The sequence below is a fragment of the Nonomuraea basaltis genome (assembly GCF_005893125.1).
Lineage (GTDB): Bacteria > Actinomycetota > Actinomycetes > Streptosporangiales > Streptosporangiaceae > Nonomuraea > Nonomuraea basaltis.
The window spans coordinates 1-57,671 of the sequence record NZ_VCJS01000035.1 but is presented as its reverse complement, the minus strand read 5'-3'; the positions used below and the strand labels follow the sequence as shown (position 1 = coordinate 57,671).

Annotated in this window: 31 protein-coding genes (1 of these 31 running past the window's edge); 11 read left to right on the top strand and 20 right to left on the bottom strand. The window is 67.6% G+C overall.

The window, feature by feature from the left end; genetic code table 11:
- Window positions 1-77, bottom strand: partial view of a hypothetical protein gene (locus tag EJK15_RS18730; RefSeq protein ID WP_138711737.1) — the start only. Its footprint begins 406 nt before the window's first position; only the first 77 of its 483 coding nucleotides appear in the window; the start codon lies at window positions 75-77; the stop codon falls past the left edge of the window.
- Between the two features lie 206 nt (window positions 78-283).
- On the opposite strand from EJK15_RS18730, the gene EJK15_RS18725 reads away from it, so the two are divergent.
- From EJK15_RS18725 to EJK15_RS18705, 5 genes are all read left to right on the top strand, one after another.
- Window positions 284-1,027, top strand: a complete 744-nt coding sequence (locus tag EJK15_RS18725; protein ID WP_138711759.1) for an endonuclease domain-containing protein — start codon at window positions 284-286, stop codon at window positions 1,025-1,027.
- 74 nt (window positions 1,028-1,101) lie between these two features.
- On the top strand, window positions 1,102-3,570 hold the full coding sequence (locus tag EJK15_RS18720; RefSeq protein WP_138711736.1) for an FtsK/SpoIIIE family DNA translocase: 2,469 nt from the start codon (window positions 1,102-1,104) through the stop codon (window positions 3,568-3,570).
- 513 nt (window positions 3,571-4,083) lie between these two features.
- Window positions 4,084-6,948: a helix-turn-helix transcriptional regulator gene (locus EJK15_RS18715; RefSeq protein WP_171074396.1), complete on the top strand. Its 2,865-nt coding sequence runs from the start codon at window positions 4,084-4,086 to the stop codon at window positions 6,946-6,948.
- Window positions 6,949-6,972: 24 nt separating this feature from the next.
- Window positions 6,973-8,709 (top strand): SGNH/GDSL hydrolase family protein, encoded by a 1,737-nt coding sequence (locus tag EJK15_RS18710; RefSeq protein WP_138711734.1) that lies wholly within the window; start codon window positions 6,973-6,975, stop codon window positions 8,707-8,709.
- A gap of 335 nt (window positions 8,710-9,044) precedes the next feature.
- Window positions 9,045-9,821 (top strand): aldo/keto reductase, encoded by a 777-nt coding sequence (locus tag EJK15_RS18705; RefSeq protein WP_206060949.1) that lies wholly within the window; start codon window positions 9,045-9,047, stop codon window positions 9,819-9,821.
- A gap of 372 nt (window positions 9,822-10,193) precedes the next feature.
- On the opposite strand, the gene EJK15_RS18700 is transcribed toward EJK15_RS18705, so the two are convergent.
- Genes EJK15_RS18700 through EJK15_RS18690 form a run of 3 tightly spaced genes read right to left on the bottom strand, consistent with a single transcriptional unit; the run spans window position 10,194 to window position 11,843 of the window.
- The gene (locus EJK15_RS18700; RefSeq protein ID WP_138711733.1) at window positions 10,194-10,715 is read right to left on the bottom strand and encodes a hypothetical protein; all 522 of its coding nucleotides are present in this window, start codon (window positions 10,713-10,715) and stop codon (window positions 10,194-10,196) included.
- Between the two features lie 50 nt (window positions 10,716-10,765).
- Window positions 10,766-11,233 (bottom strand): helix-turn-helix domain-containing protein, encoded by a 468-nt coding sequence (locus EJK15_RS18695; protein WP_138711732.1) that lies wholly within the window; start codon window positions 11,231-11,233, stop codon window positions 10,766-10,768.
- A gap of 10 nt (window positions 11,234-11,243) precedes the next feature.
- Window positions 11,244-11,843, bottom strand: a complete 600-nt coding sequence (locus tag EJK15_RS18690; RefSeq protein WP_138711731.1) for a thermonuclease family protein — start codon at window positions 11,841-11,843, stop codon at window positions 11,244-11,246.
- A gap of 682 nt (window positions 11,844-12,525) precedes the next feature.
- Here EJK15_RS18690 and EJK15_RS18685 point away from each other — a divergent pair.
- From EJK15_RS18685 to EJK15_RS18660, 6 genes are all read left to right on the top strand, one after another.
- Entirely contained in the window at window positions 12,526-13,734 is a 1,209-nt protein-coding gene (locus EJK15_RS18685) for a restriction endonuclease-related protein (RefSeq protein WP_138711730.1), read from the top strand.
- Window positions 13,725-16,931, top strand: coding sequence for an ATP-dependent DNA helicase (locus EJK15_RS18680; RefSeq protein ID WP_138711729.1), 3,207 nt, complete (start codon window positions 13,725-13,727; stop codon window positions 16,929-16,931). The genes EJK15_RS18685 and EJK15_RS18680 overlap by 10 nt, the downstream gene beginning before the upstream one ends.
- A gap of 41 nt (window positions 16,932-16,972) precedes the next feature.
- The gene (locus tag EJK15_RS18675) at window positions 16,973-19,624 is read left to right on the top strand and encodes an RNaseH domain-containing protein (RefSeq protein ID WP_338089875.1); all 2,652 of its coding nucleotides are present in this window, start codon (window positions 16,973-16,975) and stop codon (window positions 19,622-19,624) included.
- 7 nt (window positions 19,625-19,631) lie between these two features.
- The gene (locus tag EJK15_RS18670) at window positions 19,632-25,637 is read left to right on the top strand and encodes a DEAD/DEAH box helicase (RefSeq protein WP_138711727.1); all 6,006 of its coding nucleotides are present in this window, start codon (window positions 19,632-19,634) and stop codon (window positions 25,635-25,637) included.
- Window positions 25,634-27,751 carry a hypothetical protein gene (locus tag EJK15_RS18665; protein WP_138711726.1) on the top strand — a complete coding sequence of 706 codons (2,118 nt, stop codon included), beginning with the start codon at window positions 25,634-25,636 and terminating at the stop codon, window positions 27,749-27,751. The genes EJK15_RS18670 and EJK15_RS18665 overlap by 4 nt, the downstream gene beginning before the upstream one ends.
- A 143-nt stretch (window positions 27,752-27,894) precedes the next feature.
- Window positions 27,895-33,738 (top strand): nSTAND1 domain-containing NTPase, encoded by a 5,844-nt coding sequence (locus tag EJK15_RS18660; protein ID WP_138711725.1) that lies wholly within the window; start codon window positions 27,895-27,897, stop codon window positions 33,736-33,738.
- A gap of 124 nt (window positions 33,739-33,862) precedes the next feature.
- Here EJK15_RS18660 and EJK15_RS18655 read toward each other — a convergent pair whose 3' ends face one another.
- The 16 genes from EJK15_RS18655 to EJK15_RS18580 all read right to left on the bottom strand — a co-directional run bounded on the left by EJK15_RS18655 (window position 33,863) and on the right by EJK15_RS18580 (window position 57,338).
- On the bottom strand, window positions 33,863-34,030 hold the full coding sequence (locus EJK15_RS18655; RefSeq protein ID WP_206060948.1) for a P-loop NTPase family protein: 168 nt from the start codon (window positions 34,028-34,030) through the stop codon (window positions 33,863-33,865).
- Window positions 34,031-34,235: 205 nt separating this feature from the next.
- Complete coding sequence (locus EJK15_RS18650; RefSeq protein WP_138711724.1) at window positions 34,236-34,553, bottom strand: hypothetical protein; 318 nt, start codon at window positions 34,551-34,553, stop codon at window positions 34,236-34,238.
- Window positions 34,554-35,655: 1,102 nt separating this feature from the next.
- Entirely contained in the window at window positions 35,656-36,981 is a 1,326-nt protein-coding gene (locus EJK15_RS18645) for a phage major capsid protein (protein ID WP_138711723.1), read from the bottom strand.
- A 165-nt stretch (window positions 36,982-37,146) separates the two neighbouring features.
- Complete coding sequence (locus tag EJK15_RS18640; RefSeq protein WP_138711722.1) at window positions 37,147-37,503, bottom strand: hypothetical protein; 357 nt, start codon at window positions 37,501-37,503, stop codon at window positions 37,147-37,149.
- Complete coding sequence (locus EJK15_RS18635; RefSeq protein ID WP_138711721.1) at window positions 37,500-39,476, bottom strand: 2'-5' RNA ligase family protein; 1,977 nt, start codon at window positions 39,474-39,476, stop codon at window positions 37,500-37,502. The genes EJK15_RS18640 and EJK15_RS18635 overlap by 4 nt, the downstream gene beginning before the upstream one ends.
- A gap of 67 nt (window positions 39,477-39,543) precedes the next feature.
- On the bottom strand, window positions 39,544-40,815 hold the full coding sequence (locus tag EJK15_RS18630; protein WP_138711720.1) for a hypothetical protein: 1,272 nt from the start codon (window positions 40,813-40,815) through the stop codon (window positions 39,544-39,546).
- Window positions 40,816-40,848: 33 nt separating this feature from the next.
- Entirely contained in the window at window positions 40,849-41,070 is a 222-nt protein-coding gene (locus tag EJK15_RS18625) for a hypothetical protein (protein ID WP_138711719.1), read from the bottom strand.
- A gap of 102 nt (window positions 41,071-41,172) precedes the next feature.
- Entirely contained in the window at window positions 41,173-42,855 is a 1,683-nt protein-coding gene (locus EJK15_RS18620) for a hypothetical protein (RefSeq protein ID WP_138711718.1), read from the bottom strand.
- Between the two features lie 27 nt (window positions 42,856-42,882).
- Complete coding sequence (locus EJK15_RS18615) at window positions 42,883-43,344, bottom strand: IPT/TIG domain-containing protein (protein ID WP_138711757.1); 462 nt, start codon at window positions 43,342-43,344, stop codon at window positions 42,883-42,885.
- A 1,486-nt stretch (window positions 43,345-44,830) separates the two neighbouring features.
- Window positions 44,831-45,094, bottom strand: coding sequence for a hypothetical protein (locus tag EJK15_RS18610; protein ID WP_138711717.1), 264 nt, complete (start codon window positions 45,092-45,094; stop codon window positions 44,831-44,833).
- A gap of 3 nt (window positions 45,095-45,097) precedes the next feature.
- Window positions 45,098-45,313 (bottom strand): hypothetical protein, encoded by a 216-nt coding sequence (locus tag EJK15_RS18605; RefSeq protein WP_138711716.1) that lies wholly within the window; start codon window positions 45,311-45,313, stop codon window positions 45,098-45,100.
- Entirely contained in the window at window positions 45,313-54,306 is an 8,994-nt protein-coding gene (locus EJK15_RS18600; RefSeq protein WP_138711715.1) for a hypothetical protein, read from the bottom strand. Before EJK15_RS18600 ends, EJK15_RS18605 begins: the two co-directional genes overlap by 1 nt.
- A gap of 91 nt (window positions 54,307-54,397) precedes the next feature.
- Entirely contained in the window at window positions 54,398-55,363 is a 966-nt protein-coding gene (locus EJK15_RS18595) for a deazapurine DNA modification protein DpdA family protein (RefSeq protein ID WP_206060946.1), read from the bottom strand.
- 129 nt (window positions 55,364-55,492) lie between these two features.
- Window positions 55,493-55,807 (bottom strand): hypothetical protein, encoded by a 315-nt coding sequence (locus tag EJK15_RS18590; protein WP_138711714.1) that lies wholly within the window; start codon window positions 55,805-55,807, stop codon window positions 55,493-55,495.
- Window positions 55,808-55,866: 59 nt separating this feature from the next.
- Window positions 55,867-57,036: a hypothetical protein gene (locus EJK15_RS18585; RefSeq protein WP_138711713.1), complete on the bottom strand. Its 1,170-nt coding sequence runs from the start codon at window positions 57,034-57,036 to the stop codon at window positions 55,867-55,869.
- Window positions 57,033-57,338 (bottom strand): hypothetical protein, encoded by a 306-nt coding sequence (locus tag EJK15_RS18580; RefSeq protein ID WP_138711712.1) that lies wholly within the window; start codon window positions 57,336-57,338, stop codon window positions 57,033-57,035. The genes EJK15_RS18585 and EJK15_RS18580 overlap by 4 nt, the downstream gene beginning before the upstream one ends.
- Window positions 57,339-57,671 lie beyond the last annotated feature (333 nt).

The window sequence follows — 57,671 nt, the reverse complement described above, 5'->3', positions numbered from 1 at the left end:
CCAGACGCCGGGACAACCTCGGGGGTCTCCTCGGCAGGGGGATCGGCTGCTGCCTGCTTTCGGGTTCGGGGTGGCATGGCGCGCCTCCAGAGTCAACGGATGTCTCTGGACCGGCGGTCCAGATCGGAGACGGACGGTAGGTGGCGGCCCGTCCTACCGTCCGTGCCCGTGCCGCTCGCAACCCGAGAACACAATAGACACCGTTAAAGAATACTGTTAATGTTTGGGTGTAATACAGGGTCGCGAGCGGCGCGAACCGGTATCCCCCACCACCGGAGTCCCCATGATCTACAGAGCGCCGTCCAACCAGGACGAGGGCGACCTGGACACTGGAACGCGCGTCTGCCGCGTATGTGACAGCCGGAAACCGATGGCGGCGTTCTATCGGACGGCAGACCGTAGACATCGCGTCCGCACCTGCTCGACCTGCCTGACGGCGCAGGCCCGAACTCGCCGCGAACAGAACCGCGAGGACGTAGCCAAGCGCTCCTTCGAGACCCACCTGCGGAACACATACGGCATGACGAAAGAGGACTTCGAGTCTCTCTGGGAAGCGCAGGACGGCCGTTGTGCGGTCTGCCACGCGGGCTTCAAGAAACGCCGCCCTCATGTCGATCACAACCACCAGACGGGAGCGGTACGAGGGCTGCTCTGCTTCACATGCAACACGGCTATCGGCAAGATGCGCGACGACCCTGCACTTCTTCGAGCAGCGGCGGCCTACCTGGAATCGCCCCTGCCTCCCATACGTGGTCGCTCCCGCAAACTCACCCTTGACGAACGTCGCGAGATCCGATCCAAGGCGGCCGCAAAGGCTCACAGTAGCCCCAAGGGACAGGTCCATCTCAGGATGCGCCCGAAGGGTGAGCACGCCTTTGGCGCGCGGCTGAATGATCAGCAGGCGCAGGAGATCCGTGCTCGATATGAGGCGGGTGGCATCTCGCAGCGGATGCTGGCGGAGGAGTACGGCTGCTCGCAGAGCCACGTCAGCAAGATCGTCCGAGGTGTGCTGAGAGCTGTCATCTAACCGCACTCCCATCCGCGTCAGGAACCCGGCGCAGGCCCACGTACGCCCGCGCCCAACGCCACACGGAGGACTTCGTGGCCACCAAGAGACCACGCACCCGGGCCACCACCCGCTCCCGGGCTCGCACCACCACCGCCAAGAGCAAGACACGGACCGCGCCGGCACGCCGCCCCTCGGCGTCCAAGGACCCGCTCGGCTGGGCCCTGAACAAGCTGTTCGTCGCCCTGCCCGCCAAGGGCTGGAAGCTCACCGCGAAGGCCCTCGGTGCGGCCGCGCGCGGCGCCCGCAATCTCGGCGGAGCCCAGCAGCGTGACGGGCTCGCCCTGGCCGTCATCGCCGCCGCTATCGTCCTGGGCGCCATCGTCTGGCGGTTCGCGGACGGCCGCATCGCCTCCGCCGTGGACGTGGTCATCCGCGCCCTGATCGGCATCGGCGCCTGGCTGCTGCCGCTCCTCGCCATGGCGGTCGCCTGGCGGCTGCTGCGCTCCAAGACTTCCCCCCGCCGGACGGTCGCCGGGTGGGCGCTGCTCGCGGCCGCGCTGCTCGCCATCGTCCACGTCACCCAGGGCCTGCCCGCCCCGTTCGGCGACGGCGGAAGCTGGGACGCCGTCGCGGCCGCCGGCGGACTGGTCGGCTGGCTGCTGTCCGCGCTGCCCGCGCTCGTGCTGCCCGTGGTCGTGGTCGTTCCCCTCCTGCTGATCCTCGCCGTGTTCGGACTGCTGCTCATCACCGGCATCCCGCTCCACCGCGTCCCCCAGATCGCCAGGGACGCCGGCCGCCGTCAGCTCGAGCGCGCAACCGCGCGCCGCCGCGCCCGCGCAGAGGCGGCCAACGACATCGCCGAGCAGCCCGTGCCCGCGCAGGTGCAGGAGAAGGCACAGCCCGCAGCGATCACCCACGCGCGCTCAACTGCCTCGCCCGCGGCCGCCACACCGCAGCCCGACCCCGCATCGGCCACCGCGGACGCCCCTGCGGCTCCGGCCGCTACGCCCGAGCCGCAGCAGCCCGACGACAGCGCCCCAGAGGAGGACCCCGCCGAGCTGCTACCCGTCGCGGTCCACGACACCGGCCCGTACGTCCTGCCCCGTCTCGACATGCTCCAGGCTGGCCGCCCGCCCAAGCCGCAGACCAAGACCAACACCGTCGTGGTCAACGCGCTGACCGGCGTGCTGGACCAGTTCGGCATCGACGCGCAGGTGATCGGGTTCACCCGCGGGCCGACCGTCACCCGCTACGAGATCGAGCTCGGCCAGGCCGTGAAGGTGGAGAAGGTCACCGCCCTCACGAAGAACTTCGCGTACGCGGTCAAGTCCGCCGACGTGCGGATCCTGTCCCCGATCCCTGGCAAGTCCGCCATCGGCGTGGAGATCCCGAACGCCGACAAGGACCTGGTGGCGCTCGGCGACGTGCTGCGCGCCCAGGTGGCACAGGCCGACCAGCACCCGATGATCGTCGGGCTCGGCAAGGACGTCGAGGGCCGCACCATCGTCGCGAACCTCGCCAAAATGCCCCACCTGCTCATCGCGGGCGCCACCGGCGCCGGCAAGTCCGTGTGCGTTAACGGGCTGATCGCCAGCATCCTCATGCGGGCAACCCCGGACGAGGTGCGCATGGTGCTGGTGGACCCCAAGCGGGTCGAGCTCAGCGTCTACGAGGGCATCCCCCACCTGATCACCCCGATCATCACCAACCCGAGAAAAGCCGCCGAGGCCCTCGAATGGGTCGTCGGGGAAATGGACCGCCGGTACGACACCCTGTCCGCGACCGGCTTCCGGCACGTAGACGACTACAACGCCGCCGTCCGCGCAGGAACCGTCAAGCCCAGCCCGGAGGATGAGCCGTACGCTCCGCTGCCGTACCTGCTCGTCATCGTGGACGAGCTCGCCGACCTCATGATGGTCGCCCCACGTGACGTCGAAGAGTCCATCGTGCGCATCACCCAGCTTGCCCGCGCCGCCGGCATCCACCTCGTCATCGCCACCCAACGGCCAAGCGTGGACGTCGTCACCGGCCTGATCAAGGCAAACGTGCCGTCCCGGCTTGCGTTCGCCGTCTCTTCGCTGACGGACTCGCGCGTCATCCTCGACCAGCCTGGCGCCGACAAGCTGGCCGGGCAGGGTGACGCGCTGTTTCTGCCCATGGGCGCCAGCAAGCCCATCCGCATCCAGAACGCGTACGTGTCGGAGAAGGAGATCGCCGAGATCGTCGCCCACTGCAAGGAGCAGGCCCGCGCCGACTACCGGGAAGACATCGCGGCCGCGCCCACCCGACGAGAGATCGACGACGACATCGGCGACAACCTGGACCTGTTCCTCCAAGCCGCCGAACTCGTCGTCACCACCAACTTCGGATCCACGTCCATGCTCCAGCGCAAGCTCCGCGTCGGCTTCGCCAAGGCTGGGCGACTTATGGACCTGCTCGAATCCCGTGGCGTGGTCGGCCCCAGCGAAGGGTCGAAGGCTCGCGCGGTGCTGGTCACTCCCGAAACCCTGCCCGTGGTCCTGACAGACCTGACCAACGCCACCCCAATGGAGACGCCATGACCGACATCCTCCGCAGCTGCTTGTCGGCACTAGAGTGCCACCATCAGCCCCAGCTCTGGCTGAAGCCCTACGAACATCCTTCCGGTACCTGGACGCAAGACCTGTGAACGTCGACGCCACTCTCCAAGCTGTCTCGTATCTGCAACTCGGAGGGCTGAAGACGGATCGCTTCAACAGCCTCCGGATCCTTGATCACGTACAGGAGGCGTACAGACGCAGGTGGCAGCATGGCGTCTTTCCGGGTCAAAGCCCTGATTGTGGTCGGCCTCGTGCGTAGGTTCGAATCCTCCAGGAGTACACGATCTTGACCGGCGGTTCCGGTCGCTGACCAGGGCAAACATGCTCGCTGGCCATAGGCCGATCGCGGCCTGGCGGCACCGCGAACTCGATGACTCGCCATCGTTCGATTTGTCTGATGTGCCGGAAACGGTGACGTATTCCCAACTGACGATCATCCGACTAGGCTGGGCGTCTCTGCTATCTTCACTCACCGGACTGGATGTTCAGGGCGAGATGGCCAACGGAGCGACATACGGCAGGCCGATCGGTCGCGACGCTGAGCTCAGCCTCCTCGCGAGCGCCGTGTCGGGCGCGGCGGACGGAGCGCTGCGGGCCGTGGCGGTGCGTGGCGATCCGGGGATGGGGAAGACCCGTCTACTCGCCGAACTCGTCGATCTGGCCCGGGCCCGTGGCTTCGCCGTCCATCACGGTCAAGCGACCGAGTTCGAACGTGACGTGCCGTTCGGCGTCTACCTCGCCGCCTTCGAACCCCAGCCGGGTGATCGGAGCCGCGACGCGCAGCGCGCGCTGACCGAGTTGCTGCTGGATGCCACCGGGCCGTCCGAGGCCCGCCGCGCGGGGCTCGACCGCTACCGGCTCTTCCAGCGCGCGCGTCGGCTCATCGAAGACCAGGGGGCCGCCGGCCCGGTCGCCATCGTGCTCGACGACCTGCACTGGGCGGATCAGTCCTCTGTGGAGCTGACCGAGTATCTGCTACGCCGCCCGCCGCGGGCGCCGTTGCTGCTCGCCACCGCATACCGCGCGGCCCAGGTGCCCGCCGGCATCGCCCGGGCCGTCGCCCAGCTCGGCGACGCGACTGTCCACATCAGTCTCGGTCCGCTGGGCGAGAGCGACGTGGCGGCGCTGTTGCCGGAGGCGGACCGTGACCGGCGACGACTGCTGTACCGCACCACCCACGGAAACCCGCTCTACCTTCAGGTGCTCGCCGACGCCAGCGTGGAGACGCTCACCGCCCTCGCGGAGGCCGGGGATGCGGCGACCGGCGCACCCGAGCGGGCACTGCTGGACGTACTCAGCACCGAACTGACCGCCCTGACGCCGGATGTCCGGCAGGTGGCCTGCGCGGCGGCGGTGGCGGGCGAACCGATTTCGCTGGACCTCGTCGCGTCCATCACCGAACTGCCCGAGGCCGCCCTCGATCACGCCATCGACCACCTGGTCGGCGTGGGCCTGGTGGTCGAGGCCGACGCCTCTTTCCGGTTCCGCCACCCCCTGGTTCGGGCCGCGGCGTACTGGATGGCCGGCGCGGCCTGGCGGTTGCGCGCACACCACCGGGCGGCGGAGTATCTGCGCACCAACGGCGGCCCGCTGCAACTGCTGGCCCACCACACCGCACGATCGGCGCAGCACGGCGACCTGCAGGCGGTGCGGACGCTGGAGGCGGCGGCCGCGGCGGCTCTGGACGCCGCTCCGTCCACCGCCGTCCGGCTGTTGCGGACAGCGATCCGGTTGCTACCGGATGAGGCGGACCGGGCCTCGTGGCGGGTCCAACTGCAATGGGCATTGGGCCGCGCGCTGGGGGTGACCGGCGATCTGGCGGCCAGCCGGCAGATCCTGCAGGAGGTGATGCGGGCGCCGGGGCCGCTGCGGATCGCGGCGGTGAGCTTCTCCTCGATGGTCTATCGCCTGCTCGGCGACTTCGACGAGGCGAAAGCACTGGTCACCACCGAGCTGACCCGGCCGTACGCGCGCGACCGGTCGACCAGCCTGGCCCAGCTCGGGCTGGCCGCGGTCGAGTTGATGGGGCGGGAGCCGGGAAGAGCCCGGCTCGCGGCCGCCGTCGCGATCCAGTCCCTGAGGGACACCGACGACAAGGCGCTGGAATCGGCCGCCCGCACCATCCACGCGCTGGCCAGTCTGCGCGACGGCGACGTGGCACAGAGCCGAAGCGAGGCCGACCGGGCGGCGTGGCTGACGGACGCCATGACCGACGATGTGCTCGCGCCGCACATTGAGCTGGTCGCGCCGCTGGCCTGGAACGAGCTCCACCTGCGGCGCTACGACGACGCGTCGCGGCATCTGCGCCGCGCGCTGGACATCGCCTACCGTGCCGGGCGTAGCCACAGCGTGCCGTACCTGCTCATCGTCTTGTCCGCGCTGAACGAGCGGCAGGGCCGGCTGTCCGAGGCGGTGACCGCTGCCGAGGAGGCCCGCGAGGCGTCCCGGCTGATCCACAGCCGGGAGACCCTGGCCATGTCCAGCATCCTGTTGCTGCGTCCGCTGTTGTGGCGGGACGGACCGCGGGCCGCCCTGGACCTGGCCGAACGGATCTCCGGGACCCGGCCCCGGTCGGGCTGGTGGTCCGGGCTGGCGCAGCTCGACCTCGCGCTGGTCTACGCCGAGGCCGGGCGGCCGGACCGCGCTCTCGCGGCGTTGACCGGGGAGGACCCGGCCGACGAATGGACCAGGACGTACTGCCTGGCCCTCCAAGCGATGACCACAGCCACCGCCGGTACCCAGCCCGAGGCCGACTCGCTCGCTGAACGCGCCCTTTCCCGGGCGATGAAGTCGGGTCTGTCCCATCAATTGGGATTTGCGCATCGGGCGCAGGCGAAGGTGCTCATGCATTCCGGGCGATCGAAGGAAGCGGCTGTTCACGCGGCACAAGGCGCCGACCATTTCGCCGCCGCCGGCGCGCCGGTCGAGGAGGGGCTCACGCGGCAACTCGCCGCCGAGCTGTATGCCGCTCTGGGCTCGGTCGTGAAGGTGCGGAACGAGATAGGCCAGGCCAAATCCCTGTACGCCGCCGCCGGTGCGGCCTGGTTGTCCGCCGCGTTGGCGCGCGATGAACGCCGGCTGGCCGCCCGAGTGCCCCGGGGACAGCGGCAATCGGCCGGTCCGCTCTCCGCGCTCACCACCCGGGAACGGCAGATCGCCGACCTCGCGGTGGGCGGATTGACGAATCAACAGATCGCGGAGCGGCTGTACCTGAGCCCCAAGACGGTGGAGGCTCACCTCTCCCGCACCTTCGCGAAGCTCGGCGTCCAGTCGCGCGTCACGCTCACCCAGCACCTGACCGCGGACGCGCAGGCCCAGGGCGACCGAGCAGCCGCCGGCCCGGACGCCGGGTCGATGTAGGGGGTGGGATAGGGGAACCGCCCGATGCTAGCGACGGGCGCCGCGGAGCATGCTGCTGCGGCAAGCCACGCGTCATCAAGGGAGGTTCACATGCCACCTTTCCGTGTCAAAAGACGTGCCCGGGCACGCGTCGTACTGACGGCGCTGTTCGCCGCCCTGGGGCTGCTCCTGCCGGCCGCTATAGCCAGCGCCGATCCGGTACCGTCGCTGCTTCGACCTTCGTTCGCGCGAATGGGGGCGGGCCCGACGCTCCCGCCGCCAACGACCCCACTACCATGCCCACCGACCTGTCCCGGCGGGACGGCACCGGATCCATACGACGCGGTCGTTTACGGCGACAGCTACACCAGCGGTGAGGGCGCCAGCCACAACCACAAGTACCTGACGAAGGCCGATGGTACGGAGGACTTCACCCACAAGTCTGGTCTGGCCCCCTTCTACGTGGCCTGGGCGGCCCTGGAAATGGCCCGCAACCCGTTACGCAGGATGACCCTCACCTCGGACAAGATGGAAACGGTCATCGGACGCGACAGGCTCTTCTTCCATGCTTCGTCCGGCGCGTGGATCAAACACCTCGACGAGGCGCAGATGGAAAGAAAGGGCGGGACGGTCGTCCGCAACCCGCCACAGACCCACGACGTCCCGAGCACGGCCAAGCTCGTCTACTTCGGGCTCGGCGGTAACGACGCCGGTTTCGCCGACATGGTCAGCACCGCGGCCACGGCTTACCTGTGGCCGTCCAACAGCTCCCTCTTAGGATCATTGTTGTGGGACGCGGAACAGGAGCGATCCGTCGCCCTCGAGATTGGCCGGCTGGAGCCGCGAATCGCCGACCTGAAGAACAAAGTCGCCCACGGCCTGTGGAGTGTCCGGGAAACCCACGGGGAGGCGGAAATCGTGGTGGCGCTCTACCCGCTGGGGGTCAAGGCGTCGGGCAACACCGGCATCCGTGAGATCACCGGCCGCACCATGGACATGATGTATCCCTTCGCGGTCAAAGTGAACCAGGCCATCCGGGACGGGGTGGCGCAGTTCCAGGCCAGCTTTCCGCAGACCAAGGTCCACATCTTCGACCCGAACACAGCTGGGCCGAACAGCACCAGCGTGGTCGCGGGACATGAGCTCGGCCAGCCCGACTCGTACTTCCAGGGCCTCGTCTACCGCCCGGATCTGCTTTTGAGCAAGCCGTTCCAGTCGTACCAGGAGAGCTTCCACCCGAACGAGCTCGGTGCGGTGGCCATCGGCAAGGCGCTCGCCACCTTCCTGGCGGAAAAGATGCCGGCACTCTTTCCGAAGGGGCCGAAGTACAGCACCCTGACCATCAATCCGCAGCCGTTGGTCGCGGCGCCAGAGGAGATCCAGGCGGTCAACGAATGGGCGGCCACCAACGGGTCGCAGCTCTGCGAGGACACCGACATCGACAGCGTGTGCCGCTCCATCACCCCGGACGGCATCGTCCTGTCGTGGGACCTCTGGTTCGACCCCAACAAGGTGCGACCGTTCCCCGACCCGCCGACTCCGGGCGGCCCCGACACGGGTTCACCTGGCGGTGGTAGTGGCAGCGGAGAAGGGTCGACCTGGATCCCGGCCCAGTACATTCCCAAGGACCCGTGCGACATCTTCCGGCCGGTCCGCTTTGAGTACTACGCGGGGGTGAAGGTCCAGGGCGGACCGTTGCAGGCTCCGACAACCATAGACGGCCTCGTCATGACTCCTAAGAAGCCCAAGTGCGTCCCAGGCGTGGGACTGATCTACGAGTAACCGCCGCCTTCATCACGGGCATGGGCCGCCGCTCCGACCGATTTCGTCGGGGCGGCGGTCGGCGATGTAGGCGTGAGGTAGGGAACCACCGATGCCAGCGACGGCTGCTGTGGACTACGCGTCGACCAAGCCAAGACATCATCGAGGACAGGCTCTTGGTGGAGACCGCGGCGCGCGAGAGGGCGCGCAGTTCGGCGTTGGGGACGTGCCGTCGTCGCAGTAGCACTGGAGCAGGCGTTGCGCCCGGGACGAAAGTGCGCCCATTCCGGCGACCGAACCCAACCATGATCATCACGGAGCCGAGATGGACAGGGTGTTGCGGCAGAATGCTACGCATGACCAAAACAGTGAACCTACCTGGTGGTACTGCGCTGCCGTTGATCGGTTTTGGGACCTGGCAGCTCCCGCCCAAGACCGCGTACGAGTCGGTGCGTGCGGCGCTTGAGATCGGTTACCGACATGTCGACACCGCGACCTTGTACCAGAACGAGTCAGACGTCGGCAGAGCCGTGAAAGACAGTGGCCTGGACCGGGAGCAGATCTTCGTCACCACCAAACTCCGACCGCAGGACGCGCGGCATGCCCGTCGTACTCTGGAGTCGAGTCTTCGGCTGCTCGACACCGGCTACGTGGATCTCTGGCTGATCCACTGGCCGACGAGCCGGGACGAGCTCGTCCCGACGTGGCAGGAACTGTTGGCCGCCAAGGACGCCGGACTGGTCCGTAACGTCGGGGTCAGCAACTACAGCCCGGCACAGATCGACCTACTGACCAAGGCGACCGGACAGCAGCCGGCGGTCAACCAGATTCCGTGGAGCCCGTCGCAGCACGACCCAGCCCTGCTGGAGGAGCACCGCCACCGAGGGGTGGTCGTCGAGGGCTACAGCGGCCTTAAGAACACCGACCTGCACAACCCAGTCCTCACCGAGATCGCCCAAAGGCACGAAGTCACTCCCGCCCAGGTCGTCCTCCGCTGGCATCTGGAACACGACATCGTGATCCTGCCCAGGTCCTCCCGCCGGGAACGCATCGCCACCAACTTCGACCTGCAAGGCTTCGCCCTCACAACCGAAGACGTCACCGCAATCGACACTCTCACTCAAGCTGGCTGACCGAAGACGGCGGGTGAACCTCACCTCGCATGAACTCGGAGTCCTGACCGAAGCCACGACCGGCATCTCCCCGACGCGGACCTGACGGCCTTGAACGCGACCATGCTCGTCTCCGCCGGACCCTGACCACCAACGACCGCCTGCTTCGCGGAAGAGGCGGGTTAGGGATCAGCGGCTTCCGCTGAGGAGATCCGAGGTGATGCTGAGGTCGTGGAGAGTATCTTTGCCAGGCCCAGCGTCATGCCGCGTGTTCTGCAGACCGCTCCGGTCCTGGAGAGCTGGGATGCGGTGGGCCATCCAAATCAGCGACGGCTAGCCGCCTACCTGGACGAAGTCAATGCAGTCGTGCGTGCATGCGTCTCGCACTCGAGCTCACCGTCGGCCTACCAGAAGAGGCTGCCCTGACCAAGGGCCGGCCGTGACCTCGCTTCGCCCCTGCACGTGCCCGCCACCAGCCGTAAACACGCGCGTCCTTGAGGTAGCGGGATTGAGCTGCCGCCACACGGTCATGGGGGCCACGCCGAGCTCGTCGGCGATCCGCTCGTAGGAGATGTTGTCGGCGCGCATCTGGCGGGCCCGATCGACGTTCCACGACAGCCGCTTCCCCTTGAAGAGTTCAAGCCCCTCCCGCTCGGCCAGCCGCGCCACCGTCGATGGGGTCACCTCCACCAACCGGGCGATCTCCGCCTGGTTCATCTTCTGCTCGATCGCAGCCCGAATCGCCGCCTGCTTATCAGGAGACAGCCGCAGCGCCCGCGGATGGGACGGGGTCCGCATCTTCACGTCTGCACGCTGGCGCAGGAGCGTGGATAGCCGCTGGAACGAACATCGGTGCTCGGCCGCGATCTTCCGAAGCGTCCACCCCTGCCTGTAGAGGGCGGCCGCCTCGTCCACCCTAATGCCGGTACGTGTCGTGCTTGAGGGCGATGCCATGCCGGGCAGTGTCATTCACCTGGTGTGTTAGCGTCTGCCTCCGACATTTCGGCGAAGTCCTCGGCGAGATCGCGCAGGATTGTCCGGACACGGGAAGGGCTCGCGCCCACGAGAACCGCTATCGCGTCGGGCGGCCACTCCTGGCGGCTCAGCTCCGCAATCTGGGCAGGGTCAAGACGCTGCCGCCCGCCGACCGGCCGCCGCGGTATCCCCGCCTCGTCCGCGATACGGCGCACCGTTTCATCGCACACGTCGAACTCGGCCATGATGTCCGCCATCGGCACGTCTCTGGCGTAGGCGTCGGCTACCTTGTCCCGCACCTCCTGGGGGATGAGGTTGCCGCCGGCCCTTCCGCCGATCGGGCGCATGACGACGCGGCCCTTCAGCTTCCGGTGGATAGCGGTGTGGGACACGCCGAGTTGGGCTGCCAGCTTCCGTATCGACGTGCCCGCCTCGTACGCCTTGACGAGCGCGTCCACGCTGGGCTGCTTACGCCCCGGCACGGGCACCCCCGTCGTACGGCTCGGCCAGGCCGTGCTCCAGCAGCAGTTCGTTCAACGACACCCCAGTGAGTGCGCTGCGCAGCGTTGCCAGCATCCGCCCGTACTTCTCGCGATGGTTCTTCTGCGTCTCGACGAGCAGTTCGGCCTGGCCGTCCACCCAGCCACGAACGTGAGCGGCCACACTGGCGCCGCGGCCGGTGTCCTTCTCGGCCACGTTGAGGCCGGCCAGCCGCAGCTTGGCCTTGATGGCGACACCGTCGAGAGGCAGCAGCAGCGCCTCCAACGTGTCGCCGTCGATGACCCGCACGTCGCGCGCCCGATACACGTACGGCGGCGCGGCGCCGTCGATGACCTCGCCCGTCAGCTTGCGCGGGTTGGACACATCCAGCCGCAAGAGACTGATGTTGTCGCGCTCGGCCAGCCACGCCTTGACCGGCCGTACGGTGAGACTGCCAGGCACCCGCAGGGTGACCGGCGCGGTGTACTCGATGCCGAACCCGAGGTCGAGCACGACGTCGGTGCGGCGCCGGCGGATCTCGGCGAAACGGGCCCGGTAGACGTACAGATCACGCGAGGTCGGAGTCATGCGGGGGAGAGTGCCGGGAGAGGACCGCTAGTGTCCTCTCCCGATCACCTCGCCCGGGTCACGGGGTGGCGAAGGTGCCGAGCACCAGCGACTCGGGCCGGTCCACCGCCAGGCCGAGCTTGACCCGGCTCCATCACCGTCAACCCCGACTCCATCACTGTGGGCCTGGTGCCGATCGGTAACGGCGGTACCACGGCGTCAGCCGCCCGCGCCGCGCTCGGCGTCGGCGGCACCTACTCCGTGGCCCTGCCCGCCCTCTCGGCCAGGGCGTGGATTTTGGTCAGTGGTGTCTCCATGGATCACTGGTGCCAATATGTTGCGTCACTCGAGGATTCCCTCCTCGAGGGCTACCCGCGACCACTGTCTCTTGAGCAGTTGCTCAGTAGGCCTAATCGAATGGTGTGTCACTGCAGTTCCAGGAGTATCCCGTGATCATGGGGCACATTAGGGTCGGTAAGTCCAACGGCTTTGAGCAGAGCCCATCAATCTAGCGTTGAAGCTGCCTTTCGAAGATCTTCGTTGAGGTGCCTGCAAGCGTGGTCGATTGTCGCCGCAACAATTGGGGCGCTTTGGGGGTTTCGTTCTGTTCTGATCTCCCTTGCTGAAGAGACCCTCATCTTTTCGTTATCTTGACGCTTCGTGGGGACTCTGTTTTGTCGGAGGTTCTCAGTACGGTTGTGACGTGGCGAACAGGGCGAGTGTGGAGCAATTCCAGATCTCCGACGACCATGTGCGGTACATGGCGCTGTACGCGGCGCTTATTGCGGCCGAGGCGCTGACGGAACCTGCCATGGCGGGGGAGCGCCGGCTGGTCGCGCTGACCCGGGCGCACGGGATCGTGATGGCGCTGCGCGGCCCCGCGCATCCGCTCGGATTCGGCGAGTTCCGAGAGATGGTCTGGGGGCCGGTCGCGGGGTTGCTGCCTCCCGGACACGAAGACGGCGGGCTCGGCTCGGTGTATGCGGTCGATCCGGAGACGGGCGAGCGGAATGTCGATCTTGAAGCGCTCGACGGTGAGTACGGGGCGGTGGCCCGGTTGTCGGGTGAGCTGCCGTACTGGCCGTGGCTTCGTGAGGAGTTGGCTGAGAATAAGGCCTATGCACTCTTCATGAAGGGCGAGAGTCAGCGTGCCTACGTTAGGCGTCGCGAGTTCGTGGTCCGTCACGCGGCGGGACTCCAGAAGTCGCTGCGCTCGATGCCGAAGGAGATCGAGGATCTCTATGTAGGCGTCCCTGGGGAGCGGCGCTACGGCCGCTGGTGTTTCCTCTGCCCGCTTTGCCTGTGGCCGATGCGGGTTCGTCCGGCCGACGGCGTCGTGAAGGTCTTCTGCGACGATCGAGGACATCGGGAACGTGGGGCCGACTACCGCTTTGTCCGTGACGATGACCGTGAAAGCGCCCCCGAACTCGTTCCCATCCATCCGCCCCCAGCGATTCTCGTGCGGAGCCGTCCGCTCGCGCCCATCGCCGGCGACGCGCAAGTACACGAGGCGGGGCGAACCCAAATGGTCGGCCCCGAATGTTGGCACTCGCACGTGGTGCCCGGTCTGCTGGAGCTCGCCCTGTACGACGAGCTGAGCAAAAGGGGCGTAGCCGTGGACCTCTGGCCTCGGCTCGACGCCTACGACCTGCACATCACCGTCGAGCGGGAGGGACGACCGAAACGAGTCTGGAAGGTCGATGTAAAGGACGTCATCTCGGTCAAGGCGCTCATTCGCAGGCTTGAACGCGAGGGTAAGCAGGAGAACGGACTCTACCTCGTCGTGCCCGACCGGTTGGAATCGCAGGTAAAGCTCCTGGAGCGGGCGCTGGCGGCCATGGGATGGAAGGTGCGTGCCGCCTCAAGGCTCGCTCAGGAGGTCTGCCGGGAGCAGGGGGTCTCATGGCCGTGAAGCGCGCAGAGACGGACACCTCACTCAAGGTCGCCGAGTTGGCGCTGGCGCTGGCGGCGCAATACTTCCCTGACGGTGACGATGAGATCGCCCGGTTCACCGACGCCGCGTTCCTGCTGTCGGGCCATCTGCACTGTTGGGATGGCTGGGAAAGCCTCACCTACGAGGAAAAACAGCGATTCGGCCGCCTCCTCGCATTGCGGCCGGAGCGGTTCGCCAATCCCACCGTCTTCAGTCGTACCATGCTGCACGTACTCTCCGCCGAGAGCCCACGGATCGACTCGTTCCGGCTGACGGAGGACCGCAGGGGCGCGCGACCGGTGCTCGGCGGCGACCTCGCCGGATTCGCTACGCGGCTGTTCGCTGAGCTTGAGGCTGGTCCGCCCAAGGGCAGCGCGCTTCAGGTCGCAACTCCCGGCCCGTGGTGGCTACGACGCTCTCGAGACGGACGAGCTGGAGAGAACGTCGAGGTCACTATCCCGCATTTCCCCGGTGCTGTGGCCGTCACCGGGCCGCTGCCCGCCGTCTCCAAGGCGCCGTATCGGGCGAACCTGAAAGTGCGGATCTCCGACCTTCTCTCCCTTGCTGAGCAACTCGACGCCCTTCGGCCCGACCGCACACCCTACCTTCACGCCACGCTGGACAAGCTGTTCGCCAGCCTGCGCACCACGGACGGACCACTCAAAAAGGACCTGGTCCTGGTGAGTGGGCTGCTACGCATTCTCAATGCACCCACCGGCACAGGTAAGAGCGTGCTGATGCGGGTGCTCGCCGTCCACCTGGCGCAACGGGACATCCGCGTGGCGGTCATCGTCCCTACCATCGAATCCAGCCTCGGCACCGCTCGTGAGATCGCCGACGACCTCGACCTGCTCGATGTAAAAGCTGGCTGTACCCCACTTATGTCCCCGAACCGCTTACACGAGCGGGCGATAAAGGTGGCCGAGAACGCTGGAATCGAAGAGGACTGGGACGAAGGAACCCGGTGGCGCCTCGACCAAGTCAGCTATGGGTGCGCCCTGTCGGAACTGATCGATCCCGCGTCCCGTCCCAAGCCTGGTACCGAACCGTGTGAACTTCATCGGCCGGACAGCAAGAGCGGGACCGGTAGGGAGAGCCGCGTCTGCCCATGGAAGCCAACCTGCCCAAAGTTCACGCAGACGAGGGCGGCGGTGACCGCCGGGGTCGTCGTCACCAATCATCATTACTTCCTCAGAGGCAAGCTCCATACGGCCCTAGAGCTCGACGGGCGGCCCAGAGACCGGATGGCGGCCGCAGAGTTTCTGCTGAGTGTCTTCGATGTCGTCATCATCGATGAGATCGACCAGTTCCAGTCCACAGCTGTTGATGTCTGCGCCCGCGAGATGACGCTGTCGTCCCGGGCCCGGTGGGAGGAGATCCCTCTCAAACGGCTCGACGACGACCGAGCTCGCATTCCCATCCGGGACTCCCTGAGGATCACACCTGCCCTGAGCAGGCTCCGGGAGCTGTCCGACCAACTGGTCAACTTCGTCGCGGACGGAGCACTCCGGCTCCCCGGCGTCCTGCAAGGCGTCCACACCACTAAATGGCAGCTGCCAAACGCCTATGACCGCAACCTTATCGACGCGCTGTTCGGAGTTCCTGAGGACACCATCCTGACCGCTGAGACCTACCGGCGACTCGACTCGCTGTTCCCCGACTACGAGCCCGATCGGAATGTGCGGGCCATTGACTCACCCGCCGAACCGCTCGCTCCCGCCAAGGAGATCCTCCAGACGCTGCTCAGCCATCCAAACGAGGAGTCCCTGAATGAAGCGAGGCTTCAGCTGGACGACCTGTTGAGCACCGTCGTATCCGATAAGAAAAAACGTGCCGGGCACGTCACCCAGATGATCCTCAAAGCGTGGTTCGCCGCGCTCCAACACCACGTTCGGGAGCTCCAGGGCGAAGCGTCACGACTCCGCGCGGTCGATCTGCCGTCGGCCCGTGAATTCGTCGACGGCCTGGCCGCTTTCGCACTCAAAGGCCCCTTCCCCTATGGGCCGCTCGGCTACGCGCTGGTGGGGTTCCGATTCGCCGGCCTTACCGACCCGGAGGGCTCCACCGAATTGTCCCTGCAGACGATCACCGGCGACCCCCACGCCTATACCGCCCAGCTCGGTGCGACAGTCGGGCTCACCCTGTGCGGTCATGAACGGATCGTCCTGGGGCTATCGGCAACGGCGTTCTTCCCTGGAGCGGTCCGCGAACATATTCACTCACCGCTGGCCTGGTGGATGACGGACGCTGCCGAGGATGCCATCACCGTCCGCGACGGCCGGGTAATGCGGGGGTCGGACTACATCCAGATCTCTGGCCTGCCCAAACAGGCCAAGCGCGGCGAACTGGTGGAGATGGGGGAGCGGCTTTATGAGACGCACCTCGTCCCCCTCCTGGAAGAGATGCGCTGCGACGATCTCGACCGCGCGAGAGTAGCGCTGGCTGTGAACTCCTACGAGCAGTGCCTGGACCTGGCGCGTGGCATCACACGAGCAGTTGGTTACCGAGATGGCCTGTGCGTCGCGGTCCCGTCGGAGCCGAAGCGACGCGAGGCACTCTTGGGGCAGTTCCAGCTACGCCGCGGTGTGCACACGCTTACGGCGGACGAGTTCGAAGACTTCCCTGCACACGGCAACATCCTGATCGCACCCATGGCCCGTATCACCCGCGGGCTGAACATCGTCATCGGTATTCGCTCCGCCCTGTCCGCGATCTTCCTATGCGTCCGCCCACTCGCGTTGATGTCGGATCCCGCCGAGATGTTCGCCAGCGTCAACGCCGCAGGGCACAAGGGGATCACGCCGTCTGCCTGCCCTGCTGACACGCTGGCAGCGGCCCGGAATCGCTCACGTGAACGGCTCTACCAAGTTCTACGGGCGGCGCCGCATTTCCGCAACCAGGACGACGATTTGCAGCAAGAGGTTGTCGCGGGTGTCATCGTCGACCTCATCCAGCTCGCCGGGCGCGCCCGCCGCGGTGGCACCGACATGCGGCTCTTCCTCGTCGACCACGCCATCCACGACAAGAGCTGGCGAAGCGACATGGCGAGCATCATCCGCCGTATGTATGCCGACTGGCCCGACCAGACTCGCGCCGACATGAGGTCGGTCTACGGATCAGCACTGACCTCCCTGCTCAAGGACGTCGCCGGTATCGACCCTAAGGACGTCCAGTGATTGCCCTTCCCACACGAGCGCTCAAAGAGGAGCGGCAGCCGATGCCCGACAGCATGAGCCGACTGAACGTCCTGGCCTTCCGGTTCACCCCCGACCTGGCCGGAACGGTCCAAATCAGACGGCTGCCTGAGGAGTTCCGGCGGGCGTGGTGGGCCTTTGACAGCGCCTACAAGGCCAGGTGTGGCAGAGACGTCCAGCCCGCACACTCCGCGGTGTCACTGGCAATGCGCGGCCTGCTCGGCGGGCATGTCCACTTCGACCCCAGCAAGGGCGAACTCGTCACCGAGATGGACCTCGACGAACAGGACGTCCTCGACACGTTCACGCTGTTCCGTGCCTTCTCCCTCGGTGAGGAGCCCGACCTTGACCGGCCCTGCGAACTCGCGGAGATCGCCGCCGCCACGCCGGCCGAACACGTCCATCTGGGAACGTATCTCGATGAAAGGTTCACTCAACCGAATCCGCCCGGCTGGGTGTTCGCGACCGGGGTTTGGGCTTTCGCCCGCTCCCTTGCCGAGCACCCCTGGGAGGTGGACGGCCGGTCCGTGCGCCTCCGCGACGACACCAGCGGTGCGCTCAACGCCTGGGATGACCTGTGGCCCGGCACTGTGCTCCGACCAGTTCCGGGCACCAAAGACAAGAGGGCCGAACCCCGATACTCCATGGCGCGCATCACGGCCCGGCTGAAGACCGTCCCGAACATCGCCTACCCAGTGTTGCTGTTGGAAGGCAACGCCACGAGGCTCAGCCCGACGCTGCGCGGCGTGAGCTCGGTACTCGTCGAACAGAAGGCGGTGGGAGCGCCCCTCGTGCGTCTGGCACTTGATGGGAGGATCGCCCGGCACGTTAACCGGCCAGCCGCACAGACCTTGGCCGCCCTCAGCATGGATCGCGCTGTGCTCGACCTCCAAGACTTCGCGATTAACGCAGCAGAGCCCGGGCGGGTTCGTGGAGTGGTGCCGAAGTCCTGGCGGTTCGCCATCGGCCGGGGCGTCGGGATGCACTTCCACCGAGCCCTTCACCGGCACGTCCACGAGGCATTCCCTGAGATCCGGGCGATCGGCACACGCGTCGTCAAAGGACGGTTCCCGGCGCCACGTCAGGGCCGGATCGAAGCGGGGGCCATCGCGGACGCCCTGCGCACCCACGGACACACGTCGCTGACTGTCGTCTGTCTCTGGGCGAAGGACATCAACCGGCGTCGGATGCTAACCGAACTAGGTGCGGCCTTCGGCGTGGACCTGGTGGGCAAGGACCCAGCCGATGGGGCAGCCGTCGCCGTGTCGGACGAGATCAGGGTAGCCGTCATGCACGCGCCGGAGCTTCTCGATCACGGCCTCAAGATCGATCGAGCTTCCCTGGCGGAGCGGATCCCGGTGTTGCATCAGGCGCCGGGCGACCTCACGGTTGTTCTGTGCGAGACGGACTCCGACCACAGCGCGCGCGTCGAACCTGAGGATAGCGAGCCGGAAACCGAGCAGGAAGCACGGGCGGCCTACAAGCGCTTCCTCGAGCGACGGGGACAACTCGAGGCGGAGGACGCCAAACCGCAGGTGCGACGGCTGCTCGCCCGACTGGGTCTCGTGTCCCAATTCCTCGATCAGCCCAAGCCAGTGCGCAAGAGAGCGAAGCCGCCCAAACATGAGGACTACCCTGCCCGAGCCGCAGTGATCGATCTGCTCCGCTCTGCGGGCCTGGCCGACGACCGGTTCACCTATGCCCTCGCCGGAGTACGGATCGGTGAGCATCTCGCGACGAGCCTCGCCCACATCGGGATTCACGTGCGCCAGCAGAACAAGCAGGTACGGGGCGGGAAGACCAAGCTCGTCGTGACGATCACTGCTTTGATCCCTCCGGGCGTGGATGAGACCGCATGGAAGGTGTGGGCCTGGACGCATCGCGATCGATCCCGCTGGGAACCCTATCCACTGGCGTGCGCGCACTTCCACGCCGTCGCGCTGGAGCCAGGTAGCCGTAGCCGCGATGAACTCACCCGGCTCGTTGGCATCGTCGAACATGCCCTCGGCACACTCACCGACACCACGCTCCGCAGCGTGCCCTACGTGATCTACGTTGACGGGTTCGCCAGCCGTGGTGCCTGGCCGGGGCTGTTCAACAACCGGCAGGGGACTACCCCGGGCCTGGACCGTCCCTGGCTCCCCGGCTCGACCCTGCCGGTCGCCCAGCGACCCGTCGCCACGGTCCGAGTCAACGCGGAACCGACCGAGACGCCCCGGCCCGTTAGCGTCACAACAGTGCGGCTCAACGCCGACGGCCGCCAAACCGCCACGGAATCGCGCACCACAACCCGACTGTTCCGAGTCGAGACCGACTTCGGCAACCCAGTGTTCTGGCTGTCCCGGGTACCCGTGCAGTTCGACGGAGCGGGCTCGGGAAGGCTCGGCGAGTTCACGACCCGATGGGGTGCCGAAGAAGGGCCGGCGACCCGCCGTACCTGGTACTCCATGAACACCCTGGAGCTGTATCCGATCGGGGAACTGCCGGAAATCGCAATGGAGGCGCTGGCCATCACCGCCGCCCGCCTGTGCCGGCAGACGAGCGGCTGGGACGGCCAGACCACCTATCCAGAGCCCCTACACCTGGCTCGCCAACTAGACCTCGACCATCCCGAGTACCGCGCCGACGAACTCCCGGACGACCCAGAGTCCCCGATGCTTGCTCACGACGAATGAAGGCGCGATGACCGGCCCCACCCCCCATACCCGCAAGCTTCTCGCGTTGCTCGGCGACAGCGGGCTCACCCGTACGGAGCTCCTCGCCCGAGCACGAGCGAAATTCCCGCGCCAGCCTGACTCCCGGCTGTCCCTGCTCATCGACGAGGCCGTGACGGCCGGGCACATCAACGACGATGACGGAATCCTGCGCCAAGCGGGAAGCACCCTCACACCGGCACCTTCCCAAGCTCCGGAGCCGGAAGGGAAACCTCCCAGAGCACTGCGAGCGGTCGCCATCGATGTGGAGTCGGTCGTTCGTACCACCGACCGCGAGCCCTATACGGAGAAGCGGATCTTTCAAATCGGCGCGGTCCGCTGTGGCGCTGACCCGGCATGGACTTCGGGCAGCAACCGGTTCACGCGCTGGCTGACACTTCCCGCCGACGGCGACTGGACGATCAATTCGGTCCAGATGCGTGAGCGGCACGCCGCCGAAGCGATCTCGCCTGCCGAAGCCCTCACAGATCTCCTTGCCTTCCTGGACGGCGCGGACGCCGTTGTCGCCTACAACGGAACCGACGCCGACTTCCCAATGCTCGCCGACGCGCTGGCTCGCGAGGGATTGCCGGATCTGCCCGGCCATCGGATCGACGGTTACTATCTCGCTCTCGCCCTGTGGCCTATGGCCGGCTCCCACCGGCTCGCCACCCTCGCCGAGGACTTGGGTGTCGAGATCGAGGACCTTTCATGGCACGATGCAACGGACGATGCCGAGTTGCTCGGCCGGCTGCTTGTGTTCGGCGCGCGCACCCTGGCCTCCTGGCCGGAAGAGCTGGCAGACCTGATCGCCTCTGCATGCCCCGACTCGATGGCTTGGCAGCTGTTGCGCGAGCTAGCGGGCGGTGGAAGCGCGCTCGGTAGAGAACTTCCCACCACGCACGCCGAGATCGCCCAGCTCGCCGTCGATCTCCTCGCCGACAGAGCACCGCTGCGCGGGCCAGGCAGCGGCAAGGGCCTTGCAACACTCGCCGTCGCCGACCATCTACGCGGCCCCGATGGCAGAGTGGACCCTGTCGCACTCGCGGCGCTGGTCCACGGCGAACATGTACGGCAGCGGCCGGCCCAAGAACAGATGGCAGCCGCCCTCCATTCCTGGGCCGATGCCGGCGCGTGCGGTGCGATCGAGGCGCCGACCGGCACGGGGAAGAGCTATGCGATCCTTGCGGCCGTCGTTGATTGGCTGGCCGCCCACCCCGCGCACACCGCCATCGTCACGACGTACACCAAACAACTCCAGGCCCAACTCGCTGATGATCTCATCCAGCTCGAGCAGGCGGTTCCCGGTCTTCTCGCCCTCAGCGACGTGGTGAAGGGCAAGGCGAATCGGCTCTCATTGAGAGCGTTGCTGCTCGCCCTGGCGGACGCTACCGTGCTTGGCCTCGGACGGCGCGTCAGGCCCGGCTCAGCAGGGCGCTTCCTCCCGGATCCGCGCTATCGGGAACTACTCATCTATCTGTTCCTGCGGTTGCGTGCCGCAAACGTACCGTCCACCTCTTGGGCGGCACGCTCCGTCGACCCGGTGGATGTGCCGGTGTTCTTCGCCGAGTACGCGGGCCCTGTGTTCTACATCTGGTTGGCGACCCTTTCGCAAGGCGATGCGGATGACTACGCCGAGGATCCGGACAACGCCGTCTCCTTGCACACCGAGACCGTCCGCGAAGCCCTCGCCGCCCGGCGGCTGGTTCTCGCGAATCACGCCCTGCTCCTCGCCCACCTCGACCAGTTGGAAACGCTTGGTGCAGACACCGTGCTGGTCGTGGACGAAGCCCACGAGCTGGAGAACGCCGCCACCGCTACGCTCACCACGGTCCTGGACTATCAAGCACTCGAAGACCTCCGCGCCGAGCTCGAGGCCTGGCTCCACGAGGCAGTGGCGGGTCCGCGCCGCACCGCGGTACATGATGCCGTCGCGAACCTAAACGGCCTTCTCGATCACGAAAGTCTTCCCAAACTGGCCAGCCAGCTCTTCGACGCCCGTTCGCCGGGCACATCAGTCGGTTCACGCAGCGTTACGCTCGTGAGCCCCTTCGGCGGCTCCTCTGGTCGTGGCCGGGTCGGCACCCTCGCAGGCCTGCTGAAGCGGCTCGCTGGCCTGTGCGAGGCTGTCGTTGGAGCTCTCGGCGCCTACCGCTCCATCCAACCTCTCGACTTCTACGCCAAAGAACGGGTCAGTGCGCTGATCAGCCGCACGATGGCCCAGCGTTCCGCTGCCCAGGCACTCGTCGCTGACCTGAAGGCCTTTTTCGACGGCACCGATGAACCGCCGGCTATCGACGAGCTAGCGGAATCGGCGGAACTGAGCGACCCGGACGACACCGACCTGATCGAGGCCGACGACACGTCCGATGCGCCCGACCTCTCGCCCGAAATCGAGCACAGGGAATGCGCACACAATGGCGTGCGGCCCGCCGGCGAGGAGGGCCAGATCGGAAGCTCCGCAGATCGCGGAGCATTGCCGCCGGGCACATCAAACCGCGTCGTCCACGCGAAGGAGCTGGATGTATTGCGGGGGAGTCTACGGAACTATCGATTCCAACTCGCGACCTCTCCAGTCGAACTGCCCGAGGACCTGGAATGGGAGCGCTTCCTGGATATTTTCCGGCGCGTCTACTACGTCTCGGCCACCCTTCGAGTGGAAGGCTCGTGGACCTACCTTCGATCGCGGCTGGGGTTGAAGGAGGGCACCCGAACCCTGCATCTGCCAAGCCCATTCGACTTGGAAGACCAGATGGAGCTTGTCTGCCTGGAAGACTTCCCCTCGTGGGCTGAGCAGACCGAAGGCGCCATCAGGACGGTTGCTCACCAACTGCGGGGATACGCCGCCGCTATGGTTCGCCCGGCCGATGGCGAGCGCGGTGGATACGACAACGGCGCTCTCGTCCTCACCACGGCACGGTCGACCTCCGGCGGAATCGCTGACCGTCTCGTGGGCGAGCTACGGCGCGCCGGGGACCCCGCCCCCGTCCGGTCAGCGCTGGTACGCGGTAACCGGCAGGGGCTCGCCGAGTTCACCGACCCTGAATACGGTGGAGGCTTCCTCATCGGTACCAAGGGCTTGTGGCAGGGCGTCGATATCGCCGATCCACAGCGCCTCAGCTTGGTCTGGATCAACAAGCTGCCATTCGCGCCATTCGGCGACCCGGTGATCGAGGCACGCCGGGCGGCCGAGGCCGTCCGAGCCGAGTCGCTCGGCCTCGAGGATCCCGAGCGGTCCGCCACCGAGCGGTATTACCTGCCGATGGCCGCGCTCCAGCTCCGGCAGGCCGTCGGGCGGCTCATCCGATCCGAGCGCCACAGAGGTGTTGTCGTCATCTCCGACCGTAAGCTCGCGGGAGCCTCAGCACTTCGCCGAACTTATCGGAGAGTCTTCCTCGGCTCGCTTGAACCAGAGATTCTCAAGCCCCATCTCGTTACTTGGGAGCCCGGAGGAGGCAATGTTGTACCGATGACGGACGCCTGGCGCCGGATCTGGCAGTTCTTTGCCCGTCACGGACTGCTCGACCCAGACAGGGCCTCTGAACTGTCGACCGATGAGGTGCTCGACCAGCACACGACCCTGCCACAGACCCGCGCGATCCGGAACCTGGAAATGAGCCGCGAAGAGGTCGAACGGTTGCGTTCCTCCGGCGCTCTGGCCGACGAGGTCGTCCAGAGGGCTGCGGCAGTCGCGGGTCTACTTCGGCTCCAGGATGGCCCGGCGGTGTTGAAGCCCGCCCAAGATCGGGCCATCCGCGCCGTAGCCGACCGACATGACCTGCTTGGGCTTCTACCGACGGGCTTCGGCAAGAGCTACTGCTTCCAGCTGCCCGCGCTGATCCTGCCTGGAGTCACGCTGGTGGTATCGCCGCTAGTCGCCCTCATGCACGACCAGGCACTTGAGCTCAACCGTTCCATCGGCGGCGCAGTGCGAGCGCTCGTCGGGCCGATGCGCGAGTCGAACTCCCGCGCAGGGCGCACCGAGGTCCACGAGCAACTACAGGGCAGGCACGACCACCGCATAAAGATCATTTACGTGTCTCCGGAACGATTGTGCCAGAGCCGCTTTCGAGAGCTGGTCCGCGACGCTGTCCGCGAAGGCATCATCACCCGGATCGCGATCGATGAGGCACACACCTCGATCCAGTGGGGAGATGACTTCCGACCGTCCTTTCGCAGAGTCGAACGCTTTCTCGCTGAACTCCGCGTAGAGCACGACCTGCGCGTGACGGCGTTGACCGCCACGGCCAACGACACTGTCCGCACCGGATTGCGCGAAAGGATCTTCGGGCTTCATGAGGGCGGAGACGACGGCGACCTCGTGACGGTGCAGGAGAGCCCGATCAGGCCGGAGCTGGCCATCCACCGCCGCTCGATCGGATCGGCCGGGCCGGCGAAGGTCGCCGCTCTGCTGGAAGGGGTCGTCCGCGAGATCGACGGGCACGCGATCTTCTACTGTCTGACGGTCAAGGAAGTCGTTGCCGTCCATGCGCATCTCCGCGAGCACGTCGGTGACGGTCACGTGCAGGTCCGACGCTTCCACGGCAGGCTCACCGAGGCGGAGAAAGCAGCCGTCATGACGGAGTTTCGCGAGGCCCCGCGGCAAGGCGAGGAAGGATTTGTTCCACTTCTCGTGGTGGCCACGTCCGCATTCGGCCTCGGTATCGACCGTCCCGACGTACGCACGGTCTTTTGCGTGTCGCCGCCGACCGATCTGGCGGCGCTTTATCAGCAGATCGGCCGCGCCGGTCGAGACGGTGGCGCGCCGGGTACGGTCAACGCCGGCCTCGCCCTCGCCACCAATAGAGGTTTGCGGACCGTCCAGTTCATGACGGACCGGACTCTCTCCGCGTCTCTCGCCCGGCGGATGGCCGTCATGGTGTTCGACCACCACGACGGTGTGCTTGATGTCGTCGCGGCGGCCGACCGGCTCATCGGTGAGGACCTGGAGGCCGGACGAATCGATGCCGCAAAGGCGCGGGAGTCCCGCACACACGATGAATATGTGGAAGGAGTGGCTCGGGTCTTTACAACACTCGCCGACCTCGGAGCTGTTGAAGATCTCGGCGACTTCCCGCCCCGGGTGGCGGTCGCCGCGGGCGAGCTCTCGGATCCGGGAGGCATCTCTGATCCGCTGGAGGAAAAACTGATCGCAACCGTGCTGGGACTTCCGGCACGCGAGGGTGACCTTCGCAGGTCAGCGCTATCCGTTCCAGACCTCGACCGCCACCTGGCAGCCGAGATCGACGGGTATCCCGACGCGATCGAGCATCCGGCAGAGCTGTGGGAGCTGCTGTCCGACCTGCACGACAGAGGGAGACTCGACGTCTCCGCAGCCCCGTCGCGGAGGTTCATCACAGGAGTGAGAACATTGCGTCGCGGGCTTCCCGACGGTTTCCACAAGGCGCTCGGGCGACGTACGGCACGGGCTGCCGCCGAGCTGGACCGGTTGCGGGACTTCTTCGAAGACCGCGGTACCTGCGCTAACCGTAAGTTCGCCGACTACTTCGGGGTCGCCGAGCTGCCCGAGGGCTGCTGTTCGGGCGCAGACAACCGCTGCTCGGCCTGCTGGGACAGGCGGGTCGACCTTCCGAAGGGGGAGACGAAGACCGGCGTCGCCCTGGCCCTCAACACCGCTATCCGAAACCTGACCGCAAGCCGAGGAGCATCCACCTCACAAGACGGCACTCTCGATCGGCAGATCATCGCCCTGCTGTGGCACGTCGCACGTGGTCTCAGCGTTCAGCACCTCCGCCTTGCTCTACGAGGTGAAGACTCATGGTTCCACGCTGGGCGACGACAGAGGGTGCGGCTGCAAAGGACGATCACGACGAGCCGGTATTTCGGGGCGGCGCCCCGGGTGACAGCACGTCGCGTCGAGGACTCACTCGCGCGGTTGGAGGCTGCGGGAACTGTGGTGTTCGTCGAGGGACGCTGGCGGGAAATCGGCAACGTGCGGCGCGAGGCCGCCTGGCGAGCTAAGGAGACACGGTGACGATCTGGACTCCCTACGCGGACGAACCTTTGTTCACAGCCGAACTCGTCATCGGTCTTGAAGCTATGTCCGAACGCCAGCGGGAGCAACTTACCGGCTACCTCGAAGCGCTAGCTTCCCGGCGCTGCGTTCTTCACACCGCGGTTGCGTTCAACGCCGTGTACTTCGGCTACGACCTCGACTACGGCGGCTACACAGGTGGCCCAGTGGACTTCGACCTCCTGCCTGCGGCGCCGCCTGACGCACCCGCCCCGCCGGTCGGGGCGATGATAAGCCTGGCCGCAGGCGGGGAACCGTTGTTCGGCGAAGTCCTGTACGCCGAGGGCGCGCATCCCGCCCTGCACGACGATGGTGAGGTCGAGCCCTGGCTGTCGGGGGCTCCCCGCGACGGGGCAGGCCCTGATGGAGGCCCGGAGCCCCGAGACAGACTGGTCGTAGATTTCGACGCCTTTGGCCAAGGCGTTATCACCACGCGTGAACGCCTCGGACGGCTACGCCGCAAGGGCCGACTGCTCGACGATCTCGGTCATCTACTTCTGCCCGCCCGCACCCGAACGGGATTCGCGGAGTTCCTCCTGGGCCCCGCCCGGGAGTGCCTGATCACCGGGCCGCTGCCCTTACTGCTTGGCGCCGATGCCGACGATACTGATCTCCAGGCGGGTGTGCGTGGGGCGCTCCGCACTCTTGACGCTGTTCTTTCCAATGCCCCGGGCCTGCGGCGCTGGGGGCCGTACGCCTTCCCTCGTGAGAAACTCGCGATGCGATTCGCCGACGGGGATGGTGAACTCGGCGGGGGCGACCTGTCCGCGATCGTCAGCGGAATGACCAGGCCGGCTTCGGAGAATCGACGAAATCGACCCGCCGAGAGTGTGACCTACACGGCCGTTGGTCCCCGCCTGCGCGCTTTCGCCGCCAATCAAGCGGCGCTAGGAGGGATCGCCTACGCTGTCGCCGTCTGCCACACCAACGCCGTGCTGTCCGACGTGGCCAGGCGCGAAGCCGACGAAGGAGGTGCTCTGCCTTCAGGCGGACACCTGCGGCTCGACGATGCCCGGCAGGGCGGCGGCGTCTGGCGTGTCTCCCATCCCGCTGGGCCGCACGCCGGCCTTGACCCACTCTTGCCATTAGGCATCGGCTGGCTGGAGAGCCTACCGCCTGCCGTTTATGACGACCTTCAGGCCGTCGAACCCGCCGCCCTGGAACGACTCACCATCACTGATTCCCAGATCGACTGGACCACCCCGCTGCGGCTTCGGCATCACACGGAGGGAACACTCCCGCTACCCGCGCGCCTCGCGGGCGAGCTGAAAGAGGGGACCGTACGACTGCGGCTCACACATGAGGGATACAACCTCGATCCCGATGAGGCGGATCAGAAGGTCCGCGTTGAGCACCGAGAAGGCGGGCTCAGCCTGACCGGCGTGTGCTGGCCGCTGGAGTACTTTCCTGGCATCCTCCTTGATTTCTGGTGGCCTCGTGGAGCCCCCACCCTCAACGCCGGATCCACTCTTCTCGATATCCCGATCATGCTTAACGGCGAACTCATCGAGCACCGCTACGACCAAGGAATCGTGACCAGAGAAAGAGCTCCGGGTTGCGTGGTCCGAGGGCCCGCCGGGCCTCTCGAGCTCCATGAGCGGATCCTACGTGCGGTCCGTCGAGCGGGCCTGCTCCAGGCAGACGGTGGCGTGGTCTTGCCGGAGCGGATGCTCGCCAGAGCGGTCTTTGGCGATCCCACCGCTCACACGATAGTTCTGTCAGCCCCGCTAGCGGAGCTGCTCACCGACGGGGTTCTCCATCGATCAGTGGCGAGCAGAGGCAAAAACGGTGCACTGAACTTTCCCGCGGCACTCGAGGAATCGGAGATTCCTGTCCTGGTCTGGCAACCCAAGGTTGTTCCGGTCCGGGAAGTTACATCCGGACAGGAGACCCACGAACTGGCGGTGCGCCTCAAAGGGCACGAGGTCCGGTCATTTCTGCGCCGGCTTCGTCCAGGCGAACGGGCGTCTGACATCGCCCGGACGGAGTATCGCCAGGTCGCTGAGCATTTCGGATTCGGTCCGGAACTACCGGTCGGCTACACCATCGTGCGTGCTCATCGCCGGGGCGGCTAACGAACCCTAACGAGCGATTGTTGACGTTTTCCTGCGGTCCCGGGTGATGTGTCGACAGAATGAGAGTTGCGATGGAAGCAAGGCGGGTGAGGATGGCGAGGCGCAAGCACCACGAACGAAATGGCAAGTGCACATGTCATTCCATGCATGAGTATATCCCGGCTAATCCAGAACGGTTCAACACAGCCGCCGAGGTCTTCTCTCGGGAACTGCGTAGGCTGCCCGATCCGTTCGCTGGAGCGATCTCGGCGATTACGGCCGCCGATGTGCGATGGGGAATGAACAGGATTACCCCCGATCGTCGCGGTCTCGTCATGGGAAGCCTGGGGTTCGGCAACATCAAGCCCAGCAAGTGCCCTCTGTCCATGTGCGAAGGCATCTTGGCCCGGCTAAACCGTCCAGAAGGCCGGTTTGCAGCTCAGACCTTTGCCCGTCCAATAGTCGAAGCAATCGGCGGTGGCACCTTTCCCGAGAGCCTTGCCTGCCTGTACCTCTGGTCCTACATCGGAACCGGGCTCACCCCGAGCGCTGTCGCTGCCGACGCTCGGTTCCTAACTAGTTGGGCCGAGCTGTCCTGGTGGCTCCCACCAGGAGTGTCCGCCGAGCAGGGGGAAGCCGTGCTCGAAGCCGCCCGGTTCGTCATCGAAGCTAGCCCGGACTTCCCACCCGGCACTCCCACGGACGGGGATGCTGACCACGCTCAAGAGGAGCCGCACGCAAGGAACGGGCCCCCAATGCTTGAAGAGACTCCCGACCAGACGCCCATCCCGGATCCCGACACTTTCGACGATGCCGCGACACAATTAGTCGCCAATCCGGCACAGCTTGCAGCACATCTGGCTGAGGCATGGACAGAGGCGAAGAATCTTGTCGCAAGACTCGGCGAGGATCTTTCGGCGGGCTTGATCCCCACAGAGGCGTCCTTCGCTTCTCTCGAACTACTCGCCACCCGCACCGCTCAAGCTCGGCGCTACATTGGAGCTGACCGGCCGATACCGGATCTGCTAACGGCCTTGCTCCAGGCCGCGGATCGCGCGGAAAGAGCCGCCGAACTTAGCTCCCTCGGTGAGCTTAATGGGCCAGATGACCGTCTGGACGAGCTAGCGACACTGATCGAAGCTCTCGTGAATGCCCCCTCCTGGAGCGAGGCAGAGCATCGTCAGGCCGACGGTCTCCTCGCGCTCCACCATCTGATCGACCTGGTTGCAAGAGAGAACGGCGTTCCCGCCGACAAGACGGAGTTCAACGCGCTCGCGGAGCGAGCGAACGTCCTTTCTGCCCATCTTTCGTTTCTTGCCGCGACCGGCCAGCTCACCCGCCCGGTTGAGGCGCTCCTCGACCATGCTGAGAATGAGATCTCCACGGTGGCCAGCGAGGCATCAATACCGGAAGTTAGCAAGAAGCAGTCGCTCGTCGAACCTGCCGCTTCGACCATGGAACCGGTCGGATTGCCAGAGAAGTCCGAGATAGGACTTGAGAGTGAAGCCGTAACGATCGATGCCCCGAGTCCGGCACTACGCGCTTCGGAACGCAACGGCAACCGGCACCCTGTGGAATGGCTGGCTGCCCTGGTCGCCGTGCGTCGCTTCGCTGCCGCCCACGCGATGGCGGAAGCCACGGGCCGAGCGGCTCCTGAACGCTGGGCCTACCGGGTCGCCGCACTGGCCGAGGCCGTCCGGTCCGCCAACGGCTCCTGCGCCGCACGGCTCGCCGCTGAAATGCGGGACGTCACGATGATCGAACCTGAACCAGTGGCGCTGCTCGTCGCCGTCCCGGCGTTGATCCGCGCCGGCCTCATCACTGGAGCATCCGACATCGGAGCGCTGCTGATCGAGTCGGTCAACCATCTAGACCCCGAGCTCGGCGCGGTGGCCGAAAAGGTCGGCCGCACCGTCGTGTCCGGGGCGCTGGCCGACGCGCCGCTCATCGGCATGCTCGCGGACGTAACGGAGCTCGAACGTCGCTTGGAGGAAGCCAGGGCTGAGGCGTCGTCACGACTGACTCGCCAGCGCATGATCCGCTTCCCGCGTGCTACCGCAATGGCGAAACGTTGGCTAGACGCCGAAAATGGTCTACTCGGGTCTCTCCTCTCTGCCGCCGCCAAAGACGATCGGACTAAAGTCCAGCACGTCAAAGAGCAGGTCATGCGGCTGAACGCCACGAGCGAGATCAGCCGCGAGATCGACCGACTCGATCACCAGCTTCGACTGAACGGGGCCAAACCGCTGGTCGGTGGTCCCCGCCAGAACCTGCACGCTTTGGCAGCCGGCGCGCTATCGGCTGTCTCGGCGTGGCTGGAGGCCGTCACAGCATTGGAGCTTCAGGCCCGGCAAGATCGAAGTTGGGCAACTCAAGCGATCGGGACCTTGAGATCGGAACTGCTCAGCCGTCGCGGCCCTGTTATGACGGTCCTGGCAGCCCACGCGAGCAGCTCCGAGTTGTTGACAGCCGCAGCTGCTCACGCCGCAGCGGCGGCGATGGAGGACATCTTTGCGCTGCTTGCCGGCGAGTGCTGCCTCACACCGGGTGAGCCCACCGCCGATCTCGTTCTGAGTGTGGAACTTCTCAAGGCGTCAGGCGCTTGGCTCGATTCCGAGTCCGGCGCGGTCGTTCTTGGAGATGCTTTCGGCAGTGAGGCCTCCGTGCTTGCTGAGGCGTTCGCTTTGGCATGGAAAGAGGCCTACACCCGCCATCTCGCCGAGGAGAACTACCCGGCCGCCACCGCGATCATGAGGCTCGCTGCCCAGAAGAAGGCGGCGCTTCCAAGCGGGCCAACGGCAGATGATAGCTTCGCCGAATCCGACCTGCGAGCGGCCATGGAACGCTCCCGCAGTGATCTCCTGGACATGCGCGACACTCTGGCTGTAGAGGTGCGTCGGGCTCGGGGGCAGAACGAGCTTTCCGAGCAGGAGGACACGCAGCTTAGCTCGATTCTGGCGGCCGCTGATCCCATCCGTGGCGGCCGCACCGATCTGCATGAAGTCCGCCACCAACTCGGCAAGATCAAGCAGATGCTTCCCGAACTGCGAGATGCAGCTGCCGAACGACTACGTGATCGACTGAATCGTGTCGTTGCCGAGCGCCAGAAGCCCGTCGATCCCGCCGAGCCCGAGAAGATCTCCGTGTTGATCAGTGCTGGCAAGCTTTCCATCGCTGAAGAGTTGATCTCCTGCCTCGAGAACGATGCTGACCTGCCCGCATGGGAGCCGCGTCAGGATTTGGAATCATTCTTTCCGGCCGTCCCCGACGCCCTTCCACAGGGGATCACAGCGGAGCACATTGAAGCGCTGCGTTCTGGAGGGATGATCGCGGCTCTTCCGGTACTTGACTGCTCAGCTCTGTCGGAAGGCGTCAGGGAGCGGGGAGCGACAGCGCTGCGGGACTGGCGCCTGCTCGCCTCAACTCCGCCAGACGGCCGAGGCCGCGGAGGCCAACTTGAACATTTGATTGGTGTCCTGCGGCTGGCCGGTCTGGAGCCCGGACAGATCAAGAGGACTCCTCATTCCGGAAACAGCACGGAACGTCGATTTGTGGAGGCGTCGGGGATTCGGTTCGTCGGCCGGGCCACCCTGCCAGAATTTGGCACACGGCTCGGCGATGGGCGGCGGGAGGGCGGCGACCTCAAGATTCTGCTGGCCTGGGGGAGGCCCACTGCCGATCTGCTGATGAGCTGGATCGACCATGACCGTTCCGGCGACAGCCTGCTGGTTGCCTACTTCGGCACCATGACGGCGGCAGTGCGTCGAGCCCTGGCCATCCGCGCCGTCTCCTCGCCCGCTCCGGTGATCGTCCTGGACGACGCCGTGCTCGCCTACCTTGCCGTCCACGGCGAAGGTCAATTGCCCACGGCACTCGCGGTGACGCTCCCGTTCTCCGCTATCAACCCATACGTGCGAGACAAGCGGGGTCCGGTGGCTCCCGAGATGTTCTACGGGCGCGACAAGGAACGCAGGGCGATCCTCAATCCCAATGGCACACAGGTGATCTTTGGCGGACGCGGCCTTGGCAAGTCAGCACTGCTTCGTGACAGCAAGACAGAGTGGGAACGAACCGCCGGAAGGCTGGCTGTCTTTCTCGACCTCAGGGACATTGTCGGCAAGGACGGCCTTGGCGCCGGAGCGGTCTGGGACAAGCTTCGCAAACAGCTGATCCAAGATGAGGTACTGGTGCCTCTGCGTGCTAGGGCGGCCCTCGGTAACTCCCACGACGCTGTCAAGGCGGGTCTGCGATCCTGGCTCGACGCCGACTCTCGGAACCGGCTGCTGGTTCTGCTGGACGAGGCCGACGGGTTCTTCGAGTCGGACGCGCCGACCTTCGTGGAAACCCACAGGCTGAAGGCACTCGGTACAGAGTTCGAGGGCAGAGTAAAGGTGGTGTTCGCTGGGCTCCACTCCGTCCAGCGATTTGCCAAGATCGGGCGAAACGGCCCGTTCGCCCACTTGGCCCAGCGCCCCGAGGTCATCGGACCACTCAAGCATCAGCACGCCTTCGACTTGATCGCCACACCACTCAGAGCGCTCGGTATGGTCATCGAGCCCGATCTCGTCCACCGAATCAACGGACACTGCGCCTATCAGCCGTTCCTGCTCCAGATGTTCGGCCACCGGCTGATTGAGCTCATGCATCAGCGTCGGACTGGACAAGACGCTGGACCTCCCTACGTGATCAACGAGTCGGACGTTGAGGCGGTCATCTCCGATCACGGACTCAAGGGGGACATCATCCGGGTCTTCCGGGACACCCTGAACCTTGACTCGCGCTACAACGTCATCGCCAACGTCCTGGCCCACCACGCTTACGAACGAGGCATGGACGCCCGTCTGACGGAGAGCGACCTGCGCGCTGAGTGCGGCTCGTATTGGCCGCAAGGTTTCGCCGGCCTGGACTTCGAGGGATTTCGCGCCTACCTGCAGGAAATGGCCGGGCTTGGCGTGCTCCATCACAACAGCGATGGCCTCGGCTGGCAGCTGAGATCCCTGAACGTCCTACCGATGATCGGCAACCCGGACGATGTGTTGACGGAACTGGTAAACGCATCGACCGAACAGATACCTCATCGCGACCATGTGCTCCAGGCTCGCCGCCAGCTCCGGGATGGCCGTAGCCGGTCTCCGCTCACTGAAGAGCAGATCGACGACCTGCTCGGCGAGCACACAAACCAGACCCGGGTGGTGCTGGGGTCACGCGCAACCGGAATTGGTGACGTGACTCAGACGCTCGACGAGGTCGTCGACGCTCTCGGCCTTCGGTTCCGGTCAAGGAAGCCGACGGGCGTCAACGAATTTAAGGCCGAGTTGGTCGAGGGGGTTCCCGGCGACCGAAGGATCATTCTTTCGGACCTGGCCCAAAAAAAGACCAAGTCGGAGGGCTGCCGCGACAGCTTGCGGTATGCGCTCACCCTTCTTCCCCGGGAGTCGGGCGTCACCCGCTCAGCTGTCCTGATCGCGGATCCGGGCGTGATCGGCTTCTGGGAGGAAGCCCTCGCCACGGATGATCAGCGCATGTCGGTAGTTCTGCTACGCCGACACACACGCTCGACCTTGAAGACCTGGACTCTGGACACTGAGCGGTTCGGCGCGCAGCTCGATGGGCTCTATGCGGCCACTTCCGGCTGGCCGCACCTCGTCGAACGCGCTCTCACTGACTGCTCCCGGCGCGCAGAGGCAGATGTCCTGACGAGGCTGTCGGCCGAACTCGCCAGCCCGCAAGGGCATCGTAGCCTCCTGGAAGCTGTTGGGCTGCTGGCTGATCGCAGGCTGTCTCGCGCTTATAAGGCAGTCGCCGCTTTTTCCGATGGGTCTGGTCTCACCCATGACGACCTGATCGCGGCCGTGGAATGCGATGTCGACGAGCCCAATCCTGAATCGATCGTCCGCTGTCTCCTCGGCTTGGATCTCTTCGATCTCGATGATCGAGGGCATTACCACCCCGAGCCGCTTGTAGCGGCAGCTTGGTCGGCGCGTTTGTCCATTGCGGGAGGGACCTGACGGATTCGCATCAGTTGCGTGGTACTCGCCACTACAGACCGCCTCCAGCATGGTGTGCGCAGCGGAGTCGGAGTCGCACCCATGGGATGGGCTGATCTCGCCGTCGTCATGTGGGAGGCAGGTGTCAAGTCTGAGGATGCCCGGATCGGCGGGCGGCTACCTGCTCCAACCAACGACGCGTCCGGGTACGGCTCGTCAGGAACACCACGTCCTTGCCGGCCGCGAATTCGAGTATTTTCGCCAGGACCATGGGGCGCATCCGCCAGCGGTAGCTGAGTACGTAGGTGATCACGTTCCAGTTGATGCGGTTGTATACGCCTGACGGGTGCTGCCCGGCGCCGTGCCGAGCATGGCGGGAGAAGGCGCCACGTACTGATGCGCCAGCCTGTAGGCGTCTGCGAGCGCATGCGACTGGAACTCGCGTGGAGTGGAGGTCATGGTAGGAAGCGTTTCGGGAGACGTTCGCTAGTGTCCTCTCCCGACACGCTCTCGCCCGGTTACGGGGTGGTCGCGAAGGTGCCGAGCATCAGCGACCCAGGGCGGTCCACCGCCAGTCCGCTCGCTCCGTCATTGCCGCTGTCGGTCAGTACTGCCTTCTGATAGTCCGCGTAGCGTTCACGCTCGTCATCCGTTCCGTATTCGGCCAGCATCTCCCGGCAGTACGTCACGATGTCTTCCACCCGATGTCCGCGCGGGTGCCGCCCCGACCAGAGTTCGAGGTTGCTCAGGTCGTTGTTCGAGCGGCCCGTTTTGCCCCCGGTCTTGTGGTGGACCGTCTCAGTCGGCAGCAGTTCGCGGCCAAGGTGCTGCTCCATGACGTAACGATGCTCGGGCATGTCACGGCCGTCAGGGGCGGTGATCCTCACGTATCCGCTGGGCTCTATGTACCGCTCGCCGGGCTTGCGCCTCTTCGAGGCGTGCGCGCATTCGGATGAGCAGGTTTTCACGCCTTGGCGCCGCTGGTCCGGTTCCAGCCGGAAGACGGTCCCGCAGACCACGCAGGCCTGTTCTGGCCGCTCCACACGGGGACCGCGGAGGGATGCACGGCGGCACTCCATGTCGCAGTACCTCTCCGTCTTGCCCTTCTGGGCGCTCTGGGACCGGTACACCGGCTTGCCGCAGGTAGAACAGGGCGCTGTGGTGCCCTTCCTCAAGTGGGTCTTGTCGAAGACTGCTCCGCCCTTCTCGCGGCAAGCATCACAGAAGCCCCGTATGGGGGAGTCGTCCTTTGCCTTCTTCCGGTCGCGTTCGAGTTGGGAACGGTGGCGCCAGATCGTCACACCGCATCCGAAGCAGGACAACTCGACGCGGCTCGCCAACTTGCGGCAATCGTGGGAATGGTAGTGCGTCTTGCTCTTGGCCGCCTGATGCGCAGGCAGGGTGAATGATTCTCCGCAGCCCCCGCAGGCTACGGTGACGAGTTCGCCCGTCTCTGACAAGTGGAAGCACTTGCGGGAGCAGTAGACGGCCCCGTGTACGTTCCCAGGAGTTCGGTGGACTGTCGTTCCGCACGTCGCACACCTGTACTCCTGCTTGTTGCTGCGGAGTGCGGCGCGGCACATCGTGTTGCACACCGTTACGACGCCGAATTCACAGCGCCTGCGGGTGACCGGCTCCCCGCATGCCTGGCAGGGGCGGGTCTCGCGGGCGGCGGCCGACTGGCACGCTCGCGAGCAATAGATGGTGCGGCCCCGCGCGACCACTTTCTTCTGATGGCTGTTGGGCTTGATCAGCGCCCCGCAATCCGGGTTCCCGCACGGGTGCCGAGTCTCCTCGTCGATCTGAACAGCGCTTCCTTGCCCAGCCACCACGTGCCTCCGAACACGGAACGGTGCTCCCAAGTGGAGTCGGTTCGATTATGTGTTCGGATCATAGCGGGGGACAGAAGGATGTCTCAAACTTCTGCCCCACTATGCATTAGGCAGCAAACGTGCCGAGTACAAGCGATTCGGGTCTATCGACCGCCAAGCCGATCCTTTCGCTGCCCCTCAGGACCACGTACCCGCGTTCGAATGCCTCGCCCGTCTCGGTGCTCGCCTGGACGGACACGGACTCCCTGTCGAACAGCTTCGCGCCGTACCCGAAGGAGCAGGTGAGGAACGTGCCCTGGTTGATGGCAGCGGTGTCCACGACCCGCATCCGCCACACACGCTTCTCGCCGCCGACCGCCACCGACACGGCGATCAGGTATTGGCCGTTCTCGTCGCGCTCGGTTTCGATCTGCTCCCAGTCGAAGGGATGCAAAACGACGCCGTTGGGCTCGAAGAACGCGAGGATGGCCATGGTGGCGGAGCGGCGGAGCTGGAGGCTCTTGTACGCGGCGTCTCCGGCGAGACCCGTGTACTCCTGGGCGCCCGGGATGTTGAAGAGACCGGTGATCTCGTCGCCGTTGCCGGCGCCGTAGAGGATCTCTTCGTCCTCCTTCAGCTTCAGGCCGTCCACGAGGTCGCGGTCAATGATGCCGCGCAGTCGCGACTCGTCGGCCAGCGTGTTTTTGTGGACGTGAACCGTGTGGGCCAACTCGATGATCGGCGCGGTGTACGGCACGAACGACAGCTTTGACTTTGGAGCCTTACCGAACACATCGGTGTCGTTGCCGAGCGCCGGGCCGCCGTTCGGCTGCTCCCGCTCGGGCACCCGCCGGGCGTTGTTGGTGAACCCGAGCTGCCTGATCCCGTACAAAATGTTGGACTGGGTCTGCTCGCTGGGGAACAGGTCGCGGACCCGGCCGGGCCGGCGCTGCCGCTCAGCGAGACCCACGTTCTCCGCGCTACCGAACGCGGGCGTGGTATGCGTGCCGGCCGACAGCGAGAAGATGTCCTTCCTCTCGAAGTCGTACAGGCCCTGCTCGAACTCGGCGACCTGGCCAAGCTGCCGGAACTGGCCAGACTTCATCTCGGCGTACGCGTCGGAGTCGAGGAACGCCTCGGACAGGCTCTTGTGCTGCTTGCCGTGCGCGGCCGCCACGGCGTCGCGGGCGGCGTAGCTGGGCTCGTTCGGCTCGTCGAGGAACCGCTCGATATCCAGGTGCTCCTTCTGCTCCTGGATCAGAGACTTGATCTCGCGCGCCTCGCCCAGGGTCTTCTGGTAGTCGGCGTGCGCCTCGGTCGAGATGACCATGTGGCCCTTGCCGGTCTCATCGGTGACCGTGTTCGAGATGGCGTTGAGCCGCTGGGACTTCTGCTCCAGCGCGGTGGTCAGTTCCTTGATGCGCGCGTTGATGTCGCTCTTAGCCGTGGTCACGGCTCCCCCTTGATGCTGACACGGATTGACTTCGCGGTCGCGCCCCCGGTCAGCACCGGGACGTCAGACGATCAAGGGGGAGGAAAGCGGGCCGGCAGGGTTTGCGTCAGCGTCCGATTCCGCGACGCTGCACGGTCTTCCTCGGCCAGGAGGAGGTCAGGAGGATCAGAGGGTGACGGCGCCCCGCTCGGCGGCCTCCAGGCGCCCCTCCAGGCGGGCGATCGTCTCCCTCGCCCGCGCGAGCTCCGACCGGTCGCCCAGCGCCAGCCGGGCCCGGAGGGTGGCGTTGTCCAGCAGCAGATCGTCACGCTCGCCGCGGAGCCGGTCGGCGTCGATCGCGGCCAGCCGGCGAGTGAGCCGGTCCACGTGCTCCCATGCTCGGCCCTTCTCCACACGCGCCTGCTGCTCGGCCTGCTCCGCGTCGGCCTGGGCCTGTCTCGCGTCGGCCAGCGCTCGCTCCAACTGCGCGGCGGAGACGCAGCGAGCGCAGCCGGAACTGCTGCCGCGCCGCCACAGCTTCACTGCTCCACCGACCACAGCAGCGCCGCCGCGGTGATCTCGGCGGCTTCGGCCAGCATCTCGGGGGAGAGGGCCTTCATCTCGGTCGGCAGCGCGGACGGGGCGGTCGAGTCCGGCCGGACGGTCGGCTCGTCCGGCAGCACCTCCTCCTCGTCGATATGCCGCTCGTCCGGCTCGGTCGGGTCGGAGATGTCGATCCCCGCCCGGCGGAACACTGCCAGCAGCGACGCGACAGCCTGGCGGAGGTCCTTGGCGGTGGCTGAGGACAGCACCCGGCCTGCCTTCGTCTCCAGGCCCGCCCCGATGTGCTTGACGGCGGCCGCCGTCTCCTCGAGCACCGCCACGAGCGCGCCCGCATCCGGCGTGCCGGACATGCTCACCTCAGCGGGCAGCGGCTCGCCGATCGTCACCTGGCCGGCGGACGTGACCTCGTACGGCACCTGGAGTGTGTGCTCGGTGTCGGTGTCGTCGTGGACGGCCACGAACGCGACATCGGCGAACGTGGCCGCCACGGTCACCCAGCCGGTGAACCCGGCGCCGCGCGCCCACTGGGCGACGGCCTGGCGGAGCTTCTCGCGGACCTCCTCCAGGCTTACGGGCACGGGGAAGCCCATCGCGCGGGCAGCGTCGAGGTGAGCGTCCTTCGTCTCCCCGCCCTCGTCGGGGGCGCTGATGTCGAGCAGGTCGTCCCAGCCGTCCCCGCTGCCGCCATCGTCCGGCTCCTCGCCGGCGACCTCTGGGCTGCCGAGCGGGAACGGCGTCATCTCGCTACCGCGCACAAGCGACACCTCTCCGAACGCCACGTCGTGGGCGGGCACCGGCTCAGGCAACGCCATCGTCTCGCCGTCCGGCAGGTAGGTGAGGGTGACGTGCGGCGTGTAGCCGTGATCCGACGCCGGCGCGATCCCGGCCTCGGCCAGCCGGTCCACGAGCCGCTGCCGCAGCACCTCCAGGCCGGGCACATCCACCGGAATGTAGACGGGCACGCCGTCCTCGCCCGCAGGGAACGCGCCGATCCCGCCCACCACGCCGGACAGCGGCCCCGACTCGGCCGCAACCGCGGCGACCACGTCGGCCACCGTGGCGAGCGCCTCCTCGTCGAGCTCCTTGCCGAGATAGGCGAGCGTGACGTGCAATTCGCTGGCGGGCACACCGTCCGGCACGGCAAGCTGCTCGGCAACCTCGCCGGGCAGCATGACCGCCACCATCACGCCCGTCCCGGCGTCGGCGCGGTCCGCCTTCACCTCCCGGCCGGCGGCGGCCGCCAGGTCCTCCAGGGCGGCCGCGGCGTCCATGCCGTCCCGCCACCCCATCGGCACCATGTCGAGCTGCCCGCGCTCGCGCGCCTGCCGGATCAGGTCGCGCTTGACCTCCAGCGGCGCGCCCTCGCGCAGGCAGTCAGCGATCCGGCCGGGCAGGTCGTCGTCGGACAGCGCCGACTTGACGCTCAACGTGAACGTTTGGCTGTTGGCGCCGAACGGGACCGGGCTGTACTCGAACAGGTCGAGCCGCTTGATCCGCCTGATGCCCTTGGCGTCGCGGGTCGCGCCGCCCTTCGGCACCCGGTAGCCGATGGACCATTCCTGCTCACGGTCGTAGAAGCGGACGTTGGAGAAGGCTTCGCGGCCGTCCTTGGTCTCCAGGTTGAACCGCATTTTGACGTAGAGGGCGCCCGCGTCGCGCGGCCACGCGATCTTCGCCTCTGCGGCCATGGCGAGCAGCCGCGGATCGCCCGGCAGCAGCTCCTCGACTTTCTCGGTGCGGGCCACCCACACCTTGTCGTCGTGGTTGAAGAAGCCCTTCGGAATGCGTGTGGCGAGTGTCTCGGCGTACGCCCCGGGCAGGATCAGGTCGCCGACGTTGTCCACAACGCCCGTGACCGACACGACCGCTTCGACGACGCCCTCGTCCTGGGCGTTGATGACGCCGGCGGCAAGACCTCCGGCTGCCTTGCGTTCGAGCTCCAGCGTTGGCACCGCAGCCACCCTCCTGATCGACTGCCGTGCAGGGTGGCCGCGCAGGGCCCTTAGCGTCCGGCCACGATCAGGTCAGCCACTTCACGCCCCGCCAGTTGCTGCCTGCCATGACGCGGTGGCCGAGCCACGGGTCGTTCTTACGGTCGCGGCCGGGCTTCCACCCGATCAGGGCGATCTCACGCGGCGTCGGGTATGCCGGGTCGTGGAAGGGGAGGCGGAGCCGCTCCAGGATGGCGCGGGCGGCGTCGAGCTCGGCCTGCTCCTGTTCCATCTCTTCATCGGTCAGCCCGTAGCCTGCGGGCGCGGAGCCGTCCCGGTTGGCCGCCAGCAGCTTCTCCACGTAATCGATCTCGCCCATGAGCCGCGGGATGGGCTTCTTGCGGTGCTCGCTGCCCTCGACTGGCAGCATGAAGGGGCCCGCCTCGTAGCCGTCGAACCACACGTAGCCGTTCATGGCCCACACGTAGCCGCCGGCGGTCAGTCCGGGCTGGATCTCGATCCGCTCCAGCCCAGATTCGCGGTACCACCCTTCGAGGTGGCCGTTCCAGGCGCTGGCGAATCCCTGCCCCTGGTACTCGTCTTCCATCTTGAGGTAGTCGTGCGACACCCACAGGCTGCCGTCCGGGTCGCGGTGGAAGATACGGGTGGCCTGCCCGGCTTTCCGGCCGTTCTTGACGACCTTGGCGTCCAGGGTGACGGTGCCGCCGAACTGTTCGGAGTAGTACGGCTCGGCCATGTCGATGACGACGCCGAAGCCGGTGTAGTCACGGTGCTGAAGTTCCCGCCGGAAGCCCTCCGTGATCTCTTGTGCCCGATCGTGAACGTCGTCTCTGGACGCGGGGATCAGGTCGGCGAGGGACGGCCTGGCCGGGGCCGTCGTGCCGGGCGGAGGAGCCTCGCGTAACCCCATCGCGTCCACGTCCCGCCGCCATGCAGGATCGTTGAACACCTCCCGGTAGTGCACCGTGGTGGACGGGTCGTCGCGGTTGTAGCGGATCCAGCCGTCGAGGTCGCCAGTCTCGTCGTAACGGACCCACGCGTCCCCAGGATCCCCGGGGCGGGAGAAGTAGGCGGCAGCCCCATCGGGGGTGGCGGCCGGGTCCCCCTCGGGGACGTGCCGCGGCGGCGTGTACGGGGTGGGCTCGACCACCTTTAGGCGGTGGGGTGCGACGGTCGTGGTACCGCCGTCGTCCCATTCCACGGCGACGCCGCGGCGCCGACTGGCGCCCCGCACGGTCCCTGTCCGGCCGAAGCCGACCAACTGCACTCGATCGCCGATTTCGATCCATCGCCCGTGCCATCCTCGCGGCTGCCAGTCGCCGCCCGGTTCCCGACCCACGCGCGGGATGATCTTCGGCGGGTGGGGTTAGCGTCAGGCTTCGTCGAGTCCGTAGTTGGGGTCGCGGCCGTCGATCACGTTCATCGCGCGGACGAAGTCGGGGTCGTTGAGCATCGCGTCGTCGTCGGCGCCCGGATGGGCCGCCATCCACTCGTCGCGGAGTCGGCTGTACGCCTGCTCTCGGGCGAGGACGTCGGGGTGCGGCCGCTGCGGGCGGGTCCTGTCTTCCACGACGGTCATGGTAGGCGCGAGCACGGCTATGGTCTCCTTCCCTGGGACAGACGACGGTCACGGGCGCCGCCGAACAGACACGAGAACACCAAAGAATAACGAACATTCTTTAGCGGTGTCTATGCGTCAGGGTTGGGCGTCCGCGTCCACCACTCGCCGGCACTCATCCAGCAGCGCGGCCGGCACGTTCACCTCGTGCTGCCGGGCCAGGAGATCGCGGGCCGTCTCCACACGGGTCATGCCGGACGCGCGGACGCAGGTGTCCAGGTCAGTGGCGAGCCGACCGCCGTCCCATACGTCCCACGCGCGTTTGCGCGGCGACTGCGCCCCCATCGGTGTCCCTCCGATCGGAAGGGCCTTGTGCCCAGTGGTCCAGGAATCGGGGATGAGATCCATCATGCCCATGCTACGGGCGAACTCGATGGCGACGATCTGCTCGTAGCGGCTGTTCGCCGTGGCGATCAGGTGCTGAAGGTAGAAGCGGTACTTACCTACGCGAGCGGTGACGCGCCACCGGTCGGTGCCGCCCAGCAGCACCGCCTCCCACTCGTCCAGACAGCCGATCCCCGTGCGCGGCAGCGCGAACACGCGCTCGGCCGGGACGGTGCCGTCGATGACGACGCCATGCTCGTAATTCCAGTCGTCAAGATCGCCTTCTTGCCCGACGAATTCCTGAGCGGTGAACGGCGACAAAGTGAACGACGACAGCGGCCGCAGGGGCACGTCTTCCTCGTACGCGTCGGGGCCGCGCTCCCGGCTGGCCCACCCGGGCGGGCCCTCCTCGACATCCAGGACGTTCCACTTCATGCCGCGTAGAACGTGCAGGTGTGTGACACCGGCGTCGCGAAGCCACTGCTGGGTGGCGTCGTACTGGCCGCGCACGAAAGCCTCCACGAACGGGCGCTGTCGCTCCAGGATCTCCTCGGCCATCTCCAGCCGGTGAGGCTCCACACCATCCAACGTGGTGCGTTCGAGACCGAACATGTCCCGGGCCACGATCTGAATCGCCAACGATCTGGGCGATGCGGAGTTGAACGCCCACGCGTTGACCATGCTGGCCACCGCCTGCTCCCGGTGGAAGTCGCGGTACCGGTCGGCGTCGATGACCTCGAAACCGCTCATGTCCATCGACCGCTTGGCGGCCTCGAACTCCTCGGGAAGCACCTCCTCGTAATTCCAGTCGGCCAACTCGTTCGGCAGCTCGGGCGAGTTCGGCTGCGCATGCAGCGCCACGTACGGGGTGGGAGTCCGCACCATGATGCTCTCGCCCGACCGGAGCCGGTCGAGAGTGAACCTGACAGGCTCCTCGAGCGCGTACAAGTCGTCCACGTGAGCGATGCGGCGGGTGAGGTCCTCGGCGATCTGCCTCTTGGCTATCGCCCGGTTCCGCATGAACAGGTCATGATCTCGGGCCTCCAGCTCGGTGACCCTGCGCCGCCCGGACGGGTCGAGGTCCCCCCACAGCCGCTCATCCAGGACGCTCAGGTCCGCCGCGTTCGCCGTCCGGCCTGGCTGCACCTTCTCAGGCGGCTTGCGCACCTCGCCGCGAGACGGGGCCGGCGAACTCACCACCGCGGCGATCTGCCGACTGTGGACGCTCGTCACATGCCCGCTGGTGTGGCGGACCCGGTACCAGTCGCTGCTGCTGCCGACGACGGTAGCTCTGCCTCCGCCGTGCAGCCGGACGATGCTGCCGACCTTGATCCACCGCCCGTGCCAGCCGCGCGGCTGGTCGGGGTCGAACGCCTTCACGTCCAGGACAGCGGCCTTGTACTGCACGCCGAACCGGCTCCATTGCCACACGGCCACGGGCGCGGCTCCTGTCTTGTCGCCTGGTCAGGCGTAGGTGAAGCCGCCGGTCGCGGTCGCGGCTGCCGAGTCGTTCGTCACCACGAAGTCGGACGCGCCGGCCGACTTGGCGGGCGTCCGACACGTGATCGTGGCCTCGTCGATCACCGTGATGCTGGTCGCAGCGGTGCCGCCGAACGTGACCGTCGTGCCCGGAGTGGCGTTCGTGCACTTGATGGTGACGAGCGTGTTGCCCGCAGCCGGGCCCGTAACCGGGCTGATCGACTTGATCGTCGGCGCGGGGAAACAGTCGTTCAGCTCCGACTGGCGGATGACCTGCCCCGTTGCGAACTTGAGTCGGCGGCGGATGTTCGGGTACTTCGAGCCCTCCGCCCGGACACCTTCGTAGATGCGCTCGCTGACCTTCACGAGAGGGTCGGTCACGGGTACGGCGGTTACCAGCGTCGCCGCTGTCGTCTTGTTGATCTGCGTGCCATTGGCGCGGTACATCGTCACGGCGTCCCCCTGATGCTTGCGATCTGAAGCGGCGGGCCGTCGTCGAAGTAGATGTCCGCGGGTGGCGGCTCAGGCGCGCAGACCCGCAGCAGGACCGACCCCACAATCAGCCCTATCGTGATCCCTATGGCGAGCCTGAACCGCCACCCCAACCCCCGCACGTCCGGCACAATGCCGGGCTCGCAGGGTTAGTGTCAGCGTCCGATCTTCTGGACGCCGCCCTCATCCAGCGGTCACCACAATGTCCGGTGAATGTCCGGTGAATGTCCGGACGATGTCCTGGCTGGGTCGATTCTGACGATCGATAATGAAGCACGTGGGATCCCTGAGCTGTTGCAGCCGCTGGTCGAAAGCCCACTGAAGGCAGGCTGTCATCGGCCGGAACGATCAACGCTGTGCGCATCCGGCGCCACCAAGGCCGCGGAGCAGCCCCAGCTTGCATCAGTGCATGTACCAGAGAGCTTCGCTCGTAATCGATGGGAGACAACGAGACAATGATCCGGAAGACGTTCGCCGCAACGTTTCTGATGACGTCGCTGGCCCTCTTCACAAGCACGCCCGCCGCCGATGCCAAGGCAGCCAACGACTCAGCCTCCGCTAGCTCGCTTCCGGCGACGGTAAGCACATCACAGAACGCACTGGTCGAACAGTGCTACTCGGGTACCCCACCGTGGTGGTACAACTTCACCACGGCGTTTACCAGCACTGCCCCATGCGCGAGGTGCATCGAGATGGGCAACTATTGGGAAGCTACTCAAGGTTGGGAGGCGTACTGCTGGCGGGTCTCGAACGTCCGGGTCGAACTCTGGCTTAACAATTAGCTGACCCGGGCGGCCTCCGCCAGCTCCTGAAGCGCAGCCACTACCAGCTCCGGGTCGTTGACGTCGAGCACCTCCGAGGGCGGCGGTTCAGGCGCGCAAATTCGCAGTAGGAACGACCCCACAATCAATCCCAGCGCGATCCCTATGACGAGCCCGAACCGCCACCCCAACCCCCCCGCACGCCCGGCACAATGCCGGTCGCCGGGCTTAGTGTCTTGCTCCGATCCGGTGACCACCGTCGGTGCGAAGTAGCCCGAAAATGCCCTGCCAATGCCCTGGTCCCGTCCATGCGCAAGCAAGACCATGAGGCACGTAAGCCATGAGCGCAAAGGAAACGTGATGGGTAACCTCGTACGGTCCCTTGCCGCTGCTGCGGCGGCCGGCGCGATAGTCCTCGCCGGTACCGCCACCCCGGCGCATGCCGAAGTATGGGATTGCGAAGCCGGCTTAAACAGGGGAGACAATCGTGCATGGGCAGCTTGCGACCAAGGCTTCGGCAGCTACCGGGTAGCCGCGAAGTGCAACTCAGCCCACTGGCCCTACACGAGAACCATCGTCGGCGAGTGGCGGACCAAGGTCAGCGGCAGGCCAGGGCAACTCTCCATCGCTAGCGGCGATGCCCAGGGCTGCCATGTCGTTTCAGCTTGGACGCAAACCCGCTAAGAGCCACCCCTGGTCTCGGCCGGGCGGACATGGATGACGTGCGTCAACTCCTGGAGAGCCGCGATCACCACCTCCGGGTCGTTGACGTCGAGCACCTGACCGGAGTGCGGCAACGGCATCCCGTTGTGGAACTCCAGCAGCCGGCGCGCCTGCGCCGCCCCCGACACGGGGCCGATGGTGTCGGCCGCGCCGATCTGGGACTCGCCCACGGTGACGGCGTAGTAGACGCCGCCGATGTACCCCTCCACGATGCGGTCCACGAGCTATGCCTCTTCCTGGCCGCCAGCGGCCGCGTTGTTGTCGGGGAGCGCGTCGGCGTACGTGGCGGCCCACACGACCGCCAGCGTCCGCTCATCCAGGTTGCGCGGGTCGTACGGGCACACGCCGAGCGGCGCGCCGAGCCCCGCCGCGAGCTTGGCGGAGCGGCGCGCGTCGGCCAGCTCCTCACTGGTGGGCGTCCGCCCCTGGCCGGTCGTCATCAGCCGAAGTCCCTTCCGTTGCCCGCAGTCTGCCGTCGTTCTTGTGCCTGCCTGCGGTCGCGGGAGTCTCCGAGCCACTGGGCGCGCCACTCTTCGTAGGTCATCCTGCCTCCGTTCGGCAGCGCTGCCCACCACCGCTGGAGTTCCTCCGACGCGTACGCGTACGCGTGGTCGGCGTTGCCGCCCCACAGCTTCTTCGGATCCACGCCGGCCTTCCGGCCGAGCGGCGACAGCATGTAGCCGTTAGTCGCCTTCTCGGCTTCGAGGGCCTGCTCGTACACCCACTGCTTATACATGCGGCGTACCACCTGCTCGCGCCGCTCCCCGCGGCCGCGCTCAGCGTCGATGATCGCGATCCGCTCCTGCCTGTCCATCTCTTCCACCGACAGGCCGTACACCTCGGCGTAGGCTTCGCGCGGATCCCAGTTCTGGGCGATCAACTCGTCTACCCGCACCTCCTCCGGGGTGCGCTCGTCCTCCGGCTCCCGCTGCCGGTGGCGGTCGTCAAGCTCGGCGAAGATCCGCCGCACCAGCGCCGCAGACCATGGGTCGGAGTGGTAGAGCGGCTGGTGCCGCTCAAGCAGTTCGCCGAGCTGCTCGTCACTCATGCCCGCCAGGTCGAGGTTCGCGTACGGGTCGGCGCCGATGTCGCGCCGCCGGTCGCGTTCCTCCAGTTCGGCGCTGATCTGGTCGAGCAGTCCAGTCACCGCCGGGTCGAGCCCGTACCGGCCCAGGTTGCGGCCGTACAGCGCGGCGAGGTCGTCGGTGTCCATGGACAGTAGGTCGGACGCGGCCAGGTCGCCGAGCTCGTCGCCGCGGCGGCGGCGTTCGGCCTCGCGCGCTTCGGTTTCGGCGATCACCCGGTCCTGCAACGCCGTCCGGTCGGGGTCGTCGCCGTAGCCGTCCCACCCGGCGAGCAGCATCGACTCCAGTTCCGCGTCCGACAGTTCGGTCAGGTCGATCTCGTCGCGGCCGGTGCGCCGTTGCTCGCGCTCGTCGAGCACCGCCCGCAGCCTGGCCACCGCCTGCGGGTCGTCGATGCGGGCCAGCAGCGCCCGCAACTGCTCGTCCGACAAGGCGAGCAGGTTGATGCCGTCGAGCGGGTCGCGCCGCTCCGCCCCCTCCTCGCGACGGCTGCCGCCCTGCGGGCCCGTGGCGTCGGTGGCCAGGAGGGAGAGCACGCCGAGACCCCAGTGCCGCAGGTCGTCGTCGGCGTAGTCGCCGTGCCCTGCCAGCGACTCCAGCACGTTCGCGAAAACCTCCTGGGTGCCGTCGCCGTTGACGCGGCCGGTGCGGGCGTCGGGGAAGTCGCCAGGGTAGATCTCGAACGGGCGGCCGCGGTCCTCGCCGAACATGGGCTCCGGCCGGACGCGGTCGCCGATGTCGCCGTGGCTGGTGCGGTCCCACAGCATTGCTTGCCCTGCTGCGTGCAGGCCGGGCACGGTCGCCTCCAGGTGGTGGCCCAGCTCGTGCGCCGCCACCGTGGCCTTCGTCACCCCGCCGGGCTGCGCGGACGGCACCGGGACGCGGCCGGGCTGCCCCTCCCGGATCGCCGGCGCGATCTCCGTGTTGTCGTCGGTGGGCAGGCTGATGCGGGTGGAGCCGTCCGCCCGCACGTGCACGTGCTGGCCAGGCCCGGTCACCACCTCGGCGGGGCCCGCCTCCCGCGCGGCCGCCAGCCAGTCGGCGGGCAGTACCTCCTCCACGTAGCGCAGCGCAGCGGCGTTCGACCCCGCCCTGCCCGTGAGCGTGCGGCCGTTCCGGTCGGTGTAGTCGAGCCCGGTACCGCCAACCTGCCGCACCTCGGCGAGGGTGGCGGCGAGCGCTTCCCGGCGGGCCTCGGCGAGCATGCGCCGCAGTTCCTGCTCACGCACCGCGGCCGCATGCCAGCGCGCGGCCGCGTCGTCCCGCTGCTCCAGCAGCGCCGCGTCGGGAGTGCCGCCGCCGCGGCGGACTCGGGTGATCTCCGCGTCCAGGTCGTCGGCCGCCTTCCACGCCTGCCCGCGCTCACGCTGCACCGCGGCGAGCTCCGCGCCGAGCGCCGCATCTCGGCTGGCCAGGTGCTGCCGGAATCGGACGTCCAGGTCGGCGCCCGCCGCGCGCAGCACGGCAAGCTGCCGCATCGCCTCCGGGCCGGGGCCGTCGTCGTCGGCCACGTCGGGCGCCCACAGCACCGCCTGCCGGACTGCGGGCACGCGCCCGGCTTCGAGGTCCTCCAACGTCGTCGGCTCGAACACGGTGCGCATCACGGGCTGGCGGCCCAGGTTGACCAGGTCATCCGGGAGTTGGGCCCGGTAGGCGGCCAGGCGGACCGGCAGGTCGGCGTCCTGCGGCATGTCGGGCATGCGCGGCGCGGGCTGCTCGGGCGCGCCGCTGATGCGGTCGCGCAGCCGCGCGAGGGAAACGCCGGCGGGCAGCACGCCGGGCGCGGGCGGGTGGTCCCGGTACGCGGCCGCGACGCGAGACAGAGCGCGGGGCCACGTCTCGCTGCCGAGCAGGGCCGCCTCCTCCAGCGCTGCGCGGATACGGGCGGTGGCGCGGGCCTTGACCGCGCCGGTGACGGCGCTGGTGGCCGGGGCCATGGCGGCGGTCTGGGTGTCGTCGCGGGCGCCGAGGCGGAACGCGAGCGTCGCCGCCGACGTGTCGTCCATGGCGTCGATCCGGTCGAGCCGCTCCAGCGCCGCGGCGAGCGCTTCCTCCCGCCCCGCGCCCGCGGGCAGGCCGCGCAGCGCTTCCGCGATGTCGGTCGCCGCCCACCGGGAACGGGACGTCTCCAGGTCGGCGAGGAAAGCCGTGAACTCCCGCTCGCGGCTGATCCGCTCCCGCTCGCGTCGTACGGCGGCGATCCGGGCGGCCGCGTTGTCGTCGGCCGGGATGAGCCGCATCACCGAGGGGTCGATGTAGTCGTCGGGCCGGTCGGGGTCGTCGAACACCGACACGGACCGCTGCTCGCCGCTGTCGGCCATCATCGACACGGTGACGCCCTCGGGCACGTCGTCGGTCGCAGGGTGCCTCGTGATCGCGACGATGGTGCCGGTCGCCATCGACACCGTGGCGCGGTCGCCCACCTTCAGATCGCGCCAGTCGATGTACTCGGCCGTCTCCGGCGCCATCACCGAGTCGTATGGCTGCCCGCCGGTGGCGGGCCCGCGCTCCAGCCGCTCCACCGAGGGCCAGCCCCGATCGGTGACAGTGATCGTCTGCTGCTCGTCGTCGCCGTCCAGGACCGTCATCTCGTACAGGCGCAGTTCGGCGAACTCGCCGCCGCGCCGCTCCACGGACAGAACCTCGCCCACGACCGGGTCGGTGAAGTCATTGCCGTCCCAGCGGATGACGTCGCCGACGCCGATCCGGTCAGCGGTGACGTGCTCGCGCGTGAACTGCGGCGGCGCGGGCTGATCCTCGGGGAGGTCCGGCATCAGCCACAGGTCCACCCCGTCCGGCAGGACCCGCTGCTCCACGCTGCCGTCCTCCATGCGGACATGCACCGTGTTGAGCCCGAACCCTCGCACGGGGCGGGTCGCCGTGACCGTGCCGATCCGGACCGTGCCGTCCTCTCCGGGCAGGGCGATCACGTCACCCATGCCCAGGTTGCGGGCGTAGGCCCGTTCCGGACCTGGCCGGCCGGGGTCGTGCGGCGGCGGCGGGAACCCCTCCAGGCGGGCGTTCGCGGCGTCGATCCACCCTGCGGTGCGGGCGAGCGCCCGCCGGCGCGGCGCAGGCGCGTTCTCGTCGGTGGCCAGCGTGCGCAGGTGCGCGGCCAGGGCCTGCATCTGCCCGGCGGACAACTCCCGCCGGGCGCGCAGCCTCGCCATGGCTTGCACCACCTCCGGCGTAGCGCCCGAACTGGTGGCGTCCAGGTTGAGGTCCAGGAGACGGCGCCGCTGGTCAGTCCGGAGCCGCACCCTGCCAGTGGGCGTCCCGCCCGGCAGTTCCACGGCGGTGACTCGCTCCGGCTCTGCCGGCGGCGCGGCCGGGGCCGCGGGGTCGAGGGCCGGGGTGCCGGTGATGCGGTTGAGCAGGAGCCGCTCGTCGAGCTCCATCTCCGACAGTCGGCCGTCCTGGTCGCGCACGTCGAACCGGGCGCGGCCGCCGTCAACCTCCGGCACGGAGGCGACCTGCATGGGGACGTCGTCGATGAGCACCCACTCGCCCACGGCCAAGCCGGACGCTTCGACCTCGTCCGCCTGGGCGCCGTCCTGCGCGGGCGCAAGCTTGACGGGGCGATCAGCGGTGATGAGGTGCCGCTCCCGCCGGTCGTCGTCGCCGCGCACGAGCGCCGACACCAGGCCGTCGTTGAGCTGCTCCACCCGCACCACGGCCACGTCACCGGTCGGGCCCGTGATCCGGTCGCCCTCCCGCAGGCCCGCGCCGGGCACCTGCTCCGGCGCCGGGGCGGGCTCGCTGTCGTCGAGCCGCAGCACGCGGCGCGGCACCGAGAACCGCATCCCGGACGGCGCCGGCACGCTGGTGCCGTCCGCCCGGGTGATGGTGACGTCGTCGAGCACCACGGACGGCATGCCGGGCTGGCGACGCGAGATCTTGCCCGCCACAGTGACCTTGTCGAACCGGCCGATGCCGAGCCCTTCCCGGGCCAACGCGGCGGGCAGGGTCGGCCCGGCGGCGTCGAACTGAATCCGATCGCCGGTCTGGGCGTTGGCTTGCGGGATCCACTCGCCGCCCTCGGTCTCGGCCGGGGTGCCACGGGTGACGAGCGCGTCCGGGCGGCGGCTGATCCGGGTGCCGTCGTCGAACACGAACATGAGGCGGCCGCTGTCCGCCTGCTGAATGTCGGCGACACGGCGGTTGTCCCGCTCGGGCTCGCCCAACCTGGCCGGGCCCGCCGGGTTCGCGTACGCGCTCTCACCCTCGCGTAGCGCGCCCGCACCGGGGCCAGCCACCCGCCAGCGCGCCTCCGCGAGCGTGTCGCCCACGCGGATCTCGTCGGCGTACGCCTGCCCCTCCGGAGCACCCTCCCGAGACGGCTCAGCATCCGGCTCAGGCCCACGCTCGGCGGCAGCCCGCAGCGCCTCCCAGCCAGGGGCAGGCTGGTCGGCCAGCCACCTGCGGTGCAACGTTTCGGCCAGCCCGATGAGCCGCAGCGCCTCCTCGACGTTGCCGTCCACCGATGCCGCCTGCGCCTCGGCCAGGTGCCGGTCACGGTTTTCCGCGACCATCTGCTGGTGCGCGCGAGCGATCTCCTCGCGCGACGCGCGGTTCCACGCCCGCCCGAGCACATCGGACACCTGGAGGATTCGCTGCCCCTCAGCAGCGGCTCGGTCAGCGTCGGGCGCGCCAGCCACCGCACGGTCCAGCGCGGCTCTCAGATCCTCGCGCGCACCGTGAACGCCGCTCATGGGCAGCTTGTCCAGCTCCGCCGTCAGCGTGTCCACAGCCTCGCGGACGGCAGCTTCCCCGTCCGTGGAGAACACGCCTGCGGCCGGCGCGAGTTCCTCCCGCGAAGCCTCGCGCAGCCGCGGTGTGGACTCATCGCGGATCACCCCGTACGAGGCGACCGTCTGGTTGAAGTTGCCCGACTCGGTGGCGATGTAGCGGCCGCCCGTACTGGTCTCGTACCGCATCACGACGCCGCCATCGGGGCGAAACTCGATGTGCTCCACCGTCTGCGGGCTGCTCCACTCCAGCACGTAGCCAGCGCGGATCCGCCTCGGCACGCGTACGGCGTCCTCCGGCTGGATTTCGCTCCACCCGGCAGGCTCGTACCCCTCCGGTATGGCCCTGCGGGCGTGCGCGGCCGGCGAGTCGTCAGTGTCGTCCAGGTGCTGCTGCCATACCGCGTCCGCCTGGCCGTCGCGCTCCGGCTTGCGCATCACCTGCGCTCGCTCGCCGGACACGATCGCGATGTCCGTGGTGCCGTCCATGCGGACGTACCGGATGATCGAGCCGTCGTCGCCGAACGGCTGCACTTGGCTCACCAGGACGGGCTGCGACCAGTACTCCAGCGCGGTGGTTCCGGCGAGGTGGCGCAGCATGTCGCCGGGCTGCAACTCCGAGCTCGGCGTGCGCGTGTACCCCTCGGCCTCGATCTCCCGTATCCGGGCGTCGCGGGCAGCCTCCCTGCGTGCGTCGTGCGCCGCGAACTCCGCCCGCGTTTCGACAGCCCACGCAACCTTCTCTGCGGCCGCCTTCCTGGTAGCCTCCGGCACCGGGATGTAGTTCTCGTCACCGACGACGCGCCAGTACCAGGAGGTGCGGCCGCGCTTGACGACGTCGCCGAGCACCTCGCCCTCACGCACGATGTCCACGCCACCGCTGGCGTTGCGCCGGTAGGTCAGCGGAGACGACGGGGTGCCGTCCGCGGCCGGGGGCTGTGCGGCCTCGCTGATCGTGTTGCGGATCATGCTGAGCCGCGGGTCGCCCGGGGCGAGCTGCTCGGCCTCGTCCAGCAGCCGGGACGCCTGGTCGATGTCGCCGGCGTCGTACGCCTCGCGCGCCTGCCTGGCCAGCGCGGTCACCTGCTGGCGGCCAGCGGCGCGTTCCCGTACGGCCTGATCGCTCTCGGACTCCGCGGTACGGTTCTCGGCCGGGTCAGGCTGCGAGGTCGCCTCGGCCTGGCTCTCTGGCGTGGGCTGCTCGGGTTCAGGCTGGTACGCGCCGAACTGCTCCTGCGCCTGTCGAGCCCGCTCCCGGGCGGTGTCGCCATCCGGCCCCTGGGCGCGGCCCACGGCCTTGGCGTAGTGCGTCAGGTAGGCGGCGGCGCCTTCCCGTTCGCGGGCGGTGGATCCGTCGAGCGCTTCAGCGTCGCCGTCCATGAGCCGCCGCGCCCGGTCGCGGCCGGCCAGAAGCTCCGGATCCACGTCCCGCTCGCTGAACGCACGCCCCAGGGAGGCCATCATCGTGGCGAGTGACGGCCCCGTTGCCCCTTCCGGATGCAGTGGTGAGGCGTCGGCAAGCGCGTGTGCGGCTATGAGCCCCTGGTCGGCGAAGTCCGGGCCTTCGTCGGTGACGTGCTGGTTGAACCTGGTGGCGTCGGTACGGACCCGCCCCGGCACCTTCCTGTAGCTGGCCAACGCGGCATCGGCGTTGGCGTCCGTCAGGCCAATCCGTTCGGCGCCATGCCGGATGTTGCCCTCGGTGATCTCACCCGTGCCGTCCCACGGTTGCCGCGCCTCCTGCGCCTCCCGCTCGGCGCGCACGGCGGCACGGTGCTCCTCCATCATCGCCTGCTCACGCGCGATGACGGGTGCCAGCCGGGCGTCACGGTGAGCACGAGCGTCGTCGGGGAGATAGCGCAGGATGGAGGATCGTTCCCGCACGCGAGCACGGACCACCTTGCCGTCCACGCGGCGAACCTCGATCTCCTTCATCGGCGTCGGCTGTGGGGCCCGCGGATTGGTGATGCCTCCGTCGCGGATGGCCTCGACGGTCCCCCCGTAGATGTCCCAGCGAGGGATGTCTACGACGTCGCCGCGCTCCAGCGGCCCGTCCCCGTTCGCGCTCCTGTCGAGCCGCCCCAGCCCGCGGTTGGGCGGGTCGCTCTCGTAGGCCAGGTAGCGGTCAAGCGCCTCCTGGGCTTCTTCTGGAGTGGCGAAGTTGACTCCGGAACGAACTCCGTCTGCCTCCCAGGCGTGACCCCAGCGCACGCCCCGCACGACACGGCCTTGAGGCGCTGGGGCGGCCGTTGCCTCAGCCGGTAACTGCTCGTCGCCCGCGTTGCCCTCTGGCTGATCGCTGCTGGGCTCCTCTCCCGCATTGCGTGCTACGGACTCATCAACCGCCGTGGCTAGCGCGGGCTGGCCGTCCTCGTCCTCCAGCTCCATAAAGATGTCGCGGTTGCCGTCCTTGTCGGTCCCCATGTCCGCGAACAGGCCCTCCTGGGGCCGGATCTGCGGAGTGACGGGGGCGCCGTCAGCGCGGTGGTTCGCCGGCTCGTCGGCAGGCTGCCAGTCGCCGAGCTCCTCCTCCGGCAGAGTGCGCCGGTCACCGCGGATCGTGGTGACCTCGGCCTCAACGCCGGTGAGGGTGTCCTGGATCTGCTCGACGCGGACCGGGTCCTGGAACGCGGGCGTGCTGATCCACTGCCGGGCGCGCAGTTCGGGCCGCTCCCCGCCGCTCTCGGCCGGGGCGGCTGGGGTGTCGATGACCTCGACGTCGGCCGCGTGGGCGTTGACCTGGCTGCCGGAGTCGAGCCGCACGAGGAGCGCGCCGTCCTCGCGGGTCTTGGCCACCGTGCCTTCGGCGCCGTTCGACAGCCGTACGCGCGAGTCCACCGCAGGCAGCTCGGCCGGTGGCGCGGCTTCCGGCTTTGCGGAGGCTTCTGCCTCGTCGATCGCCTTCACCTGGTCGCGGATCTCGCGCGCGATCCGGTCGGCCTGCTCCTGGTCGTTCACCCGCTCGGCTTCGACCAGCCGGGCGAAGTCCTCGTCCGGCACTATGCGGGCCATCGCGTCGTCGGTCGTGTACATCGTCCAGTGGCGGTTGACGTTGTCCACGAAGGAGACGGCCCAGCCCGAACCGGGCTTGGTGTCGGCGTCCTCGGGCGGGCCCGCCGGCGACACCCCGGAGATGCGGCCCAGGTTGCTGGTGCTATCGCCGAACTGGTCCCAGCCGTGCACGTACGCGAGCTGGCCGGACCTGAGCTCCGAGACGGGGACGCGGGTGTCCTGCCCGGACGGCGTGAACTCCTGCACGTCCTTGGAAGGCTTGGCAGCGCGCTGCGGCCGCGGCCGGTCCGCCGGATTGCCGGACGGCTTCTTCCCGTCGGGGGCAGCGGTGACGGTCAGGTAGTTGCGGTGGATGGCGAGCTTGCGCCCATCCGCGGTGTGCACCTCGAGCCGGCCGCCGCCCAGGTTGCGGGCTACGGTGCCGGTGCCGCCGCCCCAGATGGAGACGGACGCGCCGGTCTCGATCCAGCGGCCTTTCCGGTCGCGCGGCTGTTCGGGATCGAACGCGTTGCGCAGGCGTCGGGCCTTGGCCTCCAAGTCGGCTGTGTAGGTGACTCCGCCGATGGTCCACGTGCGCTGGTTGGTCACCGTGCCCCCTGCTCTGCCCCGTGCTTGTGTGCAGGGCAGGGAACACGGCGGAACGGGCTAGTGTCCCGGTCCGTCGATCACGTCAGCGCGGTCAGGCGGCCGCGAACAGGTCGAGCTGGTCGTCCTGGCCGGGGTGGGCGGCTGCGGCCTGCTTGGCGGGCCTGGAGGCGCGCTGGTGGGCGGCGCGGGCTGGGGTGGGGAACAGGTCGAGCTGGTCGGGTTGGCCGATCTCGCGCTTGGCCTCGGCGGCGACCGCCTCGACATGGTTTCTCCAGTTGAGGGCGAACACCTGGCAGTTCGCCTCGCTCTTGTGGCGGGTGGAGCCGCACTGGGTGGGGGTGCGGCGCCCGGCGTACGACCAAGCCATGCTGTCGGCCGTCACCAGGTATCGGCCGTAGCGGCGGAGCCCGGCGAGCTTGACGCCGAACCCGTGCAAGGGCAGATCCAACCCTGCGAGGGTGCGGAAGATGTCGCCGATCTCCGCGGAGCCTTGCCGACGGCACACGGAGCCGACGCCGACGAGCTCGTAATCCTCGGCCAGGCGGACGCCGTACTCCTCGTAGAGGGCGACACAGGCCAGGTAGTCGTCCACGGTCCAACCCTGAATCACGGGCATAACGGGGCATTCGGCGTCGCTGACCTGCGGCCACAGCTCCGTGAGTAGGAGGAAGTTCTCGACGGTGCGGCGCTGGTGCTCGGCCACGGTGAGCCCGGTCTTGGCGAGCATCCACGGCTCGCACATCCAGTCCTGCGGCGCGGCCCAATCTAGCTCGATGACCTCGTCGTAGCGGGCCAGCGCGGCGACGTACTCCTCGGGAGTCGTGACGAACTGGTGGTGTAGGGACAGCTCGGTGAACGCGCCGGAGTCGATGGCGACGTGACGGCGGCGGGCGCGGCGGGTGGGGACTGGCCAGTCATAGAAGGTGGGCAGCGTCTTGTACTTGCGGAGCACACGGTGGGAGAGGAACAGGGACACGCCAGGCGGGGCGGTGGCGATCCAGTTGGCGCGGTGGGTGCCGAGATAGAAGTGCAGGTTCCGCGCATCATCGCAGATCACGAGGTTCCCTCCTTTCAGGCATGCGTGAGTCGGGGCGGCACCGGAAGGGTGCCGCCCGGGTAGTCGAGCGTCAGGAGTCGGACCGGTGGGGTGCCCGCCGCTCGGGCGTCGGCCACCGTGTGGGAGGGGTCAGGCTGCGCTCTGGACGTCGAACCGCGTCACCTCGACGGCGAGCTGCTCGTCCGGCAGGAGCTGGTCCTTGAACAGGTCCACCCACTGCTCGGCCTGCTCGTCCGTGGCGGTGTCCTGGTCGTACGGGTGGTCTTCGAGGAAGTCGAAGTAGCGGTGCGGGATGTACGGCGCGTCGCCGTCCGTGATGAGGCCGTGCAGCGTCTCGGCGGCCCGCTTGTAGGCCAGGCCCGACGTGTCGGTGACGTGCTGGAAGCGCCGCCCGTCGTTCCAGACGACGGTGGCGAGGTAGACGTGCGCGGGGGCGCCGGTCATGGAGTTCCTTCCGGTGAGGGCTTCCCGCCCGCCGCTCGGGCGGGAAGCATCGGGTGGGGTCAGACGAAGGAGAGTTGGGAGGGCCCCTTCAGGGCTTCCTCCCACGCTTCGGCGAAGGTCTTGTTGGTCTTGTCGATGGCGAGCGCCGGGCCGGTGACGAACGCCTGTTCCGGGCACGGGTAGTAGATGTTGCGTTCGTGCAGCCACACCCGCTGGTGGCGGCCGATCTCGTAGCGGGCGCCGGGCGGCAGGTGGTGGTTGGCCATGTAGTCGAGCAGGCCGACTATGTCGGCGCGGTCCCCGGTGGCGATCCGGGTCATGGAACGGGCGGCGTTGGCGGGCTTCATCATGTCGTCGGCTTTGGCGCGGAACGCCCGCCGCACGTCGTAGATGGCCCACGGCATGCAGTTGAGGTGCTCCTGGAATTCAGCGAGCAGTTCTGGGCCGCCCTCGACGTCGAGCAGCGCGTCGTAGAGCTGGCGCCCGCCGATCAGCCCCTGGCGGGGGTTGGCGGCGACGGACAGGTACTCCATCGTCAGCGGCTTGAACGCCTCGTACGGGGAGGCGACGTAGCGGGGGAGGGTGCGGGCGAGCCCGGCCGTGCTCGCTAGGGCGTACGGGCACTGCACGCAGGCGCTCTTGATCCATTTGACCTGAAATTTCTTCCACAGCAGTTGCTCGCAGAAGTCGCGGTCCCAGCCCCACCCCGTCAGCGGATAGGCGGGAATCCGGCCGGGCAGCCCGAGCGGCATGTCGCGCATCATGCGGCCGAGCTCGTTGACCTCGAACCCGATGACGTGGACGAACGGCTCGCCGCCGGTGATGTCGGCGATGAGCGTGTCCAAACTCCAGCCCTTAGCCTTCAAAGAGCACTTGCGGATGCCGCCGGTCTGGGGGACCGTCGCGACCTCGAAGTTCTCATCCGACAGCCGGTAGGCGCCCTGGATGTAGCAGGTGGTGGGCTGCGTGGTGTCGTCGAGAATGACGATGCCGTCCCGCTGGCTGTTGCTGGCGCGCGCGACCTGGATGGTGCGGATGCCGTGTGCGCGCAGCAGCGGGAAGATGAACATCTCGATCAGCCAGCCGGTCTCCAACCACTCATCGCCCGTCTGGGCGATGACGACGATCAAGTCCTTCAGGTCGAAGGTGCGGGAGTCCGGGTTGTCGAGCCACTCGACGAGGATCGCGGCGCTGTCCACGCCCATCCCGAAGCCGAACACGACCTTCACGGCCGAACCTCGACCTGCTCGACCGTGATGAGCGGGTACCAGACCTCTTCGTCGAAGCGGTCCACCCACTCCTTGGCTTGCTCGGGCGTAGCCGTGTCGGGGTCGTAGGGGTATTCGGTGACGAAGTCGTCGTACGCCTCCCGGGCGTCGTCTTCGAGGAACTGCCTGGCCTCCTGGAGGAGGTAGCGGGCGGTGCGCGCGTACGCGGTCGGCTCATCGGGGGCAGCCATGATCACGGTCTCGTGGAAGCTGAGCGATCCCCAGTCCAGGTGGATGACGTGCACGCGCGTGTTGCTGGTCATGCGGGGTGTTTCCTTCCGGGAGGTTCCGTGCGCCGCCCGCCGCTCGGACGGCACACGGAACCTGAAGAGATGAGCTAACGTCTCGCCCCGATGCAGGGCGAGACGGGGTGAAGTGGGGTCAGTCCCGGTTCTCGTCGAGGGCGTGGACCATGTCGAACGCCTCGTCCTCGGTGAACAGGAACTCGTCGCCGGGGTAACCCTGGGCGGTGCGACACGAGGTCGCAGGTTGTGAGTGGGCTTACCAAATGGAGGTTCGGTTGATATCGAAGGTGTAGTCCCTGGTCAGTGTCCGTGAGACCTGTTCCCGCCTTGGCATGCGTCGCTGGTAACGGC

Bases quoted from the DNA above. Each gene is read 5' to 3' on its own strand.
- EJK15_RS18615 (WP_138711757.1), bottom strand. From the start codon at position 43,344: ATGTACCGCGCCAATGGCACGCAGATCAACAAGACGACAGCGGCGACG.
- EJK15_RS18675 (WP_338089875.1), top strand. From the start codon at position 16,973: ATGCCCGACAGCATGAGCCGACTGAACGTCCTGGCCTTCCGGTTCACC.
- EJK15_RS18705 (WP_206060949.1), top strand. From the start codon at position 9,045: ATGACCAAAACAGTGAACCTACCTGGTGGTACTGCGCTGCCGTTGATC.
- EJK15_RS18725 (WP_138711759.1), top strand. From the start codon at position 284: ATGATCTACAGAGCGCCGTCCAACCAGGACGAGGGCGACCTGGACACT.
- EJK15_RS18670 (WP_138711727.1), top strand. From the start codon at position 19,632: ATGACCGGCCCCACCCCCCATACCCGCAAGCTTCTCGCGTTGCTCGGC.
- EJK15_RS18580 (WP_138711712.1), bottom strand. From the start codon at position 57,338: ATGACCAGCAACACGCGCGTGCACGTCATCCACCTGGACTGGGGATCG.
- EJK15_RS18650 (WP_138711724.1), bottom strand. From the start codon at position 34,553: ATGGAGCAGCACCTTGGCCGCGAACTGCTGCCGACTGAGACGGTCCAC.
- EJK15_RS18680 (WP_138711729.1), top strand. From the start codon at position 13,725: ATGGCCGTGAAGCGCGCAGAGACGGACACCTCACTCAAGGTCGCCGAG.
- EJK15_RS18660 (WP_138711725.1), top strand. From the start codon at position 27,895: ATGCATGAGTATATCCCGGCTAATCCAGAACGGTTCAACACAGCCGCC.
- EJK15_RS18605 (WP_138711716.1), bottom strand. From the start codon at position 45,313: ATGACGACCGGCCAGGGGCGGACGCCCACCAGTGAGGAGCTGGCCGAC.
- EJK15_RS18590 (WP_138711714.1), bottom strand. From the start codon at position 55,807: ATGACCGGCGCCCCCGCGCACGTCTACCTCGCCACCGTCGTCTGGAAC.
- EJK15_RS18710 (WP_138711734.1), top strand. From the start codon at position 6,973: ATGCTAGCGACGGGCGCCGCGGAGCATGCTGCTGCGGCAAGCCACGCG.
- EJK15_RS18715 (WP_171074396.1), top strand. From the start codon at position 4,084: ATGGCCAACGGAGCGACATACGGCAGGCCGATCGGTCGCGACGCTGAG.
- EJK15_RS18690 (WP_138711731.1), bottom strand. From the start codon at position 11,843: ATGACTCCGACCTCGCGTGATCTGTACGTCTACCGGGCCCGTTTCGCC.